We start from the raw sequence: 57,671 nt of genomic DNA, 5'->3' as shown, positions 1-57,671 counted from the left end.
ATTCCGCCTGCAGATTTTGATTCAACTGCTTTGCGTTTAATAATTACACGATCGTGTAAAGGACGAATGCTCATAAATATCTCCAGATATGTATAAAATGATTAATTAATTATTTTGTTAGTAAACAAATGGGGATTAAATTTTATCTCTCAAGGGTAAAGATAAAAAATATCCCCAATTGCTAGTTTTTGTGTGTGAGTTGTTACTCTTTGCGTTCAAACTCACCATCTATAGTGTGTTTGTCGTGGCTAACCTTTGGTTCATCAAATGAACTTTGTTGATGAAATGAATGGCTAGTAAATTGTCCTTCAAACACATTACCACGGCGACTTTGTGCCACAACAAAATGCTTCTGTAACATTTTTACTATTTTTGCACGTGATACCGGCCAAAGCAGAAGTAAGCCAAAACCATCGGTAATAAAGCCTGGAGTAAGTAACATAACGCCTGCAACCAGTAGTAATAAGGCGGCAACAATTTCATCTGAAGGTAGTTCACCTTGATTCAATTTGCCTTGTACTGATTGGAATGTCGCTAAACCTTGTTGTCTTACCATTGCTGCGCCCGCCCAGGCAGTAAGAATAACTAGGGCTATGGTCGGCAATACACCAAAGATTGAGCCAACTTTCATTAGTACCATGATTTCCACAATAGGCATTGCAATAAACAGTAAAAAAAGTACTTTAAACATAAATAGTCCAAATTAAAGCGTAAGCTTTTATTTAATTGATGAAACATATATTGGGCTTGTCGGGTCTATTTCAACCTTGGCGAAAGATTTACCTCTATTTAATAACATAATAATGCAATATAGTTATTTATTAAGGTGTATCCAATTAAGCTTTTAGGAATATTATGCATCAAGTAGTAATAACAAATTGCCCAAATGATGAAGTAGCGCAAAACATTGCGAAAAAGTTAGTTACTAAGCGACTAGCTGCTTGTGTTAATATAATGCCCAACATAACATCGGTATATGAATGGCAAGGCGAACTTCAACAAGACAGCGAAGTGATGCTTATTATAAAAACTAAATCGTCATTATTTACAGAATTAAAACAACATATTGAACAACTGCATCCGTATGATGTTGCAGAAATAATTGCTTTGGATATCCAGCAAGGTAATGAATTATATTTAAACTGGATAACTAATACGGTGAAAGATTAACTTATGCGCAAAATATTTAGCTTTATATTACTAACCTTTGCTTTATTTAGCTCAGTAGCAACTCATGCACAAGATGCTATTTTTGATAGCTCTTTAGATTCATTATTTAGTAACGACAATGAATTTTTGCCTGTTGAACAAGCATTTCAATTTGATTTTAATCAGAATAAAGACCAAGTAGAGGTTTATTTTGCTATTGCTGATGGCTACTACCTTTATAAAGAAAAATTAGTTATTAAAACTAATGGTGCTGAACATACGCAACCAAATTTACCACAAGGTAAGGAGCACGAAGACGAGTATTTTGGTATTCAAGAAGTTTATTACAAGCAATTGAAATTCACAGTTCCTGTGGCGAGTATTAGTAAAAATGCCGAGCTGACCATAGCTTACCAAGGCTGTGCAGAAAAAGGCTTATGTTACCCTCCAACTAAAAAATCTATCCCGCTTTCACAACTAAGTTCCGATAACTCAACTGCTGGGGCTATATTAGGTGCTATCTCTGCAGAGCCTAAAGCTCCAACAACGGCTAACAGTAATGAGCCTTTAGCTGATATAAGCCAACAAAACGAGCTTGCAGCTATGCTTGATGGCAGCAGTTTATTTTGGACCTTGATATCATTTTTTGGTTTAGGTGTTTTACTTTCTTTCACTCCATGTGTGTTTCCAATGTACCCTATTTTAACTGGTATCATAGTTGGCCAAGGGGACAAACTCACCACCCGTAAAGCATTTATATTATCTATGTCTTATGTACAGGGCATGGCAATTACATACACAGCGTTAGGTGTAGTAGTAGCTTTAGCTGGTGCTCAATTTCAAGCAGCATTCCAACACCCTGCAATTTTAATCTTTCTAAGTGTTTTGTTTATCTTTTTAGCTTTATCTATGTTTGGCGTGTTTAATTTAGCGCTGCCATCAAGTTGGCAAAGCAAACTATCAAACTTAAGCAATAGCCAAAAAGGCGGTTCTATAGTTTCTGTATTTATTATGGGTGCAATATCTGGCTTAGTAGCTTCTCCTTGTACAACAGCACCTCTAACAGGTGCACTACTTTACATAGCCCAAACAGGCGATATTGTTATTGGTGCATCGGCATTATACGTTCTTAGTTTAGGTATGGGGCTACCATTATTAGCACTTGGTAGTTCAGGTGGTAAATTATTACCTAAAGCGGGTAACTGGATGAATGTTATCAAGAACATCTTCGGTTTCTTATTATTAGCCGTACCAGTTTTCTTATTAGAGCGCTTTATACCTGAAATAGCAGCCAATTTATTATGGTCTGCGTTATTATTGGCGACGGCAACATACTTCTACGTGGTAAACAACGATAACCGTCAATCGCCAGGCACTATTTGGTATGGTGTTCGATCTTTGATTATATTTTTGATGATGTTTTTTGGCGCTAATTTTGCCTACAACACGGTTTTTGGAACCCCTGCGACGCAGCAAAGCCAAGCACATCAAGAATTCATTCATGTGGGGACTTTGCAAGAGTTAAACCAAGAAATAGCTAAAGCTAATAATGATGGAAAAACGGTAATGCTCGACCTATACGCTGATTGGTGTATAGCCTGTAAAGAGTTTGAGAAATATACATTCCCAAAAGCTAGTGTACAAAAAGCATTAGCTAACACAGTGTTAATTCAAATTGATTTAACGGACTCTGGTTCAGACGAAAGCGTTGAGATCATGTCGCATTTTGATGTTTTCGGTTTACCTTCTATTTTATTCTTTGATCTATCAGGACAAGAGCTAAGTCAAAATCGAGTTACTGGCTTTATGGGTGCGCAAGAGTTCACCGATCATATTAATAAATTGTTTAATTAGCTATTAAGTAGAACAATAAACAAGCAAACACTTGTTTTAATTTTTTAAAGAAAGGGGCTTAGCCCCTTTTTCATTCCCATTTCTTGAAAACTTTGAATACAACTTCACTGATTAGACCAGTATTTTACTGCTAATGTCTGCGAAAATGACTATAATGTGCTCGAATTTGAAAAAACATGTGATTTTTTTGTACAGTAGCATATCGGCTCAACAAAGATTGTGTGATAATAAAATCAATAATAATGATTTCAAAGGATTTGGCTACAGATGACGACAAAGTTTAAAGTTTTAGTGTTAAATGGCCCTAATTTAAATATGTTAGGCAAACGTGAACCTGAAATATATGGCTCACAATCATTAACAGATATAATTACAACATTAAAAGCTAAAGCTAATTCTTTAGACATAGATATTGATCATCTGCAATCAAATGCAGAACATGAATTAATTGAAAAGATCCACCAAGCATATAAAAAAATAGACTTTATAATTATCAATCCGGCTGCATTTACTCATACCAGTGTAGCTTTAAGAGATGCATTACTTACCGTAAACATTCCTTTTATTGAAGTTCATTTGTCTAATGTGCATAAACGTGAAGCTTTTCGCCAGCATTCTTACCTTTCAGATATAGCTGAAGGGGTAATTTGCGGTTTAGGAGCAAAAGGCTATGAGTATGCCTTAGAGTCTGCTGCTAAAACGCTTGAACAAAAATAAATAATATAAACATTACTAAGGTGTAATAATGGATATTCGTAAAATCAAAAAACTTATCGAACTTGTTGAAGAGTCAGGCATCAATGAGCTAGAGATCTCTGAAGGCGAAGAGTCGGTTCGAATCAGTCGTGGTCAAGCAACAGCAGCAGCTCCTGTAACTTATGCAGCAGCACCTGCTCCAGCGGCGGCTCCAGCAGCACCTGCTCCAGCTGCAGCTCCGGCAGCAGATACTTCAGCGCCAGCACAAATCTCTGGTCACGTAGTTCGCTCTCCAATGGTTGGAACTTTCTACGCAGCAGCATCTCCTGAATCGCCAGTATTCGCTGAAGTTGGTCAACATGTAAATGCTGGTGATACTTTATGTATTATCGAAGCAATGAAAATGATGAACCAAATTGAAGCTGACAAATCTGGTGTTATTAAACAAATTCTTGCTAGCAATGAAGACACTATTGAATTTGACCAACCGCTATTCGTAATTGAATAAGCCTAATAGAAAAGGTTAATTCCATGTTAAAGAAAGTAGTTATCGCCAACCGTGGCGAAATTGCATTACGTATTTTACGTGCATGTAAAGAGCTAGGTGTTAAAACCGTAGCTGTTCACTCTACTGCCGACAAAAACCTTAAACACGTTTTATTAGCAGACGAAACTATTTGTATTGGTAAAGCATCAGCTCTAGACAGCTATTTAAACATTCCTCGTTTAATTACTGCTGCTGAAGTAACGGATGCCGATGCAATTCATCCTGGTTACGGATTTTTAGCTGAAAATGCTGATTTTGCCGAGCAAGTAGAAGATTCTGGTTTTGCATTTATTGGTCCTTTAGCGGAAAGTATCCGCTTAATGGGTGATAAGGTTTCTGCTATTGCAGCAATGAAAGAAGCTGGTGTTCCTTGTGTTCCCGGTTCAGATGGCCCTCTTACAGATGACGATGCAGCAAACATTGCTCATGGTCGCCGTATTGGTTACCCAGTAATCATCAAAGCATCTGGTGGTGGTGGTGGTCGTGGTATGCGTGTAGTGCGTGAAGAAAGCGACTTACTTGAAGCCATTCAGTTAACTAAATCTGAAGCTAAAAGTACATTCAATAATGATATGGTTTACATGGAGAAATTCCTTGAAAACCCACGTCATGTTGAAATCCAAGTACTTGCCGATGGTCAAGGCTCAGCAATCCATTTAGCAGAGCGTGATTGTTCAATGCAACGTCGTCACCAAAAAGTAGTTGAAGAAGCACCTGCCCCAGGCATTAGTGAAGAACTTCGAGCTGAAATTGGTCAGCGCTGTTGTAATGCTTGTAATAAAATCAATTACCGTGGTGCAGGTACTTTTGAATTCTTATTTGAAAACGGTGAATTCTACTTCATCGAAATGAATACACGTATTCAGGTAGAGCATCCAGTAACAGAAATGATAACTGGCGTTGATTTAATCAAAGAGCAACTACGTGTTGCTGCAGGTATGAAACTAACGATCAAGCAAGAAGACATTAAAGTAACTGGTCATGCAATTGAATGTCGTATTAATGCTGAAGATCCTCGCACATTTATCCCTTCACCGGGTAAAATCACTCGCTTCCACCCAGCTGGTGGTATGGGCGTACGTTGGGACTCTCACATTTACACTGATTACTCAGTACCGCCTCATTACGATTCAATGATCGGCAAACTAATAACTTACGGTGAAACTCGTGACGTTGCTATCGCACGTATGAAAAACGCTTTAGATGAGTTAGTTATTGACGGCATCAAAACAAATATTGCTTTGCAAGAAGACATTATGAATGATTCAGGTTTTGTGAAAGGTGGTGCAAATATTCACTACCTTGAAAAGAAACTTGCTGAAATCGAATAAAGTAACAAAGCACTAGTCTCGTCATCCTGAACTTGGTTCAGATCTTAATCAAACCCTGCAAATGCAGGGTTTTTTATTGCCAATTTGATTTGATAGTAAATTCACTTTTCTATTAATTTACATTTAAGATAAAATTGAATAAACAGTACTTAATAGACTATCGTTATGACCGAATTATTAGAAAAACCGACCCAACCTGGCAATGGCGAATGTTGCGAAAGCGGCGCGTGTAACCCATGTGTTTGGGATCATTACTATGCCGAACTACAAAAATGGCGAATTCAACAAAGTGAAATAAAAGCCAAAGAGCAAGGTCAAGAATAAACCTTAAAATTTGTCAGAAATTTTTACACATTTCATTATCAACATACCTATAAAAGCAATGTTTTCTGCTAAGTATTTGTATTAATATAAATTAATAATAATGGTCCACTTTATGCTTATTAAATATCAAACTCTATTGCTCGCTGCTTAGGTTATATTTTCAATAAGGATTTAGTTATGGTTAACTTTTTAAGATTAAAAGCATTGTTGGTTGCTGGTATATTTTCAGTTGCATCGTTTAATGCACATAGTAATTTTTTAGAAAACTGTGATGGTTTTTCACAAGAAAATTGGGTTTGCTTTGATACATTTAATTGGACTCATACCGAAGGGGATGATGATAGCGGTGTTCCACAGCTTGTAATAGCGGCTTCACAACATAGTGATGGGTTTAGCTTACATTTTAATGTAGGAGAAGGTGAAAAACTTGGCGCTTTAGGTTTTGAATTTGAAGATACTTATGTTGATCTATTCCAAGATGAGAGTTCTTGGGGTGTGTTCGATCATTTAGATGCGAGTTTAAACCTCAACGATGATGGTACTCCCCTTGCAGATTATTCATTCCTTACTGATTCTACAGGTAGTACTAATGAAAACTTTAATGGTTTAAAAATAGATGGAGAACAAGTTAATTGGGATGTTCTTTTTGCATTTGAAACTGATTCCAATAATGTTATAAAACTCACTTTTCATAACGATGATTTTTCGTTAGATAAACTTTCTGGCTTTTATTTCGGTCTACGTGCTCAAGCAACTGGAGATGATAACGAAAACAGCTTTAAAGGGTATGCAACAGGCGAAGAAATATTTACGCCACAATGTGTTGAACCATGTGTTCCTGATGTTCCTGAGCCGAATAGTTTATTAATTTTTGGACTAGCATTATTTGGATTAGCACTCGCTAGGAAAAGATTTACTCATTAATTATTAAAAAATAAAGCCCTGAATAATCAGGGCTTTTTAATATCGACTAATTTGTTATTTAGATATTAACGACGTTTTTTACCTTTATTACCCTTAGTACTTGTAACAACATTAACACTATATGTTTCTTGTGCACTATTTCCTGCTGCATCATATGCCTTAGTCACAATTTGGTGGCTACCTGCATTAACCTTTCGTACATTCCAGCTATAGTCTAAAACCCCTGAAGATGTCTGCGATTTAAGCTGCCCATCAATAAATAGTTCTGTTTTTATCACACCTTTATTATCTGTAGCACGAACATTGAATGTTGTATTTGAACTAATAGAGCTTCCATCAACAAAGTTGGTTATAGTTACTGTTGGCGCCTGCGTATCTGCTGGCTCAGGCTCAGGAGTATTATCAAAATATATCCAATGGATACCACTACTGCCGATATTATTTTCGGCATCAAAGGCTTTTGCTTCAATAGCAACCTCTTGATTTACATGGCTAGAGCTATCATAAACAAATGAAAATGGTGCTGAATTATCTGTTCCTATTAAAGTGCCTTCTATATATAGCTCCACTTTATTAACACCAACATTGTCAGTTGCAGATACTAAAATTTCAATCGTTGCATTATTGGAGCTATTTTCAACTGGTGAAGTAACCGTCGCTACTGGTGCTACCTGATCTACCTCAGGTGCATCGATAACAGATGTAAGCGCACTGAAAGCATCGATACGTCCATGACCATAAAATTTAGAGTAGCTAGTTCCACTTACTGTTTTATCTGCGCTACTTTCAAGTAACTCCTCTAACTGTCTATTTGTTAATTGCGGATATTTAGCTTTCATCAAGGCTAAAACTGCAGCAGTAACCGGAGCTGAAAAAGAAGTGCCATTTGCTTGTGAATAACCGCCAGATTTATGGGTGGTATAAATGCTAGAACCCGGAGCGGCTACGTCAATACAATTACCATAATTAGACCAACTAGTTTTATTATCATCAGAACCAGTAGCTGAAACAGTTATTATTACGGCATTATCTGAGCAATTTAGTTCAGCTCCACTATTACCAGCAGAAGCTACGACCAAACCACCTTGATTATAGAAGCTTTGAGCTGCACTAGTGACCGTAAAGCTATGCGATACTTGATAACTGATATTCACTATATCAGCACCATTATCTGCCGCCCAAGCAATACCTTGTGCTATGTCACTTGCGTAGGCGTATCCATCACTCGCATTTGATATTTTTACGGGCAATATCTTACTATTCCAAGCAATTGATGTTACGCCAATGTTATTGTTACTTATTGCGGCAATAACTCCAGCAACTAAAGTTCCATGCCCTGAACTATCACTAGTATCGGTATTATTACTTACCGTATTATAACCTGTGAGTAAATTTGCAGATAAATCTGCATGCGGGTAAATACCAGAATCCAACACAGCGACAACAATGCCTTCGCCTTTAGATATATCCCAAGCTTTAGACATATTAATTTTTGATAAATGCCATGCATCACTATACCTTGGGTCATTAGGTATTACTTCACTTACAGGCACTAACTCATTAAGTTCTGCAAACTCAATATTAGGGTTTTTAGATAGAGCATTTACAATGCCCCGCTCTGCATTTTCAGGTACTGTTATTAAGTGAATATTGCTATCTTTAAGCTGAATTCTTTTCTTTTTTTTAGCTGTATGTTTCTCTAAAATCAACTCTAATTGTGCATCGCTAACTCCTGCTTTAGTTGCTATTAATAATTCCCCTTTAGCATAGGAATTTTTCGCAAAAACCTGCCCTGAGAATATTGTTGGTAAAAGTAATCCTAGCGTTAGTTTTATAATTATTTTCTTATCTTTGAACACTTTATTGCTCCTCCTAATATAAGTAATAAGATCAAGTAATAAAGCGAACCACCTGTAGAGCCTTCTTGTTGCTCTGTAACGGTTTCATTTTCCGTAATTTGATTATTATCTAAATCATTTTCATTTGTAGTATCCGTTTCAGTGCTACTTTCAGTATTAGCAGTATCATCTTCAGTAGTGTCATTATTCTGTAACGGATCATCAGAACTATCTTCAGTTGGAATAACTTCAGGCTCTTCTGGTACACTAACTTCTTGTTCTTCCTCAGGTATAATTACTTCTGGCTGTTCTGGAACATCATCCGGTTTTTCGGGGGAAGTAATGTCAGGTTCTGTTTTGGAAGGATCATTAGGGAATGCATCGGCATTATCACCAACACCATCTAAGTCACTATCTTGCCATTCCTTAACATCATTTGGGAATGCATCGGCGTTATCACCAACACCATCTAAGTCACTGTCTTGCCATTCCTTAACATCATTTGGGAATGTATCGGCGTTATCACCAACACCATCTAAGTCGCTGTCTTGCCATTCCTTAACATCATTTGGGAATGCATCGGCGTTATCACCAACACCATCTAAGTCACTGTCTTGCCATTCCTTAACATCATTTGGGAATGCATCGGCGTTATCACCAACACCATCTAAGTCACTGTCTTGCCATTCCTTAACATCATTTGGGAATGCATCGGCGTTATCACCAACACCATCTAAGTCGCTGTCATTCCATTCGGCAGGATCGTTTGGGAAGTCATCTTCACTGTCAACAACGCCATCTTTATCTGTATCCGGTTCAATAATATCAAGGTTAATTATGAGCGTATCCGACTGGCTGTAATTTCCTGCACTATCAAAAGCAACTGAGTATAGGCTTAAATCTTGATGGTCAAGGTAGTTTGCTATTTCGACATAAAACTCATATGGTTCCTGTCTTTCGGTGCCAATTAGCCCACCGTTTATAAACAGTTCAACCCTCTCGATTTCTGTTTCATCTTGGGCATTGACTGCTACAATGAAGTCTTCAGAATGAATGCTATCTTGGGTTGGCGAGGTAATGTTCACTGAAGGTGCCAATTGATCGATCACTTGATCACCTGCTAAAGAGGTTAATGCAGCGTTAGCATCAATTCGGCCATATCCAAATCGAATTGAATAATCTCCATTATGAACTGATTTATTTGCACTTTGTTTTAACGTTGTTTCTATGTCGGTGATCGATGCGCTCGGTTTCGCTGCTTTCATTAATGCTATGACCGCAGAAGTTATTGGTGCAGAAAAGGAGGTGCCACTAGCTTTGCTATAGCCACCTGATTTATGAGTCGTATAAATACTCACCCCGGGCGCGGAAATATCAATGCATTTACCATAATCCGAAAAGCTAGCTAAATTATCATTTTGATCGGTAGCCGAAACTACAATTAAACTAGTTTTAGCACTACAAGAAAGTTCTTTACCACCATTGCCCGCAGATATAACAACCAGTCCACCTTTGCTGCGAAAGTAATCCGCAGCTGTTGCAACAGTGCTACTGCTATGAACGTCATAACTTAAGTTAGCAACATCTGCCCCATTATCTGCAGCCCAGGTTAAACCCGCAGCTATATGACTTGAAAAAGCATAGCCATCAGATGCATTTGAGATCCTAACAGGTAATATTTTGGCATCCCAAGCAATTGAAGTGACACCTAAATTATTGTTACTCAATGCAGATATTGTGCCTGCTACTAGCGTACCGTGCCCATTTAGATCGCTAGTATCAGAATTGTTACTGACGACATTACGGCCAGCTAAAACTTGGCCAGTTAAATCTTCATGACTAGGATCCACACCTGCGTCTAACACAGCAACAACGATATCTTTACCTTTAGATTTTTCCCAAGCTTGGGGCATGTTTATTTGGGCTAAATGCCAAGCTGATGCATATCTTGTATCATTTGCTGTGACATTGGAATTGGCGCCGATATCTAATTCAGCAAAATCGATTAAAGGACTGGCATTAAGTAAATTAACAATTTCAACCTCTTGACCTATTGGTGTTTCAAGTAATTGAATATTTAATTTTGAAAACTTTTTCTTAGTGTTTAAATTAAGACTTTTAAGGAGCTTGTGTAGTTTTTTATCTGACACTCCCGACTTAGCTTTAACTAAAACTTGGCTATCTTGCCATTGCTTTTTTGCAAACGAGGGGGCACTAAAAATTACTAGAAATAGACTAAAACTAATAAGGATAGGTAAAAGTTTAAATTCAACTGCATTTAAACAGCCAAATCTATGATTGCTAATATAATGTCTTAGCAACCGGGGTACTCTGATAACACTCAACATTTCAGACTCCACTGTCGTGAAGTCTACAACACGCCTTAACGCAATAGATTGTCTTTTTTATTATTATGTTTAACTTAAAGGTTAACACGCAAAAAATACTGACAGCTCTGCAAAACAAGGACAAGTATCGTAGACTTATGATTATTAATAAATTAACTACTTATACAATTTGATTAAAATCGAATACGCTCTTTATCTAAGTTACAAAACCCATCTTTTTGAAGTGTTAAACCGAATTTCCTCTTCTAACATCTATCATAAAGACTGGTTCTTATTATTCTTCTATGGAGCCTAATGTATGCTTAAACACTGGCTTTGGTCAAATTTACAGTACACTTTTTAACCACAAGTTAACCATATAAAAACAACTTACAAATCTAAAATGTTAATAAATAGTTAATTTAAAACGGTTTATTTTTGTACAATTTGGAAAAAAATATTTTCAACTTTTTTGTAACCGAAGTAGATTATTTAAGGAAAATAAGCCCAATTATTCAAAATAGAGCTTTATAGAGAGTTTTACGATAAGAGAATTAAAAGCTAATGTTTAGCTGTTATGTTTGAATATTGGCAAAGACCAACCAATACAATTGCGGTCAACATTAACAGGGTAAATGGCATAGCAGTTCCATTATGAAAAGCGGCTAAGATCGGGCCAGCTAACGCGCCAATACCAAATCGAAGTGTTCCAATAACAGCAGTAGCTGTACCACTTTGCTGTTTAAATTGAATTAAAATTAATGCATCAGCATTTACCGCTATTAGTGACATACTTCCCATCACCGGCAAAATAGTGATAACAGTCCAAAAGAGGCTCATCTCTAGAGCGTTAACACTAACAAGTAAGATTGCAGAGGTAAATGCGCAATAAAAACCATATTTAAGCATATGCGGTGAACCATAGCGAACGACATAGCGACTGTTAATGAATTGCGCTGTCATTAATGCAACAACATTTATGCCAAATAAAAAGCTAAATACAAATTCAGTCGTCTCATAAATAACAAGATATACAAACGGAATTGCAGTTAAGTAACTAAAAAAGCTTAATGAAACTAGCATCGAGGTCAGAATGTTCTTTTGTGCCGACTTTTCCAGTAACACAGTTTTATAGCTAGCTAAAATAGATAGTTCACTTTTATTACTCGTTTGAGTTTCAGGAAGGTACTTAATAGCAAATAGTAAAATTACAAATGCATAGCCAAAAAGAAAGTAGAACATTGATTGCCAGCTATCTATGTACATAATAAAGCTGCCTATAGTAGGGGCAAGCATAGGGGCAAACATCATGATCATACTTACATAAGACATACCCTTAGCGGTATTTTTCCCGTAAACCTCTCTAATTATGCCAGGAACAACGACAGTAGCAGCACTGCCAAGAAAGGCTTGAATACCTCTTAAAATAATAAATTCATTAATTGAAGCTGAAAAAGGAATGTAGAGTGAGACTAAAGCAAAACCAGATAAACCTAAAATAGCCAAACGCCTGCGACCTAATTTATCTGCAAGAGGGCCAAAAATTAACATACCTAATGCGTACCCACCTAGGTAAACACTTAATGAGTTTTGTACTGCTGCAATAGTAGTGTCATATTGCTCTGCAATAATAGGCATAGCAGGTAAATATAAATCGATTGCCAAAGGTGTTATCGCTACAATAGAGGCCAGTAAAGGTAATAACCACATAATGGTTAAAGCAGTTTTTGTATTAGAACTGGAGGACATTGCTATCGGTCACCAAAAAGTTGGCACATCGAGTAAGTGATGTGGGAGCTTGTTTGTTTTATTATTAAAATGCATTATAGCGTATTCACTAACAACTTTGATAAATTCATTTAGCAATGATGGGTTTATTAATATTTTCAAGTAACTTTATATGGCACATATATCTGCATTATCAATTTACCCAATTAAATCCACTAGTGGCATCCAATTGTCTACCTCGATGGTAAAAGAAAGAGGTTTAGAATTTGACCGTAGTTTTGTCATTACCGATTTACAAGGAAAGTTTATAACCGGTCGAACGAAAGCGAAATTAGTTTTAGTAAACTTACAACGTATTGCCAATGGTTATTTAGTCACAGCGCCTAAAATGGATGACTTAGTGATAAATTTTGCTGATTTTTCAAAGCAACATCATTCGGTACAAGTATGGAATGATTCTATTTTGGCGCAACATTGCAGCGTGAATATCGATGAATGGTTCAGCAAATATTTAAATACACAGTGTCAGTTACACTATTTCGGCAATGAAGCACAGCGTTATATTTCTGGCTTTGAGCAACAAGTCAGTTTTGCCGATGGTTATCCAATACTTCTAATTTCCCAAGCCTCACTAGATGATTTAAATAGTAAGTCAACAAGTCACACCGAGATGGCACAATTTAGGCCCAATATAGTAATACAAGATTGCAGCGCATTTGCCGAAGATAATTGGTCAAAAATTAAAATTGGCGAAGTTGAGTTTATTTTACCTAAACATTGCAGTCGTTGTATTTTTACCACTGTCGATGCACACAATGGTAAACGTCATGCAAACAAAGAACCTTTGGCTACTCTGGAGAAATATCGCCTAGCTGATGATGGTGAAATTTATTTCGGACAAAACTTGATACCATTAAATCATGGTAAAATTCAAATAGGTGACAAAGTTGAAGTTTTAGAAAGTAACAATTCTATTAGCTTTATTGCGTTAAAATAGTTAATGCTTAACTTTAAGCTTTAATCGCATCAGTTAAAATGAAATAATTGCCACCTCTGTGTAAGCTAGGTTTCTCCCATGTTATTAATGATAGATAATTACGATTCTTTTACGTTTAATTTAGTCCACTATTTCCAGCACTTAGGACAGGATGTAAAAGTAGTACGTAATGACGAAATAACTATAGAGCAAATAAATGAATTAAAGCCCCAATATATAGTTATCTCTCCAGGGCCCTGTGATCCAGATAGTGCGGGTATATCACTAAATGTAGTGCAAAGCTTTGCTGGCAAAATTCCTTTACTAGGCGTTTGTTTAGGACATCAATGTATCGCTCAACACTTTGGCGCAAACATTCAAAAAGCCAAACAAGTCATGCATGGTAAAACATCATTAATTAATCACAACAATAAACGATTATTCGATGGGCTTAATTTGCCTTTACAGGTAACTCGATATCATTCATTAACTGTCCAAGCATCATCATTACCTAACAACTTAGAGGTTAGCGCCTGGACTGAAACAGAAAATGGTAAGATTGATGAGATAATGGCGATTGAACATAAGACCTTACCTATACTCGGCGTACAATTTCATCCTGAGTCAGTCTTAACGGAACAAGGACATCAATTGCTTAATAACTTTTTGACATTAACGGCTTAAATCGTTAGTTTTATTATATAAGCCGAATAGATACCACAATAATAAAAAACCAAAAGGATTGGTATGTCGCTTGAAAGACGATTTCACCCAAGATTTGATATAGACTTACCAATAACCATATCATTCGATAATGACGATATCGTTCTTGCAGGTAATGCGCTTAATATATCTTTATCTGGCCTACAGGTAGAAGTAGGGAAAAACGTTACTGACTCCATCCTCAAGCATTGCCCACACCCTCCTGAGTTCTATATTTCGATTAAAACTGAACAACTAATTCTTGAAAAAATTAAGCTGCGTATGATTATTAATCGACGTATTTCCCAACAAAAATTTCAACTAGGCTTAAAATTTATTAGCCCATCGAATGAGCATTTAAATACGTTAAATGCCTTTATCCAATCCTGTAAAACTCGCTAAAAAACTTTATCTGTGCAAGTAAGAAATAACGACTACAATTTGTAACCAAAGGTAAAAAAACGTAAGTAATAGTTATGCACTTATACTGAATAAAACTCAGCAACCCCTTATTTTTACTGGCTTTCAGGCATTCCAACTAAAGACAATTACTTACTTTTCTGACATAATATCGCCATATTTTAAGTAAACCTATACAGAAATAGTTGTTTCATTAGTAAATGAGTAACAACCATAAAGATAAAATTTTAGAGGATTTGTGCAATGACAGAACAAAATTCAGTAAATCGAGAATTATTTGATCAAGTAATGGTGCCTAACTATGCACCTTCGTCAGTTATCCCTGTTCGCGGAAAAGGTTCTCGAGTTTGGGATCAAAATGAAAATGAATATATCGATTTTGCTGGAGGTATTGCGGTTAATTGTTTAGGTCATTGTCACCCTGCTCTTGTAGGGGCATTACAGTCTCAAAGTGAAAAGATTTGGCATTTATCAAATGTAATGACCAATGAACCAGCACTTCGTTTAGCTAAAAAGTTAGTTGATGCAACATTTGCTGAAAAAGTTTACTTCGCCAATTCTGGTGCTGAGTCTAATGAGGCAGCATTAAAGTTAGCTCGTCGTTGGGCATTAGATGTTCATGGTAGCAATAAAACTCAAATCATTGCATTTAAACAAGGCTTCCACGGTCGTACATTCTTCACCGTAACTGTTGGTGGTCAAGCAGCTTACTCTGATGGTTTCGGTCCAAAACCTGGCGATATAGTACATGCCGAATACAATAATTTAGAATCAGTAAAAGCACTTATTTCTGATAAAACATGTGCTGTAGTTATGGAGCCTTTACAAGGCGAAGGCGGAATTGTTTCTCCTACTCAAGAATTTGCTCAAGGTGTAAGAGAGCTTTGTGATCAACACAATGCATTATTAGTATTTGATGAAGTGCAAACAGGTGTTGGTCGTTTAGGTGAGTTATACGCTTACATGGGTTTAAATGTAACTCCTGATATCTTAACTACTGCTAAAGCACTTGGCGGTGGTTTCCCTATTGGTGCAATGATCACGACAACAGAAATAGCAAAGCATTTAAAAATTGGTACCCATGGTAGTACATACGGTGGTAACCCATTAGCTTGTGCTGTTGCTGAGGCAGCATTTGACACAGTGAATACTCCAGAAGTTTTAAATGGTGTTAAAGCCAAAGAAAAACTATTCAAAGATGGCTTAAATGCAATTAATGCTAAATACAAAGTATTTAGTGAAATTCGTGGCCAAGGCCTGCTTATTGGTGCGGTATTAACCGATGCTTACCAAGGACGAGCAAAAGACTTTCTAAATGCGGCAATGGCTGAAGGCTTAATGTCTTTAGTTGCTGGTGCAAGCATTGTGCGCTTTGCCCCATCTTTGGTAATTGAAGATGCTGATATTGCTGAAGGTTTAGCTCGCTTTGAAAAAGCTGTCGCTAAATTAGCTCAAGCTTAATTACTTCTTTAGCTAATAACTACGAGAATTTTTATGATTATAATTCGTCCGATCAGAAGCAGCGATTACGATGCCCTACATCATATCGCTGTTGAATCAGGCCATGGTTTTACTTCACTGCCAGTTAATGAAGGATTACTTACAAGTCGTATTAACCGTGCAACATCTTCTTTTCATAAACAAGAAGATGTTAATGGTGATGAAGGCTATTTATTTGTGATGGAAGACAGTGAGACTGGCGAAGTAGTTGGCACAAGTGGCATCGAAGCCGCAGTAGGATTACACGATGCATTTTATCACTATCATGTAGGTAAAGTTGTACATTCTTCGCGAGAATTAAATGTTTACAACACAGTCGAAACTCTTTCTTTAAATAATGATTACACTGGCGCAAGTGAACTTTGTACTTTGTATCTTGATGCTAAATATAGAATCAACAATAACGGACGATTTTTATCAAAATGTCGTTTCTTGTTTATGGCCGAACATCAAGAGCGCTTCAATCATACTGTGATTGCAGAGATGCGTGGTGTATCAGATGAAAATGGCAATTCACCTTTTTGGCAGTGGTTAGAAGAGCACTTCTTCTCAATGGACTTCCCTACCGCAGATTATCTTTCGGGTATTGGGAAAAAAGAATTTATCGCTGAATTAATGCCTAAGTACCCTATTTATGTCAGTTTACTTAGTAAAGAAGCGCAAGCAGTGATAGGTAAAGTACATGAAAATACTCTTCCCGCATTACGACTTTTAGAAAGAGAAGGCTTTGTCAGCAGAGGCTATGTTGATATTTTTGACGGCGGGCCTACTGTTGAAGCTGAATTAAAATCTATTAAAACTATCCGCAACTCAATGCGATTACAGGTTGATATAGCTGAAGTTAATAGCACGCAAAAGTTCATGATATGTAATACCAAAATATCAGAGTTTAGAGCCGTACATATGCCAATTGATGTAAATGAGACCAATCAAGTAGCACGTATAGATCAAAAAACAGCCGATGCCTTGCAAGTAAAAGCAGGTGACTGGGTCCGCGTTGGCGCACATTAATATCAGCAAATGATATAGAGGTAAAAATGACAAATTTAGTAAATTTTATTAATGGACAATGGCAAGCAGGTTTAGGTAAAGAGATGTCTTCTCTAAACCCTGCCCTTAACCAAGTTATCTGGCAAGGTAATGCTGCAACAGAAGCTCAGGTGAATTTAGCCATAGATAGCGCTCGTAATGCCTTTGAAGATTGGGCTTTACAATCAGTTGAACAACGTATTGAAGTTATTTCACGCTTTGCTGAGCAACTAAAAGAAAACTCAGAAGAAATGGCAGTAGCAATTGCACAAGAAACTGGTAAACCGCTTTGGGAAACTCGTACCGAAGCAGGAGCAATGGTTGCAAAAATTAATATTTCCATTAAAGCATACAATGAGCGTACTGGAACTGTAGAAAACCCTATGCCAGGAGCTAAAGCATTTATTCGCCACAAGCCGCATGGCGTAGTGGCTATATTTGGTCCATATAATTTCCCGGGCCACTTACCTAATGGTCACATAGTACCGGCATTAATAGCGGGTAATACAGTGGTATTTAAGCCATCAGAATTAACCCCTATGGTTGCCGAGCTAACTTTAAAGCTTTGGGAGAAAGCAGGTTTACCAGCCGGTGTTATCAACTTGGTTCAAGGGGAAGTTGAGACTGGTAAAGCATTAGCAAGTAACGATGAAATTGATGGTTTATTTTTTACTGGTAGTTCAACTACTGGCAAATTATTGCATCAACAATTCTCGGGCCAACCAGGTAAGATTTTAGCATTAGAGATGGGCGGTAATAACCCACTAATAGTTAAAGATGTAAGCGATATAGATGCTGTAGTACACGACATTATTCAATCTGCATTTATTTCTACAGGCCAGCGCTGTACCTGTGCAAGACGTTTATTTATTGAAACGGGTGCTCAAGGCGATGAAATTATTGCGCGCTTAGTTAAAGCAACAAAAGCGATTAAAATTGGTCATTACAATGATGTAGAGCAACCATTTATTGGTTCAATGATCTCGGCAAAAGCAGCTAGTGGACTAGTTTCAGCTTACCAGCAACTATTAGATATGGGCGCAACCAGTCTAGTTGAAATGCAACAAACTGATACTACCACAGGCTTTATTACTCCTGGTATTGTTGATGTTACATCTACAGCTGCTATCCCTGATGAAGAGCACTTCGGTCCATTATTAAAAGTGTACCGCTATGATGATTTTGATGCTGCAATAAAAGAAGCTAACAATACTAGTTTTGGCTTATCAGCAGGTTTATTAACTGATAGCGAAGATTTATATAACCACTTTTTCATAAAAATCAGAGCAGGCATTGTTAACTGGAATAAGCCGATAACAGGCGCGAGCAGTGCAGCACCATTTGGTGGTATTGGTGACAGTGGTAATCATCGAGCTAGCGCGTTTTATGCTGCTGATTATTGTGCATTTCCTGTTGCATCAGTTGAAGCTGAGAAAGTATCACTGCCGGCAACATTAAGCCCTGGATTATCACTTTAACAAAAGTAATGATGAGAGCACATAACCGCATAATAAACGCTAGGGTTCGCCCTAGCTTTTTTAAGAGCATTGACCAAATTTAAATTTTCGGCGAACGGGAAGGCTTCCTTTCGTCTGAAATTATCATTTCTAAGAAACGCCCCTTTTCGCCTTTAATAAAATATTTTTTAAATAATTTTAGGGAACGTTCATGACAGCAAAAATTACCGAGTTATTCGACAATATTTGGCAACAATATATTGCAGTTACACCATCAGCACAAAAAGTTCATCAGTTACTTGGATCAGGTGATGATCTAATTAATGACCATGTTGCTTATAGAACATTTAATTTAGAAAAAATTAACTTAGATAAACTTGCCGCACATTTAACTAAGCTAGGTTACAAGGAATGTGGTAATTATCACTTTGAAGCAAAAAAATTAGTCGCTAAGCATTTTGAGCATGAAAATACCGAATTACCTAAAGTATTTATTAGCGAGTTATTAGTGGAAGAGTTTTCTTTGCAAGTTCAAGAAATTATTAAACGACTTGTTGCCGAAATAGATAGCGAAAATGTCGCTAAAGATAATTTCCTTTATTCTGGTCGTCATTGGCAATTAACTAGCTCTGAGTACAAAACACTACTAAATGAAAGTGAGTACGCCGCTTGGTTAGCTGCCTGGGGTTTCAGAGCAAACCATTTCACTGTAAGCATTAATCATTTACAGAACTTTGATTGCATTCATAGTGTAAATGAAAGCATTAAAGATGCTGGTTTTATTCTTAACGCATCTGGTGGGGAAGTTAAAGGCGATGAAACCGTTAAGCTAGAGCAATCTTCAACAATGGCAGATACATCAACTGTTGAATTTAGTGATATAAACTTGGATATACCAAGTTGCTTTTACGAATTTGCTAAACGCTACCCTATGGATTGTGGCAATTTATATACAGGGTTTGTTGCCGCATCTGCTGATAAAATATTTGAAAGTACTAACAGTTAAATTAGTAATTTCATTTAGCCACATAAAAACGCATGTTGTAATAACATGCGTTTTTTGTTTAAACAGAGCTCTTAACTATATCTGTTGGCGAGATATTAATTCTGCTCTTAACAAAAAATGTCCATAGCATTGTAATTAACACAGAAGATACCGTTGAGATATCAATTGGCAAACCAAAACCTAATGATTTAGAGCTAAATAAGAAAGCGATAACTACAACAGTCATAAATATGGCTGGTATAGTACAAATCCAATGGAATTTATTTTCTCTCATTAAGTACGCTGAAGCCGTCCATAACATCAAGGCAGCCGTAGTTTGGTTAGCGACCCCAAAATAGCGCCAAATAATGCCGAAATCGACTTGTGTTAATACCGCACCAATTGCAAATAAAGGCAAAGCTAAAACTAATCGCTTGGAAAAGTGTTTTTGCGATAGATTGAAAAATTCAGATAAAATCAAACGAGCCGATCTAAATGCTGTATCACCAGATGTAATTGGTAAAACAATTACCCCTAATATAGCTAAAAAGCCACCAACAGCACCTAATAAGCCAGTCGATGCTTCGTAAACAACATTAGCTGGATTACCAGCCATACCTTCATTTAAGCCCTCTACTCCACCGAAGAAAGATAATGCCAGAGTACACCAGATCAAAGCGATAACACCTTCGCCTATCATTGCCCCATAAAATACAAAACGGCCATTCTCTTCATTATCAATGCAACGAGCCATTAAAGGAGATTGCGTTGCATGAAAACCTGAAACTGCACCACAAGCAATGGTAATAAATAAGGCTGGCCATAAAGGCATATCATTAGGGTTTAAGTTTGTTAAAAAATCTGCAGCCTCAACACCTGGTAATACACTGTGCTCTGAAGAAAAGATTAAGGCCAATGTAAGTCCAACTGACATAAACACCAATAAAGCGCCAAAAAATGGATAAAAGCGACCAATAAGCTTATCTACAGGTAATAACGTCGCAATAAGGTAGTAAACAAAAATAATACCTAAGAAAATAGCAACATCAACGCCTGTTAATCTAGCTAATAAACCAGCAGGTGCGCTAATAAATACGACACCAACAAGAAGTAATAAAATCACTGCAAACACATTCATGAAATGCTTTGAACTGCGTCCTAGATATTTTCCTGCTAGATTAGGGATTGATTGTCCTTCGTTGCGAACCGAAAGCATTCCGGAAAAGTAATCGTGTACAGCACCTGCAAATATACAACCAATAACAATCCACAACAGTGCAGCTGGGCCATATAAGGCTCCTAAAATCGGCCCAAAAATTGGTCCTACACCAGCAATATTTAACAACTGAATTAAATATACTCGGCCTTTCGACATAGATACAAAATCAACACCATCACAATGTGTAGTAGCAGGAGTACTTCGTTTTTTATTTATTCCAAAGACTTTTTCAACAAAAGCGCCATAGAAAAAATAACCCGCAATAAGCAAAGCAATTGCTAATAATAAATATGCCATCTAGTTTTCACTCTATATTAAAGACATATTGATGTTATCTAGTTTGAATTATTTAATCTGTGATCGAGTGTTATTCATTGTGTATTTTTTGAACCACTGATTTTTCAAAAAGATATTAAAAGTAGTGTCATTTACCCCATCAAGGTTTAAAATAACAATCAACTTAATAATTAAGAGAAGCAAGATGCAAGCAAAAGTAAAATGGGTTGGCGATGAGTTATTTATGGGTACTTCTGAAAGTGGCCATTGTGTAGTAATGGATGCTAATGGTGGTGCATTAGGACCGAGTCCATTAGAAAATGTATTACTTTCATTAGGTGGGTGTTCTTCAGTTGACGTTGTTAGTATTTTAGAAAAAGCACGTCAAAAGGTAACTGGCTGTGTAGTAGAAATTAACGGCACAAGAGTAGATACCGTTCCAAAGTTATTTTCAGATATTCATTTACATTTCGTGATTAGCGGTAGCGATGTTAAAGAAAAGCACGTAGAGCGAGCCGTGGCATTATCTGCTGATAAATATTGTTCAGTTGCTCTTATGCTTAATAAATCGGTAAATATCACTCACGACTTTTCAGTTGTTGAAGCATAACTTCCCCTTGTAAACGATAAAGGAGCCATAAGGCTCCTTTTGTTTATGTAATACTTTTAAAGTATTATTCTTTATAGGTCTGCATCCAATCCATTTGTTGGCTAGCTTCCCTTTTGTTTGCCATGATTTCGACAATTAATGGTTTTAATATTAATTCCATAGCAAAGCCCATTTTACCTCCAGGAACAACTAAGGTGTTGACCCTGGACATGAAGGATCCATCGATCATGCGTAAATAGAACGGAAAATCTACATTTTCCATTTCACGAAAACGGATCACTACAAAACTCTCATCCTGACTCGGAATTGCTTTAGCACTAAAAGGATTAGATGTATCAACGGTAGGCACACGTTGGAAATTAATATGGGTTCGTGAAAACTGCGGCGTAATAAAGGTGAAATAATCTTCCATACTACGCACTATGCTATCTGTAACCGCTTCACGAGAGTGGCCCCGACTATTAGTGTCTCGAATAATTTTTTGGATCCATTCAAGGTTAACAATTGGAACCATGCCGATTAGAAGGTCCACGTGTCTGGCTACATCGTTTTTATCTGTAACAACCCCTCCGTGTAAACCTTCATAAAATAAAAGGTCTGATTCGCCTCCTAGAGGCTCCCAAGGGGTAAACGTACCTGGCATTTGATTATATGGTACTGCTTCATCGAAAGTATGAAGGTAACGGCGCATTGTACCTTCACCTTTTTCACCAAAATCATGGAATAAACGTTCAAGGGCATCGAAATCATTGGCTACATCACCAAAATAACTGACTTTACCACCTTCAGCTTTTGCTTTACGTTTTTCAAGATCCATTTCAGGACGAGTGAAGCGATGAAAACTATCACCTTCAACCATAGCAGCTTTTATATCTAAAGATCGGAATATGTGCTCAAAGGCGTCCATGGTTGTAGAGGTACCTGCACCAGACGAACCGGTAACAGCAATAATAGGATTTCGAGCAGACATATTTTTTCTTCTAATTATTAATCAGCTTAACTTTATACGTTTTATATCGCTTTAGGTCAAGAAAACAACATTTTTAGATAATACGAGGCTTAAGGTAAACTTTAGGAATTAGAGATAAAGTGGTATTTACAAACACCGATTTCAGTTTTTATTTTTACACATTTAGTATAAATAGTTTGAGTTAGGAAAAATGGGTTTTATCAAGGAAAATTAAAGCGATTTTTAGCCTGCCTAAACGAGCTTGAATTTAACGCAGGGTAAGCACATTTTAACCAGTCAAATATTTTGAGGAGATAAAAGCGATTTATACAAGACAAATTGAGCCGACGTTTAGTTCATCTAAACGAGGCTTAATTTAACGCAGTAGAAATCACTTTTAGCCCTCAAAAAAAAAAGAGAGCCTAAGCTCTCTTTTTTATATATCAAACTAGGTTTGATTATGCTTCAGCTGAAACTTCTTCAACCACGTCAGCAGTTTCTTCAACTACTGGACGGTCTACAAGTTCAACATAAGCCATAGGTGCTTTATCACCAGTACGGTAACCACATTTTAAAATGCGAGTGTAACCACCTGGACGTTCTTGGTAACGAGGACCAAGTTCGCTGAATAATAAACCTACTACTTCTTGGTCACGTGTACGAGCAAATGCCAAACGACGATTTGCAACGCTATCTGTTTTAGCCAATGTAATTAGTGGCTCAACAACGCGACGTAGTTCTTTAGCTTTAGCAACGGTAGTTTTAATAACACCGTGTTTTACTAAAGAGCTTGCCATATTGCGGAACATCGCCTGGCGATGACTGCTATTACGGTTTAACTGGCGACCGCTTTTACGATGGCGCATACGTTAATCCTTCTTCTCTTAAACTATTAAATTCTGATTGACTTAGTCGTTATCAGCAATGCTTTCAGGTGGCCAGTTTTCTAGGCGCATGCCTAGAGATAAGCCACGAGACGCTAAAACATCCTTGATTTCAGTAAGAGATTTCTTACCTAAATTAGGAGTTTTAAGAAGTTCTACTTCTGCACGCTGTACTAAATCACCAATATACTGAATCGCTTCTGCTTTTAAACAGTTGGCTGAACGAACTGTAAGCTCTAGGTCATCAACTGGACGAAGTAAAATTGGATCGAAAGCAGGTTTAACTTCTTCCGGTTCAACTTCTTTAACATCGCGTAAGTCAACAAACGCATCTAACTGTTCAGCTAGAATTGTTGATGCACGACGAATCGCCTCTTCTGGATCTAACGTACCGTTAGTTTCCATGTCGATAACAAGCTTATCTAAGTCAGTACGTTGTTCAACACGAGCCGAGTCAACGTCATAAGCAATTCTCTCAACAGGACTGAAAGACGCATCAACTAGTAAACGACCAATTGCGCGTTCTTCTTCCTCGGCGTTGCGACGAATAGAAGCTGGAACGTAACCACGACCCATTTCTACTTTGATGCGCATGCTGATTGAACCGTCACCTGTTAAGTTACAGATAACGTGAGCAGGATTAGCGATAGTAACATCACCATCATGCTGTATATCAGCGGCCGTTACAGGGCCTTCACCTGACTTAGTTAAAGTTAAAACTGCTTCAGTTTTGCCTTCTAAACCAACAGCCAAATCTTTAAGATTCAACAGTATTTCGATGATGTCTTCTTGAACACCTTCTTTACTGCTGTATTCATGTAATACACCATCAATTTCAACTTCCGTCACTGCACAACCTGGCATTGATGAAAGAAGAATGCGACGTAACGCATTACCTAAAGTATGACCAAAACCACGTTCAAGTGGTTCTAATGTTACCTTAGCACGAGTAGTACTGATATTCTCGATACCAACTAATTTCGGCTTAAGGAATTCGGTTACAGAACCCTGCATTTTTGTCCTCTCTTAAAGTTCAGCTTTATTTCGAGTAAAGCTCGACAATCAACTGTTCATTAATTTCTGCTGATAAATCAGAACGATCTGGGTAACGTTTAAACGTACCTTCCATCTTCTTGTTATCAACTTCAACCCAGACTGGCTTCTCACGTTGATCAGCTAATTCTAAAGCAGCAACGATGCGCGCTTGAGTTTTAGACTTCTCACGAATTGAAACAGTATCTTCTGGCTTAACAGCGAAAGATGGAATGTTAACAACTTGACCGTTAACTACGATAGCTTTGTGGCTAACTAGTTGACGAGCTTCTGCACGTGTAGAGGCATAGCCCATACGGTATACAACGTTGTCTAAGCGCACTTCTAAAAGGTTTAACAAGTTTTCACCTGTGTTGCCTTTAAGACGAGCAGCTTGCTTGTAGTAATTACGGAACTGCTTCTCAAGAACACCGTAAATACGACGAACTTTTTGTTTTTCACGAAGCATCAGACCATAGTCAGATAAACGACCGCGACGAGCGCCGTGTTGACCAGGAATAGTTTCGATCTTACATTTAGTATCAATTGCCCTTACACCACTTTTAAGGAACAAATCAGTTCCTTCGCGGCGGCTAAGCTTAAGCTTTGGGCCTAAATATCTTGCCATGTTATTTCTCCAACAGACCTATTAAACGCGACGTTTCTTAGGTGGACGACAACCATTATGAGGAATCGGAGTAACGTCAGTAATGTTGGTGATTTTAAAACCAGCAGCATTTAAGGCACGGATTGCAGATTCACGACCTGGACCTGGACCTTTAACGAATACTTCAATATTCTTCAAACCAAACTCTTGTGCTACTTTACCAGCACGATCAGCAGCAACCTGTGCAGCGAATGGAGTTGATTTACGTGAACCACGGAAACCAGAACCACCTGCAGTTGCCCAAGATAACGCGTTACCTTGACGATCTGTAAGAGTTACGATTGTGTTGTTGAAAGAAGCATGGATATGAGCCATGCCATCAGCAACTTGTTTTTTTACGCGCTTTTTCGTGCGCGTTGGTGTTTTAGCCATGTCTATTTCCTCGATCTACTTTTTAATCGGCTTACGAGGACCTTTACGGGTGCGCGCATTAGTCTTAGTGCGTTGACCACGTAGAGGGAGACTGCGACGATGGCGTAAACCACGATAACAGCCAAGGTCCATCAGACGCTTGATGTTCATTGAAACTTCACGACGTAAGTCACCTTCTACGGTGAATTTCGCCACTTCTGCACGAAGCAAATCTATTTGAGCTTCGTCTAATTCGCTGATCTTTATATTTTCTGCGATACCTGCTTCTGCACAAATTGTCTTTGCACGAGTTGCACCGATACCGTAGATGGCAGTAATGGCAATTACTGCATGTTTACGATCAGGGATGTTAATGCCAGCGATACGGGCCACTAACACATCTCCTATATTTAAGGTTAAAAGATAACCGGTTGAAAAGCCCGTTAGGATACTCAACCAGCAACATTTTTGCAATATAAAGTGTCACAAATTGCAAAATAATACAATAAATGACACTTTAGTAAAAGATTTAGCCTTGGCGTTGCTTGTGCTTAGGCTCTGCGCAAATTACGCGAACCACACCTGCACGCTTAACAACTTTACAGTTACGACAAATCTTTTTAACGGATGCACGAACTTTCATTTTATACTCCGTAGCCTCTAACGGCCGTAGCCTTTTAGATTAGCTTTTTTCAGCACATTGTCATATTGATGAGACATCAAATGAGTCTGTACTTGTGCCATGAAATCCATAATTACAACTACTATAATTAGTAGGGAAGTACCGCCAAAATAGAACTGTACATTCCAAAATATCATCATGAACTCAGGAACCAAACAAATAAGAGTAATGTATAAAGCACCCGCTAATGTTAAGCGAGTCATTACCTTATCAATATATCTTGACGTTTGCTCACCAGGACGAATCCCAGGAATAAACGCACCAGATTTCTTCAAATTATCTGCTGTTTCACGCGGATTGAAAACCAATGCCGTGTAGAAAAAACAGAAAAAGATTATTGCAGTTGCATATAGCATTACATACAAAGGGTTACCTGGTGACAGAGCAAGAGCAAACTCTTGCAATGCATTAGCAACCACACCATCACCTTGACCGAACCAACTTGCGATGGTACCCGGGAACAAGATAATACTTGATGCAAAGATAGGTGGAATAACACCTGCCATGTTTACTTTTAAAGGTAAATGAGTGCTTTGTGCAGCAAATACTTTGCGACCTTGTTGGCGCTTAGCATAGTTTACCACAATACGGCGTTGGCCGCGCTCTACAAATACAACTAAATAAGTCACAGCAAATACTAAAACACCAACTAGTAATAATGCTAATAAGTGCAATTCACCTTGACGCGCCATTTCAGCTGTTTGACCAACAGCTGAAGGCATGCCAGCAACAATACCAGCGAAGATTAAGATTGAAATACCGTTACCAATACCACGTTCAGTAATCTGTTCACCTAACCACATTAAGAACATGGTACCAGTTACTAAAGATACTACCGCAGTAAAGTAGAAACCAAAGCCAGCGTTAACCACTAGACCTGGCATCATACCCGGTAAACTATTTGCAATCGCAATCGACTGTACTGTTGCCAGTAGCAATGTGCCATAGCGTGTGTACTGACTGATCTTACGACGTCCAGCTTCACCTTCTTTTTTCAATTCTTGCATACTAGGTACAATATGTGTACTAATTTGCATGATAATCGAAGCTGAGATGTACGGCATAATACCTAAAGCCATTACAGAGGCTCGCTCAAGTGCACCACCAGAGAACATGTTAAACATTTCTACAATGGTGCCCTTTTGTTGTTCAATCAACTGAGCTAGTACAGCGGCGTCAATACCAGGGATTGGTACAAATGAACCTAAACGAAACACAATAAGCGCTCCGAGTACGAACAATAATCTTTGTTTAAGCTCAGACAAACCGCCTGCAGCTTTATTTTCCATTCCTGGTGTAGCCATTTTGTACTATTCCTCTATTGTACCACCGGCAGCTTCAATTGCTGCACGTGCACCTTTGGTTACTGCTAAGCCACGAACCGTAATTTTACGGCTGATTTCACCAGATAACATTATCTTTGCAGATTCAATGTTACGAGTGATTAGGCCTGCGTCTTTAAGCGCGTGAATATCAACAACATCAACATTCATTTGATTTAATTCGTGTAAACGTACTTCAGCGCGAACTAAAGATTTACGCGACGTAAAACCAAATTTAGGTAAACGTTGTTTAAGAGGCATCTGACCACCTTCAAAACCAGGACGAATGCCGCCGCCTGAGCGAGACTTTTGACCTTTGTGACCGCGGCCACCTGTTTTGCCGATACCAGAACCGATACCACGACCGCAACGCTTTTTAGCTTTCTTAGCGCCAGGTGCAGGGGATAATGTATTTAAATGCATAACTTAATCCTCCACCTTAATCATGTAATGAACTAAGTTGATCATACCACGTACTGATGGAGTATCTTCTAACTCTACAGTATGACGGATACGACGTAAACCTAATCCTTTAATTGTTGCTCTATGAGACGGCTTGCGACCGATAGAACTTTTAACTTGCGTTACTTTGATTGTATTAGCCATTGTCTATTACCCCAAAATGTCTGAAACGTTAAGGCCACGTTTAGCTGCAACAGTTTCTGGCGACTTCATGTTCGCTAGAGCACCGATTGTAGCGCGTACCACGTTAATTGGGTTAGTAGAACCGTATACTTTAGATAATACGTTCTGTACGCCTGCAACTTCTAATACTGCACGCATCGCGCCACCGGCGATGATACCTGTACCGTCTGATGCTGGTTGCATGTAAACTTTAGAACCTGAATGCTTACCATTTACAGAATGCTGTAAAGTAGTGCCTTTAAGATCAATGTTTACGATGTTACGACGAGCCTTTTCCATTGCTTTTTGAATTGCAGCAGGAACTTCACGCGCCTTACCGTAACCAAAACCAACACGACCGTTGCCGTCACCAACTACTGTTAGTGCAGTGAAACTGAAAATACGACCACCTTTAACCACTTTTGATACGCGGTTAACAGCGATTAACTTTTCAGCAAATTCACTTTGTTGTGTGTTTTCTACATTAGCCATTGTCTAACTCCTAGAATTTAAGGCCAGCTTCACGAGCTGCTTCTGCTAACACTTGTACACGACCGTGGTATAAGAAACCTGAACGATCGAAAGCAACGTTAGTAATACCTTTGGCTGAAGCGCGTTCTGCAATTGCTTTACCAACTGCTGCTGCTGCTTCTTTGTTACCAGTAGATTTAACTGATTCGCGAACTTCTTTGTCTAAAGTAGATGCAGATGCAATTACTTCAGAACCAGATGCAGCGATTAGTTGCGCGTAAATGTGACGAGGAGTACGGAAAACGACTAAACGATTCGCACCCAACTCGCTGATCTTTGCACGTGTACGTTTTGCACGGCGAAGACGAGATGTTTTCTTATCCATAGTATTATCCTACTTCTTCTTAGCTTCTTTACGACGAATAACTTCATCGCTATAACGAATACCTTTACCTTTGTAAGGCTCAGGTTTACGGTATGCGCGAATATTCGCAGCTACTTGACCAATCACCTGCTTATCAGCACCAGTAAGTACGATTTCAGTTTGACTAGGAGTTTCAACTTTAACGCCAGCTGGAACAGCGTGCTCTACTGGATGAGAAAAACCTAAAGATAAGTTTAGAGTTTGACCAGCAGCTTTAGCACGGTAACCAACACCGTTTAAAATTAAGCGTTTTTCAAAACCAGTACTTACGCCGTTAACCATGTTATTGATTAATGCACGAGCAGTACCAGCTTGAGCCCAAGCGCCTTTAACGTCGTTAGCGATGTTAGTAACAATAGTATTTTCTTCTTGAGAAATTACAACGTCACTGTGAATCGTACGAGCTAATTCGCCTTTTGGACCTTTGATTGTGATGTCTTGACCAGATAACGTAACAGTAACGCCAGCAGGGATAGACACAGGTGCTTTTGCAACACGAGACATATTCTTGCTCCTTACGCTACGATACCAATGATCTCACCGCCAAGACCCGCATTGCGAGCGGCACGGTCAGACATTAGGCCTTTAGAAGTTGAAACAATAGCAATACCTAAGCCAGCTAATACTTGAGGAAGGTCATTGCTTCCTTTGTATACGCGTAAACCAGGGCGTGAAACACGCTTGATTGTTTCGATTACTTCTTTACCATCGAAATATTTTAAAGTTACTTCTAGTGTTGGTTTAACACCTTCAGTGATTTCAAAACCGTTAATATAACCTTCTTCTTTAAGCAAGTTAGCAATTGCTACTTTTAGCTTGGAAGATGGCATAGATACTGCAACTTTAGCTGCAGATTGACCGTTACGGATGCGTGTAAACATATCCGCGATAGGATCAGTCATCATAATTAATTACTCCCTTACCAACTTGCTTTTTTAAGACCAGGTACTTCACCGCGCATAGTTGCTTCACGTAACTTAATACGGCTTAAGCCGAACTTACGTAAGTAACCATGTGGACGACCAGTGATCGCACAACGGTTACGTTGACGACTGCTGCTCGAATCACGAGGTAAAGCTTGTAGTTTTAGTACTGCATCCCAACGCTCTTCTTCAGAAGAGTTTACACTTGAGATGATCTCTTTTAGAGCTGCACGCTTTTCAGCGTATTGAGCTACTAATTTTGCACGTTTCGTTTCACGTGCTTTCATTGATGATTTAGCCATAACTCTACACCTATTTCTTAAACGGGAAGTTAAAGGCAGTCAGCAAAGCATGACCTTCCGCATTAGATTCTGCGCTAGTAGTGATAGTAATATCCATACCGCGAATCTTATCGATTTTATCGTAATCGATTTCAGGGAAAATAATTTGCTCACGCACGCCCATGCTGTAATTACCACGGCCATCGAACGATTTAGGGTTCAAGCCACGGAAATCACGGATACGAGGAACCGAGATTGCGATTAAGCGCTCAAGAAAGTCCCACATGCGTTCGCCGCGTAGAGTTACTTTTGCACCAATTGGGTAGCCTTCACGAATTTTAAAACCAGCAACAGAGTTGCGAGCTTTCGTGATTAGCGGCTTTTGACCAGAGATTGCAGTCAGATCGTTAACGGCGTGGTCTAAAACTTTTTTATCAGCAATAGCTTCACCAACACCCATGTTAAGTGTGATCTTTTCAATCCGAGGGACTTGCATGACACTTTTGTATCCGAACTCTTTGGTAAGTTCAGCAACAACTGTATCTTTGTAAAAATCATGCAGTTTCGCCATCGTTTTTACTCCAAAAATTAAACTAATTCGTTATTAGACTTGAAGAAACGAACTTTTTTGCCGTCTTCAATTCTAAAACCTACACGATCAGCCTTGCCAGTAGCAGGGTTTTTGATCGCAACGTTTGATACGTCGATTGCAGCTTCTTTCTCAACGATTCCACCAGGTTGCTGTAACTGTGGTACAGGCTTCTGATGTTTCTTGATTAAGTTGATACCTTCAACGAATACTTTACCTTCAGCTGTAAGAACTTTAGTGATCTTGCCACTTTTGCCCTTGTCTTTACCAGCTAGGATTACTACTTCGTCATTTTGACGAATTTTAGAGGCCATTTTCGTGACTCCTTATAGTACTTCAGGTGCTAATGAAACGATCTTCATGAACTTTTCAGTTCTTAATTCACGTGTCACAGGCCCGAAAATACGAGTACCAATTGGCTGTAAGTTAGCATTTAACATTACTGCCGCGTTTCCATCAAATCGAATGGCTGAACCATCTGAACGACGAACGCCTTTTCTAGTGCGCACCACTACCGCATTAAGAACATCACCTTTCTTCACTTTACCGCGAGGAATAGCTTCTTTAACAGAAACCTTGATGATGTCGCCAATACCCGCATAGCGACGGTGCGAGCCACCTAGAACCTTTATACATTGCACGCGTCGAGCGCCGCTGTTGTCAGCAACGTCTAGCTGTGATTGCATTTGGATCATAAAATATGTGCTCCGCTGTTATAAATTTAAGGCCAAAAATTTGACCCGTCACTGCCTTTATCCACTAACCTAGAGTCAGTGGGCGCGAGATTATAACACTACAAAAGAAAAAGTGGTACTTTATTTAGACAAAAATATAGCAACAAACAACCAAGTTAAAAAAATGTAACATCAAAATACGTATAAGTCATTGGTTTAATGAGGAAATAGTTAATTAAAGCTGGTTACAATTTGTAACGAATTAATCCCTATCCCTTGTCACACCTAGCTTACATAACTATCGTTAATTTTTCTCAATCATCAGGCATAAATTAGAACCCTCATATGTGCTTTTAAAAATATCAACTTCTACAGATTTCACATTCACTGATTGAGGTTTTATCTTTAATAAATATATGATTATTTTATTTATAGATCCGATACTGGTGTATAGAAAAAAGGATAAGTAGAAAATAGAACCTGTAAAAATCACCAATGAAGCGCACACAGACAAAGAAAAAGTAAAACGTCATCGCGGCGAAGGCCGCGACCTCCCTAGGGTTATAGTGTGCCTAGAAGTAGCTCTATTATTGAAACGCAGCATACGTCAGGAGGTTGTGGCCTGCGCCACAATGACGACGCTATTTTTCGGATATTGTTTAGGTTGCCTAATCGCTCAAAGCGGAAGTAATTCGCTTTTATCATTTACCTACCCAATATTAAAAACAAGTAAATACATTTTTAAAGCATAAGGCTAATACTTTATTTTTATAACAATTTTGAGGCATAAAAAAACCGCCGTTACCAGCAGCGCTTTTTAATAACAATCAGCTTAACTTTATTTGATAAGAGTAGCTTTAGTGATCACATCAACTAAAGTCCAGTTTTTAGACTTAGAGACTTATTGTGTTGTCAGATTCACGAATTTTCACCTCTGACTTGATTAAACTCAGGGCATAAAAAAAACCCGCTGTTACCAGCAGGGTTTTTTAAGAACAATCAGCTTAACTCTATTTGATAAGAGTAGCTTTAGTGATCACATCAACTAAAGTCCAGTTATTAGACTTAGAGACTTATTGTGTTGTCACATTCACGAATTTTCACCTCTGACTTGATTAAACTCAGGGCATAAAAAAACCCCACTGTTACCAGCAGGGTTTTTTAAGAACAATCAGCTTAACTCTATTTGATAAGAGTAGCTTTAGTGATCACATCAACTAAAGTCCAGTTTTTAGACTTAGAGATTGGTGCACATTCACGAATTGTTACTACATCACCTTCGTTACATACGTTAGCTTCATCATGCGCTTTCAACTTAGTTGAACGGATCATGAATTTACCGTAGATAGGGTGTTTAACACGACGCTCAATCTTAACAACGATAGACTTGTCCATCTTGTTGCTGATTACAGTGCCTTGAACAGTACGAATTGATTCGCTCATTATGATCCTGCCTTCTGAGTTAGGATTGTCTTAACACGTGCGATATCGCGACGTACGTTACGAAGCAAATGAGTTTGAGCCAACTGACCTGTGCTTGCTTGCATGCGATAGTTAAACTGTTCGCGCAATAAGCCTAGTAATTCAGCATTTAGCTCTTCAATGCTTTTGTCTTTAAGTTCAGTAGCTTTCATTACATTACCGTCCTAGTTACGAAAGTAGTTTTAAAAGGAATTTTAGCTGCTGCAAGCTCGAAAGCTTCGCGTGCTAATTCTTCCGGAACACCTTCCATTTCATAAAGAACACGTCCTGGCTGAATCTGACATACCCAGTATTCAACACTACCTTTACCTTTACCCATACGAACCTCAAGAGGTTTTTTGGTAATTGGCTTGTCAGGGAAAACTCGAATCCAAATTTTACCTTGACGTTTTACGTGACGTGTCATTGCACGACGAGCTGCTTCGATTTGACGAGCAGTCATACGTCCACGAGCTACGGATTTTAAGCCGTAAGTACCGAAGCTAACTGAGCTACCAGTGTGCGCTAGGCCACGGTTACGCAGTTTAAATTGCTTACGGAATTTAGTACGTTTTGGTTGTAACATTTGTTAGTTCCTTACTTACTGCCTTTGCCTTTGCCTTTTCTTTTAGGCTTAGGAGCTGGTACTTCTGCCTGTAGAGGCATGTTACCAATTACTTCACCTTTAAAGATCCAGACTTTAACGCCGATAACACCATAAGTAGTATCTGCGCGGGCAATTGAATAATCGATGTCAGCACGTAAAGTGTGTAATGGAACACGACCTTCACGATACCATTCAGCACGTGCGATATCTGCACCACCTAAACGACCGCTAACTTGAACTTTGATACCTTTAGCACCTAGACGCATTGCGCTTTGTACTGCACGTTTCATAGCACGACGGAACATAACACGGCGCTCTAACTGACTAGCAATGCCATCAGCTACAAGTTGTGAGTCCATTTCTGGCTTACGAACTTCTGCAATGTTAATTTGAGCTGGAACACCGGCAATTTGAGAAATCTTTTTACGTAATTTCTCTACGTCTTCGCCTTTCTTACCAATCACAACACCTGGACGGGCTGTGTGGATAGTTACACGAATAGATTTTGCTGGACGCTCAATAACTACTTTCGATAAAGAAGCACGCTTCAACTCTTCAGTTAAGTAAGCACGAACTTCGTGATCACCTTTGATGTTGCTTGCGTAATCTTTGCTGCTTGCATACCAAGTAGACGCGAAAGGCTTAGTGATACCTAGGCGAATACCGGTAGGATGTACTTTCTGACCCATACTAATATCTCCTAGTGATCAGCTACAATCACAGTAATGTGACTGGTGCGCTTAAGGATACGATCCGCGCGACCTTTCGCACGAGGTTTAATACGTTTCATTGTTGGACCATCGTCAACCATAATAGTTTTAACGAATAATTCATCAATGTCTGCACCTTCATTGTGTTCAGCGTTTGCGATAGCTGAGTTAAGAACTTTCTTAACTAACACTGCAGCAGATTTGTTGCTGAATGTTAATACTTCAAGAGCTTTCTCTACTTGCATTCCGCGAATTTGGTCTACAACCAAACGAGCTTTTTGAGCTGAACCACGGGCAAATTTATGTTTAGCAATAGCTTCCATCTTATTTTCCCTTATCTTTTCTTCGCTTTCTTATCAGCCACATGGCCACGATAAGTGCGAGTTGGTGCAAATTCACCCAGTTTGTGACCGATCATTTCATCGGTAACGAATACTGGAACGTGTTGACGGCCATTATGGACAGCGATGGTCAATCCGATCATGTTAGGTATGATCATTGAACGACGGGACCAAGTCTTAATTGGTTTTTTATTCCCGCTTTCCAAAGCTTTCTCTACCTTCGTCAACAAGTGTAGGTCAATAAATGGACCTTTCTTGAGAGAACGTGGCATGGTAATTCCTCTTTATAGTTACTTAGTACGACGACGGACAATAAACTTGTCTGTACGTTTGTTTGAACGAGTCTTATAACCCTTAGTTGGTACACCCCAAGGTGATACCGGGTGACGACCGCCTGAAGTTTTACCTTCACCACCACCGTGTGGGTGATCAACTGGGTTCATGGCAACACCACGAACAGTTGGTCTAACACCACGCCAGCGTGTAGCACCTGCTTTACCCAAAGAGCGAAGCATGTGTTCAGCGTTGCCGATTTCACCTAAAGTTGCGCGACAATCTGCTTCAACTTTACGCATTTCGCCAGAGCGAAGACGTAGAGTTACGTAAGCGCCGTCTTTTGCAACTAATTGTGCATAAGTACCAGCGGCACGTGCGATTTGAGCACCTTTACCAGGTTTAAGTTCGATTGCATGGATAACACTACCTAGAGGTACATTACGTAATGGTAATGTGTTACCTGCTTTGATAGGTGCATCAACACCAGACTGGATTGAATCACCAGCGCTAACACCTTTTGGTGCTAGGATGTATTTGCGTTCACCGTCTGCATATAATACTAACGCGATGTTAGCACTACGGTTTGGATCATATTCCAAACGCTCTACTTTTGCAGGGATACCGTCTTTATTACGTTTAAAGTCGATAACGCGGTAATGATGCTTGTGACCACCACCAACGTGACGAACTGTAATACGACCAGTATTGTTACGACCACCAGACTTAGAGTTTTTCTCTAAAAGTGGAGCGTAAGGCTTACCTTTGTGCAATTCCGAGTTTACCACTTTAACAACGTGGCGACGACCCGGAGAAGTAGGTTTACATTTTACAATAGCCATTTTTAACTTCTCCTATTGCTCTGCGCCGACGAAATCGATGTCGCTACCTTCGCTAAGAGTTACGTAGGCTTTCTTCCAGTCGTTTCTACGACCAAAACGAGCGCCAGTACGTTTTACTTTACCCTTAACATTTAAAGTGCGAACACCAGTAACTTCAACTTCGAAAAGCTTTTCTACAGCAGCTTTAATTTCAAGCTTGCTTGCATCAGTTGCAACTTTGAAAACAACAGTATTGTTTGCTTCAGCAGACATTGTTGCTTTCTCAGAAATGTTAGGTGCTAAAATCACCTTCAACAAACGTTCTTCGTTTATCATGCTAACATCTCCTCGATTTGCTTAACTGCATCAGCAGTTACTAATACTTTCTCGAAACCAACTAAGCTAACAGGATCAATACCAGCTACATCACGAACGTCAACTTTGTATAAGTTGCGTGCTGATAAGAATAAGTTCTCATCAACTTCTGAAGTAACGATTAAAACGTCTTTTAATTCAAGACCTTTTAATTTAGATACTAATTCTTTAGTTTTTGGAGTTTCTACCGCAAAGTTCTCAACAACAACTAGACGTTCTTGACGTACTAATTCTGAAAGAATGCTTTGGATCGCACCGCGATACATTTTACGGTTAACTTTTTGGCTGTGATCTTGTGGTCTTGCAGCGAATGTTACGCCACCTGAACGCCAGATTGGACCACGAGTTGTACCAGCACGTGCACGGCCAGTACCTTTTTGACGCCATGGCTTCTTGCCACCGCCGCTAACTTCAGAACGATTTTTTTGCTTAACAGTACCTTGACGAGCACCAGCTGCGTAAGCAACTACTACTTGGTGTACTAATGCTTCGTTAAACTCACGTCCAAACGTTGCTTCGGAAACTTCAAGAGCGCCGGATGCATCTTTTAATGCTAATTCCATCATAAATCTCCGATGACTTAAGCTTTAACAGCTGGTTTGATGATTACGTTACCATTGATAGCACCCGGAACCGCACCTTTAATAAGGAGCAAGTTACGTTCTGCATCAACGCGAACCAATTCAAGGTTTTGAGTAGTAACTTTCTCAGCACCCATGTGACCAGACATTTTTTTGCCTTTGAATACGCGACCTGGTGTTTGACACATACCGATTGAACCGTTTGAACGGTGCGATAATGAGTTACCGTGAGTTGCATCTTGCATGCTGAAGTTCCAGCGCTTGATACCACCTTGGAAACCTTTACCTTTTGAAGTACCGGTAACGTCTACTAACTTAGTCTCATTGAATAACTCAACAGTGATGTCACTGCCAGCTTCAATACCTTCACCTTCGCCATCTTTTAAGCGGAATTCCCAGCAGCCACGGCCAGCTGTAACACCTGCTTTAGCAAAATGACCTGCTAAAGGCTTAGTAACACGACTAGCTTTACGAGAGCCAGTTGTTACTTGTAAACCACGATAACCATCGTTTTCAAGCGTTTTAACTTGAGTAACGCGGTTAGCTTCAACTTCTAGGACTGTAACTGGAATTGAAACACCATCTTCAGTGAAGATGCGAGACATACCAACTTTACGTCCGACTAAACCAATAGTCATAGTTAAATCCCCTTATTAACCCAAGCTGATCTGAACGTCAACACCAGCTGCTAAATCTAAACGCATTAATGCGTCTACAGTTTTTTCAGTTGGTTCAACAATGTCGATCATGCGCTTGTGAGTACGAATTTCGTATTGATCACGAGCATCTTTGTTTACGTGTGGAGAAACCAAGATAGTAAAACGTTCTTTGCGTGTAGGAAGTGGAATAGGACCACGAACCTGTGCGCCAGTACGTTTAGCAGTATCTACGATTTCAGCTGTTGATTGATCAATCAGACGATGATCGAACGCTTTCAAACGAATGCGAATTCTTTGATTTGACATTTATCAAATCCCCAATATAAAAAGAACGAACAAAGTACGACTCATCACCTACGTTTTGGTGTAGGGGAGCGTACTGCTATATACATTCAACTCCAAATCGGAGTTGCTGTGTTAAGCCTCTTAACACCACTTTAGAGCAGGTGAGACTTATAAAAAACCGAGACCATAATGGTCAAGGTCGGCGTATTATACACAAGTTAGAAATAAAGACAAGCCTAAATAGTAAACAACTTTGTTTTAATCCATGTTCAGCAATTTCTTAATTTAAGTAGTAAACAAAATACCATTATAGTCTGATTTTTGTGCTGCTTTTATGTCATAATAATCGACTGTTAAAATTTCAGGCTGGCCTATTCTATTAGAGTGATGTTAGAGCCGAAGGCAGCAAAAGGAAAAATATGAAACAAATTGAAGTTCGTGGTGCCCGTACCCATAATCTAAAGAATATCGACGTAGATATTCCAAGGGATCAACTCGTAGTGATCACTGGCTTATCTGGCTCAGGTAAATCATCATTAGCTTTTGATACTTTATATGCAGAAGGTCAACGCCGTTATGTAGAGTCATTATCGGCTTATGCTCGTCAATTTTTATCGTTAATGGAAAAGCCTGATGTCGATCATATTGAAGGTTTATCGCCAGCAATTTCAATTGAGCAGAAATCAACTTCACACAATCCACGTTCAACTGTTGGTACTATTACTGAAATATACGATTATTTAAGATTATTGTACGCTCGTGCCGGTGAACCAAGATGCCCTACTCATAAAGAGCCATTAACTGCAAAAACAATCAGTCAAATGGTAGATAGTGTACTTGAGCTTGAAGAAGGCACTAAAGTAATGTTGCTCGCTCCTGTAGTACAAAACCGTAAAGGTGAACATGTTAAGTTGCTCGATAACCTTGCCAACCAAGGTTACATCCGCGCTCGAATTGATGGCGAAGTTTGTGATTTATCCGATCCACCTAAGCTAGACTTACACAAAAAGCACACTATTGAAGTGGTTGTTGATCGCCTTAAAGTTAGAGAAGACATACAAACTCGTTTAACTGAATCATTTGAAACAACCTTAGGCCTTACCGATGGTATTGCCTCTATCGCATTTATGGATGAGCCTGAACGCGATGAATTATTATTCTCAGCCAATTTTGCTTGTCCGCAATGTGGCTATAGTATGCAAAAGCCTGAGCCTCGTTTATTTTCTTTCAATAACCCTGCAGGTGCTTGTCAAAGCTGTGACGGCTTAGGCATTAAACAGTTTTTTGATCCTAACCGAGTAATTGCTAATAGCGAATTAAGCTTATCTGGTGGCGCCATTCGTGGTTGGGATAAACGAAATTTTTATTACTTCCAAATGCTCACCTCACTTGCCGAGCATTATCAATTTGATTTGAATACAGCGTTCAATGAACTTGATGAAGAAATTCAGAATATAATTCTCAATGGTAGTGGCAGCCAAAATATCCAGTTCAAATATATGAATGACCGTGGTGACATTGTTGTTCGTAAGCATCCTTTCGAGGGCATCTTAGTTAATATGGACAGACGCTACCGTGAAACTGAATCTAATGCAGTTCGTGATGAACTTGCTAAGTATTTGAATTCGCAAGCCTGCCCTAGTTGTTCTGGTAGTCGTTTACGCCTAGAAGCTCGAAATGTATTTGTTGCGGATAAGCCTCTTAATGAAATCGTTGAATTTTCGATTGCTGAGTCGGCCGAGTTTTTTGCTAATTTAAACCTAAGCGGACAACGGGCAAAGATTGCTGACAAGATATTAAAAGAGATCAATGATCGCTTAGGCTTTTTAGTTAATGTTGGCCTTAATTATTTATCCATATCTCGCAGTGCTGATACATTATCGGGCGGTGAAGCACAGCGCATCCGATTAGCCTCGCAAATTGGCGCCGGCTTAGTTGGGGTAATGTATGTGCTTGATGAGCCCTCTATCGGTTTACACCAACGTGACAATGAACGTTTATTAAAAACACTGATTCATTTACGCGATTTAGGTAATAGTGTCATAGTTGTTGAACATGACGAAGACGCTATTAAACTGGCAGATCATGTTATCGATATCGGCCCAGGTGCTGGTGTTCATGGTGGCCAAGTTATCGCCGAGGGTACTATTGATGATATCTTAGCTAACGAAAATTCTCTTACTGGCAAGTACTTATCCGGGGTCGAACAAATAGAAGTCCCGAAAAAGCGTACACCAATAGATACTGAAGAAGTACTAGTGCTTAAAGGCGCCTCGGGTAATAATCTTAAAAACGTTGATTTAACCTTACCTCTAGGTTTAATGACATGTATTACTGGTGTATCGGGCTCAGGTAAATCAACGCTAATCAATGACACTTTATATAAGATTGCTCATATAGAACTGAACCGAGCAACAGTAGATGTTCCATCTCCTTATAAAAGCATTACCGGACTTGAGAAACTCGATAAAGTAATTGATATTGACCAAAGTCCGATAGGTAGAACTCCACGCTCAAATCCAGCTACTTATACAGGTATATTTACAGCCATTCGTGAAATTTTCTCTGCCACGCAAGAATCTCGATCTCGTGGTTACAAGCCAGGTCGCTTTAGCTTCAACGTGAAAGGTGGTCGCTGTGAAGCTTGTCAGGGTGATGGTTTAATTAAGGTAGAGATGCACTTTTTACCTGACGTTTATGTACCTTGTGATGTTTGTAAAGGTAAACGCTATAACCGTGAAACTTTAGAAATACGCTATAAAGGCAAGAATATTCATGAGTTATTAGACATGACTATTGAAGATGCTTTTGATTTCTTCCACGCAATTCCTGCGGTTAAGCGTAAACTACAAACCTTGATTGATGTGGGCTTGTCGTACATTAAATTAGGACAATCTGCTACTACCCTTTCTGGTGGTGAAGCTCAGCGAGTTAAGCTTGCTAAAGAATTATCTAAACGCGATACCGGACAGACGCTTTATATCTTAGATGAGCCGACTACTGGTTTACACTTTCACGATATAAAACAGTTAATGCATGTTTTACATAGATTACGTGATCACGGTAATACCGTAGTTATTATTGAGCACAATTTAGATGTGATAAAAACGGCGGACTGGATTGTTGATTTAGGCCCTGAAGGTGGTGCTGGTGGTGGCGAGATCTTAGTTACTGGTACACCAGACGATGTTGCTAAAGATAAAGTCTCACATACCGCCAGGTTCTTAAAACCATTATTAGAGAATAAATAATTCAGAGGCATAGAGTGACCTATACATCCAAGTCACATCAGTCCTGGGTTCAGTCTCTAGTCTTCTAGTCTTCTAGTCTTCTAGTCTTCTAGTCTTCTAGTCTTCTAGTCTCTAAATCATATTTCAGGCAATAAAAAAGCGAGCTAATAGCTCGCTTTTTTGATGCTCAATTTATTGATATTAAATTAAGCTTTTGCTTCTCTGTCAGCATCAGCCTGTGCAGCTAGTTCTGTACGAGACCCAAAACGTTCACGCAGTTTTTGGAACATCATAAAGAACACAGGAACGAAAATACAACCAACAACTGTTGCTGTTACCATGCCGCCCCATACTGAGTGGCCCATAGTATTACGTGAAGCAGAACCAGCACCTGTAGCTAATACTAATGGAGTTACACCTAAGATAAATGATAATGCAGTCATCAATACCGCACGCATACGTAACTTAGCTGCTTCAACACCCGCTTCAAGGATAGTCATACCACGCTCTTCACGAAGCACTTTAGCAAACTCAACAATTAATATTGCGTTACGACATGCCATACCTATCATCAAGACTAAACCAATTTGAACGTAAAGGTTTAACGTGCCGCCCATAAGCGTTACAAACACCATAGAACCAAGTAATGCTGTTGGTACACAAAGCATGATTGCAAATGGTGTTACCCAACTTTCGTACTGAGCAACTAGGAAAAGGTAAGTGAATAGCATAGCTAAACCAAATAATGCGCCCATACCACCAGAAGTTTTAACTTCTTGGTAAGTTTGACCAGTCCACTCATAAGCATAACCAGCAGGTAATAAGTTATCACCAACATCAGAAATAGCTGCGATTGCATCACCAGAGCTTACACCCGGCATAGGTACAACAAGTAACTGCGTTGCGTTAAACAGGTTATAACGGGCTGAAACATCGGCACCAGTTATTTTCTTAAATTCTGAGAAAGCAGAGAAACGAACCATTTGTCCAGAAGCAGCTCGTACATATAAGCTATCTAAATCAGATTCATCATTTCTGTATTCTGCATCAGACATGATATTTACTTGGTAGTTTTTACCAAATTTAGTGAAATCATTTACGTACTTCTTACCAAACATTGTTGCTAAGGTATTATTAATATCAATTGGTCTAACGCCTAATTTAGTTGCGGCTTCATAGTCAATATCAAGTAATAACTGTGGTACTTGTGAAGTGTAAGTAGAAAATGCTACCGCAATTTCAGGACGCTTCATTAGCTCACTTGCAAATAATTGATATACAGGACCTAAAGACTCAGTAGAGCGACCTAAAGTATCCTCAAGCATAACAGTAATACCTGAAGTTGAACCTAAACCAGGAATTGCAGGAGTAGCTAATACTAAACCTTTTGCTTCAAAACTATTTGCTAATATTTTACGGGCTTGCGCCATAATTGCCACTTGCGATAATTCAGGCGTTTTACGCAGACTCCAATCATCTAAAGAAATGATTAACATGGCTGAGTTTGTTGCAGCAGTACCTTTAAGTAAACTAAAACCATTTGCTGAAAGTACTGTTTTAACACCTGGAATAGCATTTAACTGATTAGTAATGTCTTTTACTTCGTCAACGGTTCTAGCAAGTGTTGCTGCTTCTGGTAAAGATACGTCCATAATAAATGAACCTTTATCTTCATCAGGTAAGAAACCACCTGGTAAGTTAACACCTAAGTATCCAGTGTAAGCAATCAAACCAACAAACACAGTTAAGGTAAGTAAGAATCGACGACCTAAGAACTTAACTGTACCGCCGTAGCCAATAGTTAAATTATCAATAAACTTGTTAAACCAACCTAGAGGACCTTTAGTTGCTAGAGGCACAATTTTCATCATAGTTGCACAAAGTGCAGGTGTTAATGTTAGTGCTACCACGGTAGAAATAATTGTAGAAGCAACAATAGCTACACCAAATTGTTGATATAAAATACCAACCATACCTGGGGCTAAAGATACAGGTACAAATACCGCCATCAATACTAAAGCTGAAGCAATAAGTGGCGCGGTAACTTCTTTCATAGCTAATGATGTAGCTTCTTTAGCTGGTAAATGATCTTCGTGCATTAAACGTTCAACGTTTTCAATTACAACGATCGCTGCATCAACTACCACACCAATGGCAAGGATCAAACCAAACATGGTAATGGTGTTTATATCCATACCAAAAGCTTGCATTACTAAGAAGGTACCAACTAATGAAACCGGAATTGCGATACACGGTATAAGTGTTGCACGCCAGTTTTGTAAAAATAAGAAGGTAATAATAGTTACTAACACTAAGGCTTCATATAAGGTTTTAACTACTTCTGACATCGAAGTTTTAATAAATAACGTAGAATCAAAAGCGATATCGTATTCTAAGTCATCAGGGAAAGATTTTTCTAATTCGACCATTTTAGCTTTCAGGGCATCAGCAACTTTTAACGAGTTTGCACCTGGTGCTAAATAAGCAATCATAAGTGGGCTTTCATATTCATTGTAGAAAGCTTTGGTGTTGTATTTTTCTGACGATAATTCGACACGAGCTACGTCTGAAATACGTACAAAGCTACCATCTGGCTCACCACGGATAATGATGTCTTCAAATTGCTTGGCTTCTTTTAAACGACCTTTGGTTTGAATTGTATATTGGAATACTTGCGCAGATGGTGCTGGGCTTTCACCTATTTTACCTGCCGAAATAGTCGCGTTTTGAGATGCGATAGCTGATGCAACTTCACTGTCAGAAACATTTAAAGCTGCCATTTTTTCATTATCTAACCAAATACGTAATGAGTAGTTCTTCTCACCCATTACTTTAAGCTCACCAATACCTGCGGTACGTAACAGTGGATCTTTCATATTCAAAGCCATGTAGTTTGAAATATAAAGGCCATCGTATGTGCCATTAGGAGAGTATAAGCTTACTGTTAATAACATTGATGGTGAAACTTTAGCAACCGTAACACCAAGCTGATTTACAACACCAGGTAGCTTACTGCTTGCTTTGTTTACACGATTTTGCACAAGTGTTTGTGCAAAGTCAGCATCGGTGCCAATCTCAAAAGTAATACGTGCAATATAACTACCGTCGTTACTTGATTTTGAATCAAGGTAAATCATACGTTCAACGCCGTTTACCTCTTGCTCAATAACAGATGCCACAGTATCACGAATAGTGTTGTGATCAGCGCCAGGAAAGAATGCTTTAATTTGAATTGTTGGTGGCGCTACACTTGGGTATAGCGACACTGGCATTTTAAGTAAAGTTAAAACACCAGCAAGCGTTAAAACAATAGATAATACAATCGCAAATTTCGGGCGATTTATAAAAAAGTCAGCCATGAATATATTTCCTATTGTTTAATTGGAGAAACAGGTTTACCTGGTTTAGCTCTTAAAATGCCCGTAGTTATAACTAACTCACCTTCGTTTAAGCCTTTTTTCACTATCCAGTTACTTTCAAAACGGTCGCCCAATGTAAGGTAGCGCTTTTGTGCAACGTTGTTTTCATCAACAACTAACACATAACGGCCAGACTGATCTTCTTGAACAGCTTTTTGTGGGATTGAAAAGAATTTACTCTTACGCTTGTCTGTTGCAACAACCGTAACATTTTGACCACTTAGCAATAGTCCTTGAGGGTTAGGGAAGATTAAACGGTAAGTAACTGTACCACTCGTTGGCGAAACTTCATTACCTATATAGTCTAATTGACCTTCATGCTCGTATATAGCACCGTTTGGTAATTCAAGTTCTAGTGTACTGATTTGGCTTGCTGTACGCTCTTGTAAATCAAGCATATTTTCAAAATGCTCTTTTTCGCCAATTTGACTATAAACTTGTACAAATTGATTAGCCGTGATTTCAACTAGAGGACCTGATAATGGGCCTTTAATTTCACCAACACTTACGTCAGTTAAACCAACTACACCATCAATTGGAGAACTAATACTAGTTTTCTTCAAGTTAAGTTCAGCAGAAACCAGTGTAGCTTGCGCTGCAGCCATAGCCGCTTTTGCAACATCCAAATCAACTTTAACTTGTTCAGCATCTAATTTACTTAGCACGTTTTCACTTGCTAAAGACTCTGACATGTTATTTTTAACTTCTGCTAGCGCAACTTCAGCTTTTGCTTGCTCTAATGCACTTTTCGCATTCGCTACTTTTGCTTCAAACGGTTTAGGGTCCATTCTAAATAGAACTTGACCACGCTTAACATTTGCACCTTCAACAACGTTACTGGCGATAATTTTACCGCGTATTTCAGTTGAAATCTGAACTGTCGACATTGCTTCGGTTTTGCCCGGGTATTTAGCAACTAGATTAAGTTTTTCGTATTGCATGCTTAGCACGCCGACCTCTGGTGCTGCTACTGGAGCTGCAACCTTTTTTTGTTGCTCGCCACAACCGGTAACTAATAATACCAACAGTGATGATATTCCAAGAACTTTGAAGCGCATTATGATCTCCTGCGAATTCTAATTTATTTTTTTAACATATGTAATATATCAGTAAGATTGCAAGCCATATGTTTTAATAAGAAAAAATATGTAACTCAAAAAATAGTGATATCGCACAAATAATATTCTATTTGATGAAAATTCGTATAAAACAGTTAACTTTATACTAGTCTAATTTTTTTTATTTTAAATGTTTTTAAACAAAAAAAAGTGCACTTTTAAATAAAAATTGCCACTATTTTGTTCTGTGATTGCAATAGCTTAGCTAATTTTAAAGACTTAATATTGCGCACAAGGCTTATGTTAGCAGTATGTTAACAGGGTTAACAGACATTTAAAGGTGATTGTCTTCAACTTATAGCTAAAAATCTATTATCGAAAAGCTAGTTTTGATTCTGATCAAACTAGTGGCTAAAACCACTTAAATGGCAAACTTTTCAATTTGTAACTGAAAACAAAAAAAACCTATTTTCGGTTACAATTAATAACAATATTTTAGGAACTTATAAGGGCAATTTAGAAAACTAAATGCGCTACTAAAACAATTACCGGTAAAGTAACAATTGTTCTTAAGATGAAAATAATAAAAAGTTCTAGCAGGTTGACCGGAATTTTCGTACCTAGAAGCATAGCGCCAACTTCTGACATATAAATTAATTGCGTAATAGATAAAGCCGCAACAATAAAGCGAGTCATTTCATTATCAACACCAGCAATTAATATTGAAGGTAAAAACATATCGGCGAAGCCTATCACTACCGACTTAGCCGCAACTTCAGCTTGTGGCACCTGCAATAACTCTAGATAAGGAACAAAAGGCATACCTAAGTAATCAAATATAGGTGTAAATTCCGCTAACATAAGCGCTAGTGTACCTATGCCCATCACCACAGGAAGTACAACTAAAATCATTTCGCAGACGTTATGAAAGCTTTGTTGGAGAACAGACTTTAAGCTAGTGACTTGCGCAGCTCTGGTAATTGCTAGTTTAAAAGCGTGACTAAAAATATTTGCATGCTCAGGAATTGCATGAGCAAGAGGATCCGGACTTGTACCATCTATATATAGATCTTTCTTAAAAGATAACGGTGGTAATCTAGGTACGATTAACGCCGCAACAAAACCAGCTAAACAAACAGCAAAATAAAAAGGTACGAACATATGAATCAAGCCAACTTCAGCAATAACAATTAAGCTAAAAGTTATAGATACAGCCGAAAAAGTAGTCCCCACTACCGCGGCTTCTCTTTGGGTATATATATTCTGCTCATATTGTTTACTTGTTAGTAATACACCTACAGTGCCATCACCTAACCAAGACGTTGTACAATCGATTGCTGAGCGACCAGGCAACTTAAAAAGCGGCCTCATTACTTTACTAAATAATGTGCCAACTAGCTCAAGCAAACCAAAGTTGAGTAATAAGGGTAAAAGTAATCCTGCAAAGATAAATACAGAGAATAAAATTGGCATAAGATCATGTAATAGCAAACCACCAGTGTTTTCACTCCAGATCATTGCCGAACCCTGTTTAAAATAAACTAACACAGCAAAAGCAGCGCCTAAACAACGGACCACTAACCAAGCAGGTGACACAATAAAAAGGCTGCCAAGCAATGAACTAACATGAACCGACTTGGGCTGTAGAGTGCTAAAGAAAATGGTTAATAACGCGCTTATCACTATAACGACACAAACCAACTCGAGAATAATAGAGGATAAGCTTTGTTGAAAAAACTTTGCTATGACGGCTACAGGAATGCTCATTTCACCATTAAAGCTGATCGGCAACATAAAAAATCCTACCCCCACAATTGAGGGTATAAAAAACATTAGGAGGTTACGCAGGGTGAAAATAGAGTTCATGTTAACAAAGACTTAATATTAAATTAGGAGGATTTATTATTACTATGGCACAGAATAATAAATAAGCACGATTAGTAAATTATATCGAATTGTATAATGGCAAGCCAATAGCAATTGTTAATTATATTAACAATTGCTTTTTAACTACTTATTCGTTGCTGTTAATAAAGTAAGCAATCCTTGAGCTATCGAACAACAAAGGCTAAAATTCGCACTTAATGAAAAATAAGGTCCTTTTATGTTTAGTCACATCCATCCTGATAATTACGCGTCGCAATTAGCAAAAAAAAAGCAAGACATGGCAGCTTTGTTTGCTGACTTTGATGTACCTGATGCGGAGATATTTACTTCAGAGCCTTTAAATTATCGACTGCGTGCTGAGTTTAGGGTTTGGCATGATGGTGATGACGTTTACTACATTATGTTTAATAAAGAGACACGAGAAAAATATCGCGTTGATACTTTTCCTGTGGCTAGTGAAATAATTAACAAAGCCATGAGCGCGTTAATTACAAACATTAAAGACAATGAGCTATTGCGTAGAAAATTATTTCAAGTTGATTTCCTCTCAACGCTAAGTGGTGAATTATTAATTAGCTTGCTATATCACAAACAGCTTGACGATGAATGGCAAGTTGAAGCTGAAAAGTTAAAGCTTAAATTAGCAACTATTGCTCCTACAGATATTATTGGTCGTGCGCGTAAACAAAAGGTAGTGCTTGGCAAAGAGTTCGTTACTGAAATACTGACAGTAAAAGGTAAACAGCTCAAATACCAACAAGTTGAAAATAGTTTTACCCAGCCAAATGGTGGCGTAAACCAAAAGATGCTAACTTGGGCCAGTGATGCAACTGAAAATTCATCCGGCGATTTAGTTGAGCTGTATTGCGGTAATGGTAATTTTAGTATTGCCCTTGCACCTAATTTTGAAAAAGTACTAGCAACTGAAATATCAAAAAGCTCAGTAACGTCAGCACAAATCAACATAGCTGATAATAATATTGATAACTTAGATATTATTCGTATGTCGAGTGAAGAATTTAGCCAAGCAATGAATGGCGAAAGAGAATTTAGGCGTTTACAAGGATTTGATTTATCAAGTTACAGTTACGATACAGTATTAGTCGATCCTCCAAGAGCAGGTCTTGATCCTGCTTCTGAAGAGCTGGTATCGCGTTTTGAGAAAATTATCTACATTTCTTGTAATCCACATACACTGCATCACAATCTGAAAACTTTATGTAAAACTCATAAAGTTGAAAACTTTGCCTTGTTCGATCAGTTCCCTTATACCGACCATATCGAATGTGGTGTTATTTTAACAAGACACAAATAGCTAAAAGAAGTAGGTGTAAGCATTAATTATGCTTACACCTTTTTATCAGCTTTGGTTCTAGCACTTAGATCCATAGCACCTCGTGCGATGAAACGTAACTGCTTTATTGTGCGGTTAGTTAACTCTTCTTTTTCAGCTTTATTAGCATCTAAAGCTTCAGCCCCTGCACTAAATACAATAATTACAGCTGCATTAGCTTGTAAGTAGCTCGTTTCATGGTCAAGCTTATTTGCTTTTTGCAAGTAATCACATAATTCCATAGTAAAGTATCGGATCTCTCGATTTACCGCAGATCTAAACTCTGGGGAGGTACCAGAACGCTCTCGTAAAAGTAAGCGAAATACGTTGCCATTTGCTTCAATAAATTCCATAAAGGTAAGCACTGAAATTTGAATTACCGAGCCGCCCTTTTCAATTCTTTGGCGTGCTTGCCTCATTAACTGCCTTAAAGTTAAACCAGCTTCATCAACAAGGGTAAGACCAAGTTCGTCCATATCATTAAAGTGGCGATAAAATGACGTTGCTGCTAAACCGGCCTCTTTAGCTACCTCTCGTAAGCTTAGATTTGAAAAACTGCGCTCAGCACTTAACTGATTTAAGGCTGCATCAACTAGCAGCCGACGAGTTTTCTCTTTTTGTTGTGCTCTAATTCCTGACATTGCTCTTTATAATTCAATGGATTACTAATTATTATCATAATAGCATAAGATTTTAATTGACTGCTATCAAACAAAAGATAGAATAGTGTACACGTGTAAGCTCAACTTATACTGTAGTATTATTAATTAAAGAGAATAAAATGACAAAACCGCGCTTGCTTTGGATTAATATCCTAGTCTTTCTGACCACCTTTTCAATTGCCGTTATAGCAGTTCCATACCACGCTCTAACTCACGGCTTTGACAGCTTTGAAATTATTGCAGCATTAATCTGTTTTTGTTTTTGCGGAATGTCTATTACTGCTGGTTACCATAGATTATGGTCTCACAAAACCTATCAAGCTCACCCAGTATTAAAGTTTATTTTTGCTATTGGCGGCGCATTTGCCCTGCAAAATTCAATTTTACACTGGTCTTCTGATCATCGAGTGCACCACAAACACGTTGATAACAACGATGTTGATCCTTACTCGGCAAAAAGAGGGTTTTGGTATTCTCATATTGGTTGGATGTTACGAGATTATCATGCAGATACCTATAGCAATTACGATAATGTTCGTGATCTACAAAAAGATAAAATTGTGATGTGGCAGCACAAGAATTATTTGCTGCTTTCTATTATCACTAATTTGGGTATCCCTATTGCCCTTGGTTTATTAAATGGCGATCTCCTTTCTGCAGTTTTATTAATTGGCGTATTTCGTCTAGTAATGAGCCACCATACAACTTTCTTTATTAATTCACTTGCGCACATTTGGGGCAAACAAACCTACACAGAAAAAAATACGGCAAGAGACAACGGCATTCTGGCGTTTTTTACTTTTGGTGAGGGTTACCATAATTTCCACCATATTTTTGAAAACGACTACCGCAACGGTATCCGTTGGTGGCACTTTGATCCCACCAAATGGTTAATAAAAAGCTGTAGCTATTTAAACTTAACTCATAAGTTACGTAAGACACCTGAAGATAAAATAGCTAAAGCCAAAGCTAGAATGCAATTAGTAAATAGTCAAAAACGTGTGCATGTAAAAGAAAATGCAGAGGAATTAATGGCAAAGCTTCAACATGAGTACGAAGTACTTATCGAGCAGATGAACTTATACTATGAAACTAAAAAGCAATTGATTGCGGCTAAGAGTTGTCAAATATCTGAAGAAGTAGAGCGCATGCAATTAAAGCAACGCTATAGTGAAATTAAAGAAAACTTAAACCAACACATGAAAAATTGGAACTCGTTAAGATCGCAGTATGCATAAAACTTATAACGAGAGTTTATCAGCAAAGCAATTACTTACCTTCGTTAAGTGTATTGTTTTGCTGTTATGTGTTTGCGTTGCAATAGTAAAGCCAGCACAAGCAAACACAATTGATAATTCAATTAACCTCAATACGGTAAATAAACATACTATTTACTTAGTTCGTCATGCAGAAAAGCTGACAGATAATAAAGATCCGGGCTTAACACAGTGTGGGTTGCAAAGAGCTGATGCGCTTGCAAAACAGTTGGGCGCAGTCGAGTTCACTAAAATCTATAGTACTAACTACCAACGTACTGTTTTAACGGCAATGCCACTGGCTAAGCAAAACAACAAAAAAATTAGTTATTATAACCCCACAAAGCTTAAACAATTTGCCATACAGCTTGCGAATGAGCAAGGAAGCAGTTTAGTAGTAGGTCATAGCAATACTACCGCTGTCTTAGCTGGTTTACTCACACAACAGCAACTAGATAGTTTTGATGAGAGTATATATGACCGCCTTTATCAAGTAGTGATAATTAATGGCCATGCCAGTTTACAATTAATCATGCAGAACTTTAACTGCACTATAGATTAATTAACGTTATGTTTAGGCTATCCAAATATATCAATTAAGTTTGATCGGAAGAGATCGGCTTACCTTCACTAACTAATTCAGCAGAAATAACCTTGAATGGGCGTCCCCACATCTGAATAGTCATAACGTCATTATCAATATGACCGAACACTTTAATAACAGCTCCATTTTTTTTATATTCATTAGGTAAATTTAATGGTAAAAATTGCTGACCATCTTCGGTAGTCAAACCAAAAAATCCACCTTCTAAATTGTAAAATTTAAGTGTTCCTGTATACCATTGATTGATGCTTTGGTCTTGATTCATATTTTCTGTATCGACTGTATTCATAACCTGATCATTTGTTGCTGTTTTACCATTTACATTAGACTCTTTATTTGCACATGCAAATAGCGGTACAGCCATTGCGCAACAAACTGCAAACTTAATTATACTTTTCATATTACCTCTTTAGTTATTCTCTTTTAATCACTTTATTTTATATCTTTAAAGCCATATTGCCACTGTGAGCTGATATCAAAAAACAATTCAAATTCTTTATTTGAATCAGGATCTTTAACCGTTATAACATCATAGGTTTTATCTTCAAATTCTAATAGTGACTGCGTAATAAGAGTGAAGCCACTGAACTTTAAAAATGCATATAATTCAGATTTACTGGTGCAAAATAATGGGCTCATTGGCGAAAGGCCATCACCAGATTGCCACATAGCTTGCAGAAGGTGGGTCATAATTGTGCGATGATATTTACCCTGCTCAACTAAATTACTTTCAAAAGAACAAGCCATGGCACCGTAATGAGCATCTAAGCTAATGTAATTAGTAGCAAGTATCTTGCTACTAACATCACTACAGGCAAGCCAGTTTTTAGATTCAATATTACTATACATATCAGCAATTAATTCTGCTTCTTTGCCCATAAAAGGTTGATAATACTCAGTATGAATATAAGTAAGTTTCAATGCTTTAACGTATTCAAAATTAGGAGTGGTTTTTACCTTTTTTAATAACCCTTGGTATTGCTCATTTGCTTGCGTGTAAGACGAGCTCTCTACTTGTTCTAAATGTTCTACTTGATCTGCTTGTTTTATTTGCTCACTTTGCTTGGAGCTTTGTTGCGTAGATGGAGTCGGGTTATTTTGCGCTACTGGCTCTTGTGAGCCATTTGATGAACAACCAAATATCGATATAGATAAAATTAAAATAATAAAACGCACTTGCAACCCTTGGTAATAATAACTAACTGATTAGAACCTTCATATTTAATAAAGGTTCCTTGCACTGGCAACTTTATTAAGCAAGTTGCTATCAGTGCGTTATACCAGATATAACACTATTAATCTGAAGTTTTATGTAAATGCACATCCATTTGCGGGAAAGGTATATTGATTCCTTGTTGGTTAAACGATTTATAAATATTGCCATTCATCGCAAAGAATACATCCCAATAATCTTCAGACTTTACCCAAGCTCTTACGGCAAAATTTACCGAACTATCAGCGAGAGCAGAGACTTCAACAAAAGGTTCAGGATCTTGTAAAATTCGTTCATCAGCTTTGCATAGCTCTAACATGAGTGCTTTAGCCTGATCTATGTCATCACCATATCCAATACCAAAGGTCCAATCCACTCGTCTTTGTGGTTCTGTAGAGTAGTTAGTTAACGAACCTGTCGATAAGCCACCATTTGGAATGATAATGGTTTTATTATCAGGAGTTTTTAGTACTGTATTAAAAATTTGTATTTCAGCAACTGTACCTGTATATCCCTGAGCTTCAATAAAATCACCAATACGGTAAGGTTTAAAGATAAGGATAATCACGCCACCGGCGAAATTTTGTAAAGTACCAGACAGTGCCATACCTATGGCTAAACCAGCAGCACCTAATATGGCAACAAATGAGGTCATTTCTATACCGATCATGCTCAGCACAGTAATTACCAGTAAAACTTTCAATAAAGCACCAGTTAAGCTCTTAATGAAAGGTTTTAGAGTTGGATCTATTTTAGCTTTATCTAATCCCCTACTAATCCCTATATTAATGGCTTTGATAACCCACGCACCTATTATCCAAACAAATATAGCTCCAACTAATTTGGGTCCATAAAGAAGAGCTAAATCAATCATATCTGCCATTAATTTTTCGTGATCCATAACATGCCTTAATTTTCTTAATTTGCTAATAAGTATAGGAATATAAATCACTTTTACTAATTATTTGCTTTTAAAAATTAAAATTTTACGACCAATATAAAAAAAGAGCCTTTCGGCTCTTTTCTGATTACAAGTTAATTGGCTGATATGCGCCCAACCCTGGACCGTACACAATAGCATTAAGTAATAGACGCGCCGTACCTTTAGTTGCTCCTCTAAAGTTAGGTGAATTAGCAAACATAATTACTTGCCCGTTACCTTTTTTATCACGAGTTAGGTATGCCGAATTACTGATACGCTGAGATGCTTCCGGCCAAACCAATCCACTCATGCGTAGATATAAGTCTTTACCTTTCGGTATAGTGGACCAACCGATCAAGCGCTCTTTCGCTTTCGGGTTATCAACTAGAACGCCATATCTCACCACTGCGCTTGTAGGACTCTTTGTCATTAACAATGGTGAGTTATCAGTTAATACGGGGAGCACTTCATTCACTCCATAGGTAAGCCAACTCTTTTGATCAGTCCTAGTGGCAACCAATGCACCAGAAGGCATAAATTGTGACGTCCAACTATCCCAACGGCTTAATTGCTCTTTGCCCATAGGTTTCAATTCTTCTTGGTTTTGCCAAGGAAACCAAATCGACTCTGCAACTGTATTACTTGAGATTAAGTTCTCATTAGAGATCGATGTTTGTTCTGCTAACCACTCTTTATAGAGTGCAATATTATAGTCTTCGATATCATCAAAAGTATCAGATAATAACGAGGTACTTGTAAACTTTTCATCCTTAGCAAACTGATTAATCGAATTACTGGTAACAATCAAAGTACCACCAGCCTTTACCCAAACATCAATAGCAGCAATATTGCCTTTACTTAACTCTCCATACCAACGGCCAGGAATAATTAATACGTTATACGATCTTAAATCCATTGAATTAAACAGTTCTTGGCTTAAATGAGAATGACGAATACCAAGCTCTGTATCTAACATATGCCAAATATGACCATAATCGTACGGGCTGATCCCTGTTTGCGTTAATAATGCTATTTGTGGACGCTTTAACAACTTAAAATGTTCACCACCAATATCAGGTAAATCTTCATCACCTAAACCTTGATTTATCGCTTGTACTGATACTTTCTTGTCAGCAGCAGCTTGTGTAACAACATCTACAAGATTCTTAATGTGCTTATTATCATGTTGAGTAACCGCAATTGAGCCTCGACTAAAACTCAGATCATTAAACAGTGCTTCTCTATCTAACGCTCGTACATTCACTCCTTGCTCTAACAATCTAGCCGCAAACCCGACGGAACCATCATTAGCTCCATCAACGAGGTAGGCAATTGCATTGTCTGTACTTGCAACACTAGAATCTTCACGTAGGTATGGTTTTAGACCACTATCAAAATGATGACCAACTTCCAATGCTTCAAGCCCATAAAGCATAGTTAAATTCCAAGCTGTTGCATCGTACATAACCGAGCTGCCATCACGTAATGTTTTTTGACGTTCTTCAAGTAGTACTTGGTCTTTAATTTTTGCATCAAACTCTAAAATAGCGGCAATAAGTGGGGCATCATATTGACGATTTGGAATAACAATTGAACCAGCAGGGAGCTCTGTTAAGCTCAATTTTTGACCTAGCTGATTCTTAGCGTTATGTACTTTAGTATTTCGCTCTATCGCATAATATTCAATACCCTGTAAATCGAGTAAATCTAAAAATTTATTTAGGCGCGATTTATTTTTTGTTGGCAAAATGATAAAACTTTTGTTGGCATAAATACCCGACTTAGCCACATGAGCCTTGCGATTATTAACAAAATCGGAAAATATTTTCTCTTTATGATTACTTAGAGTTTCGAGATTAGTCATCGAACTATAGAATTGATGATGAACAGATTTTTTGTAACTTCGGATCTGTCCGTTCTCTAACCTAACTCCATCCTCAGCGGTACGAGCTTGTTCATAAAGAATATGAATTGAACCCTTATATTCTGAGTAATTAGAGTAACCAGGATATAAATTTTCAAACCACTCACCAGTGTAATAAGGCCAAGCTTTCTTATCAAACGCTGCGGCTTGTTCTTTGGCAAAAACTTTACTCCATTGATTAATACTAGGAGCTATGTGTTCATTAATTGGCTCTCTTGGAGGACCAAATAAGAATGTATCAAGTGCCCCCATTTCATGGCCATCAATCATTAATAAAGGAAACCATTGGTTAATGGCAGTAATACGTCCACGAGATTCAGGGTTAACTGCGTAGTAAAAGTCTCTATTTAGGTCGAAATGATAATGATTAGTACGACCAAATGGCCAAACACCTGAATGTAATAAAGACTGCACATCAAAATTCGCAGAGGTACTTCTATTCTGCTCTAATTGTTTAGTAAAGCGTGCTCTACCATCAGGGTTCATCATAGGATCTACTAGAACAACAAGATTGGATAATAAGCTTTTTACTTGCTCTTCTTCACTGGCAATTAAATGGTAAATAAGCGCAAGTGCAGAATCAGCACCTGAAGATTCATTACCATGAATAGAATATGCCATCCAAGCAGTTGCAGGAGTGTTATCTATTAATGTTTTAACTTGCTTAGTAGACAAGTCACCAGGGGTACTTAATGCTTCTACATTGGATTTAATTTTATCAATATTTTTAACATTATCAGCGCTTGAAATAATTAAATAATGCAGCGGTCTATTTTCATAGGTACGCGCATATTCAATAATATTTATCCGATTACTTTGCTCTGCCCATAAATTTACTAAATTATTTATTTGTTCAGGAGTAGCCGTTTTTTCACCTACTTCAAATCCTAAAAATTTATCAGGAGGGGTAATTTTAGAATCATATTTCCCATATAAAATATTAGGGTATTCTGCTTCAGGAAGTGGTGTAGGCTCCATTAATGCCGTAGCATTTGCATTGAAGCCTGCAAACATTAGCAATAGAAAAGTAGCGAAACGCTTAATAATTATCATAGTCCCTTCTTCTTTGTTGTTTTTTTAATCTAATTAACTATAGGGGTTTGATATAAAAAGATAAAGCTTAGCGGGGATATTAATACTCTATATCGGTAACGGTGTACTTTTCGAGATATCATTGAATACCCACAGAGTTTTTTAACTTACACCTCGTCATCCCGTCATGCTTTTGGACGGGACCTCCTAAATTGACAGCGTGCTTACTTTATTTCAGGCGATTAATTGTCTGTACGGCTCTAGAAAGTTGCAAGCAACTTTTCTTCAACTTAGAAAGTTGAAGCAATTTGGAGAATTCATCCATTAGGATAAATTCTGATCCAAATCGTCATCACGGAACTCCGTGAAGCTGGTCGTACAGGCATAAAAAAAGGCCGCGATGCGACATTTTTTATTAGTGTTTGGTGTTTACCAAATCATTAGTCAATGATTTTAGAAACAACACCAGCACCAACTGTACGGCCACCTTCACGGATAGCGAAGCGTAAACCTTCTTCCATCGCGATTGGGTTGATTAGCTCAACAACAAACTTAAGGTTGTCGCCAGGCATTACCATTTCAACACCTTCAGGAAGCTCTACAGCACCTGTGATATCTGTTGTACGGAAGTAGAACTGTGGACGGTAACCTTTGAAGAATGGCGTATGACGACCACCTTCATCTTTACTTAACACGTATACTTCTGATTCGAATTTAGTGTGTGGGTTAACTGAACCAGGCTTACATAATACTTGGCCACGTTGTACGTCTTCACGCTTAGTACCACGTAATAATACACCACAGTTCTCACCAGCACGACCTTCGTCAAGAAGCTTACGGAACATCTCAACACCAGTACAAGTAGTAGTAGTTGTGTCTTTGATACCTACGATAGCAACTTCGTCACCTACACGTACGATACCACGCTCAACACGACCAGTTACAACAGTACCACGACCTTGGATTGAGAAAACATCTTCGATTGGAAGAATGAAGTCACCGTCGATTGCACGCTCTGGCTCTGGAATGTAAGAATCAAGTGCGTCAGCTAACTCAACAACTTTCTCTTCCCACTTAGCTTCACCTTGAAGTGCGCCTAAAGCAGAACCTTGAATTACTGGTAAGTCATCACCTGGGAAGTCGTATTCTGAAAGAAGTTCACGAACTTCCATTTCTACTAATTCTAGTAATTCTTCGTCGTCTACCATGTCACATTTGTTCATGAATACGATGATGAAAGGAACACCAACTTG

63 protein-coding genes (1 of these 63 running past the window's edge) are annotated in these 57,671 nt (G+C 38.3%); 19 read left to right on the top strand and 44 right to left on the bottom strand.

Annotated elements, in window-relative coordinates; translation table 11 throughout:
• Both FNN08_RS14885 and FNN08_RS14880 read right to left on the bottom strand, forming a co-directional pair.
• Positions 1-74 carry the beginning of a co-chaperone GroES gene (locus FNN08_RS14885; protein WP_143587194.1) on the bottom strand. Its footprint begins 217 nt before the window's first position, so 74 of the gene's 291 nt are visible here — the first part of the coding sequence; it begins with the start codon at positions 72-74; the stop codon falls past the left edge of the window.
• A 128-nt stretch (positions 75-202) separates the two neighbouring features.
• Positions 203-691: an FxsA family protein gene (locus FNN08_RS14880; RefSeq protein ID WP_143587192.1), complete on the bottom strand. Its 489-nt coding sequence runs from the start codon at positions 689-691 to the stop codon at positions 203-205.
• A 164-nt stretch (positions 692-855) separates the two neighbouring features.
• Here FNN08_RS14880 and cutA point away from each other — a divergent pair, with 164 nt between their 5' ends.
• From cutA to FNN08_RS14845, 7 genes are all read left to right on the top strand, one after another.
• Positions 856-1,170, top strand: coding sequence for a divalent-cation tolerance protein CutA (gene cutA, locus FNN08_RS14875; protein WP_143587190.1), 315 nt, complete (start codon positions 856-858; stop codon positions 1,168-1,170).
• A 3-nt stretch (positions 1,171-1,173) separates the two neighbouring features.
• A complete protein-coding gene (locus tag FNN08_RS14870) occupies positions 1,174-3,003 on the top strand; it encodes a protein-disulfide reductase DsbD (protein ID WP_143587188.1) in 1,830 nt (609 codons plus the stop codon).
• 267 nt (positions 3,004-3,270) lie between these two features.
• Positions 3,271-3,720 carry a type II 3-dehydroquinate dehydratase gene (gene aroQ / locus FNN08_RS14865; RefSeq protein ID WP_143587186.1) on the top strand — a complete coding sequence of 150 codons (450 nt, stop codon included), beginning with the start codon at positions 3,271-3,273 and terminating at the stop codon, positions 3,718-3,720.
• A gap of 28 nt (positions 3,721-3,748) precedes the next feature.
• Positions 3,749-4,207: an acetyl-CoA carboxylase biotin carboxyl carrier protein gene (accB, locus tag FNN08_RS14860; RefSeq protein WP_143587184.1), complete on the top strand. Its 459-nt coding sequence runs from the start codon at positions 3,749-3,751 to the stop codon at positions 4,205-4,207.
• A gap of 23 nt (positions 4,208-4,230) precedes the next feature.
• Entirely contained in the window at positions 4,231-5,577 is a 1,347-nt protein-coding gene (accC, locus tag FNN08_RS14855) for an acetyl-CoA carboxylase biotin carboxylase subunit (RefSeq protein WP_143587182.1), read from the top strand.
• A 165-nt stretch (positions 5,578-5,742) separates the two neighbouring features.
• Positions 5,743-5,901 (top strand): oxidoreductase-like domain-containing protein, encoded by a 159-nt coding sequence (locus FNN08_RS14850; RefSeq protein ID WP_143587180.1) that lies wholly within the window; start codon positions 5,743-5,745, stop codon positions 5,899-5,901.
• 177 nt (positions 5,902-6,078) lie between these two features.
• Positions 6,079-6,825, top strand: a complete 747-nt coding sequence (locus FNN08_RS14845) for a PEP-CTERM sorting domain-containing protein (protein WP_143587179.1) — start codon at positions 6,079-6,081, stop codon at positions 6,823-6,825.
• A 65-nt stretch (positions 6,826-6,890) separates the two neighbouring features.
• Here FNN08_RS14845 and FNN08_RS14840 read toward each other — a convergent pair whose 3' ends face one another.
• The 3 genes from FNN08_RS14840 to FNN08_RS14830 all read right to left on the bottom strand — a co-directional run bounded on the left by FNN08_RS14840 (position 6,891) and on the right by FNN08_RS14830 (position 12,739).
• On the bottom strand, positions 6,891-8,684 hold the full coding sequence (locus FNN08_RS14840) for a S8 family serine peptidase (RefSeq protein ID WP_143587176.1): 1,794 nt from the start codon (positions 8,682-8,684) through the stop codon (positions 6,891-6,893).
• Positions 8,663-11,011, bottom strand: coding sequence for a S8 family serine peptidase (locus tag FNN08_RS14835; protein WP_143587174.1), 2,349 nt, complete (start codon positions 11,009-11,011; stop codon positions 8,663-8,665). The genes FNN08_RS14840 and FNN08_RS14835 overlap by 22 nt, the downstream gene beginning before the upstream one ends.
• A 540-nt stretch (positions 11,012-11,551) precedes the next feature.
• The gene (locus tag FNN08_RS14830; RefSeq protein WP_143587172.1) at positions 11,552-12,739 is read right to left on the bottom strand and encodes a multidrug effflux MFS transporter; all 1,188 of its coding nucleotides are present in this window, start codon (positions 12,737-12,739) and stop codon (positions 11,552-11,554) included.
• 151 nt (positions 12,740-12,890) lie between these two features.
• On the opposite strand from FNN08_RS14830, the gene FNN08_RS14825 reads away from it, so the two are divergent.
• The 7 genes from FNN08_RS14825 to FNN08_RS14795 all read left to right on the top strand — a co-directional run bounded on the left by FNN08_RS14825 (position 12,891) and on the right by FNN08_RS14795 (position 19,808).
• Positions 12,891-13,715 carry an MOSC domain-containing protein gene (locus FNN08_RS14825; RefSeq protein ID WP_143587170.1) on the top strand — a complete coding sequence of 275 codons (825 nt, stop codon included), beginning with the start codon at positions 12,891-12,893 and terminating at the stop codon, positions 13,713-13,715.
• 78 nt (positions 13,716-13,793) lie between these two features.
• The gene (locus FNN08_RS14820) at positions 13,794-14,378 is read left to right on the top strand and encodes an anthranilate synthase component II (protein WP_143587168.1); all 585 of its coding nucleotides are present in this window, start codon (positions 13,794-13,796) and stop codon (positions 14,376-14,378) included.
• Positions 14,379-14,441: 63 nt separating this feature from the next.
• Complete coding sequence (locus tag FNN08_RS14815) at positions 14,442-14,798, top strand: PilZ domain-containing protein (RefSeq protein ID WP_143587166.1); 357 nt, start codon at positions 14,442-14,444, stop codon at positions 14,796-14,798.
• Positions 14,799-15,059: 261 nt separating this feature from the next.
• Positions 15,060-16,277, top strand: a complete 1,218-nt coding sequence (locus tag FNN08_RS14810) for an aspartate aminotransferase family protein (RefSeq protein WP_143587164.1) — start codon at positions 15,060-15,062, stop codon at positions 16,275-16,277.
• A 33-nt stretch (positions 16,278-16,310) separates the two neighbouring features.
• Positions 16,311-17,327, top strand: coding sequence for an arginine N-succinyltransferase (astA, locus tag FNN08_RS14805; protein WP_143587162.1), 1,017 nt, complete (start codon positions 16,311-16,313; stop codon positions 17,325-17,327).
• A gap of 26 nt (positions 17,328-17,353) precedes the next feature.
• The gene (gene astD, locus FNN08_RS14800) at positions 17,354-18,823 is read left to right on the top strand and encodes a succinylglutamate-semialdehyde dehydrogenase (RefSeq protein WP_143587161.1); all 1,470 of its coding nucleotides are present in this window, start codon (positions 17,354-17,356) and stop codon (positions 18,821-18,823) included.
• Between the two features lie 190 nt (positions 18,824-19,013).
• A complete protein-coding gene (locus FNN08_RS14795) occupies positions 19,014-19,808 on the top strand; it encodes a DUF1338 domain-containing protein (RefSeq protein WP_143587159.1) in 795 nt (264 codons plus the stop codon).
• Positions 19,809-19,866: 58 nt separating this feature from the next.
• Here FNN08_RS14795 and FNN08_RS14790 read toward each other — a convergent pair whose 3' ends face one another.
• Complete coding sequence (locus tag FNN08_RS14790) at positions 19,867-21,303, bottom strand: carbon starvation protein A (protein ID WP_143587157.1); 1,437 nt, start codon at positions 21,301-21,303, stop codon at positions 19,867-19,869.
• Positions 21,304-21,487: 184 nt separating this feature from the next.
• On the opposite strand from FNN08_RS14790, the gene FNN08_RS14785 reads away from it, so the two are divergent.
• A complete protein-coding gene (locus FNN08_RS14785; RefSeq protein WP_143587155.1) occupies positions 21,488-21,892 on the top strand; it encodes an OsmC family protein in 405 nt (134 codons plus the stop codon).
• A 64-nt stretch (positions 21,893-21,956) separates the two neighbouring features.
• Here the strand turns inward: FNN08_RS14785 and FNN08_RS14780 are convergent, their stop codons facing one another.
• From FNN08_RS14780 to rpsJ, 29 genes are all read right to left on the bottom strand, one after another.
• Complete coding sequence (locus tag FNN08_RS14780; protein WP_143587153.1) at positions 21,957-22,862, bottom strand: phosphoribulokinase; 906 nt, start codon at positions 22,860-22,862, stop codon at positions 21,957-21,959.
• A 437-nt stretch (positions 22,863-23,299) separates the two neighbouring features.
• A complete protein-coding gene (gene rplQ, locus FNN08_RS14775; protein ID WP_143587151.1) occupies positions 23,300-23,707 on the bottom strand; it encodes a 50S ribosomal protein L17 in 408 nt (135 codons plus the stop codon).
• Positions 23,708-23,749: 42 nt separating this feature from the next.
• On the bottom strand, positions 23,750-24,739 hold the full coding sequence (locus tag FNN08_RS14770; RefSeq protein WP_143587149.1) for a DNA-directed RNA polymerase subunit alpha: 990 nt from the start codon (positions 24,737-24,739) through the stop codon (positions 23,750-23,752).
• A 25-nt stretch (positions 24,740-24,764) separates the two neighbouring features.
• The gene (gene rpsD, locus FNN08_RS14765; RefSeq protein ID WP_143587147.1) at positions 24,765-25,385 is read right to left on the bottom strand and encodes a 30S ribosomal protein S4; all 621 of its coding nucleotides are present in this window, start codon (positions 25,383-25,385) and stop codon (positions 24,765-24,767) included.
• A gap of 21 nt (positions 25,386-25,406) precedes the next feature.
• Positions 25,407-25,796, bottom strand: a complete 390-nt coding sequence (rpsK, locus tag FNN08_RS14760; protein ID WP_068544990.1) for a 30S ribosomal protein S11 — start codon at positions 25,794-25,796, stop codon at positions 25,407-25,409.
• Positions 25,797-25,811: 15 nt separating this feature from the next.
• Positions 25,812-26,168, bottom strand: a complete 357-nt coding sequence (gene rpsM, locus FNN08_RS14755) for a 30S ribosomal protein S13 (RefSeq protein ID WP_143587145.1) — start codon at positions 26,166-26,168, stop codon at positions 25,812-25,814.
• Between the two features lie 136 nt (positions 26,169-26,304).
• Complete coding sequence (gene rpmJ / locus FNN08_RS14750) at positions 26,305-26,418, bottom strand: 50S ribosomal protein L36 (protein ID WP_143587143.1); 114 nt, start codon at positions 26,416-26,418, stop codon at positions 26,305-26,307.
• 17 nt (positions 26,419-26,435) lie between these two features.
• Positions 26,436-27,761, bottom strand: a complete 1,326-nt coding sequence (gene secY / locus FNN08_RS14745; RefSeq protein WP_143587141.1) for a preprotein translocase subunit SecY — start codon at positions 27,759-27,761, stop codon at positions 26,436-26,438.
• A 6-nt stretch (positions 27,762-27,767) separates the two neighbouring features.
• Complete coding sequence (gene rplO, locus FNN08_RS14740) at positions 27,768-28,202, bottom strand: 50S ribosomal protein L15 (RefSeq protein ID WP_143587139.1); 435 nt, start codon at positions 28,200-28,202, stop codon at positions 27,768-27,770.
• A gap of 3 nt (positions 28,203-28,205) precedes the next feature.
• The gene (rpmD, locus tag FNN08_RS14735; RefSeq protein ID WP_143587137.1) at positions 28,206-28,385 is read right to left on the bottom strand and encodes a 50S ribosomal protein L30; all 180 of its coding nucleotides are present in this window, start codon (positions 28,383-28,385) and stop codon (positions 28,206-28,208) included.
• A gap of 6 nt (positions 28,386-28,391) precedes the next feature.
• Positions 28,392-28,895: a 30S ribosomal protein S5 gene (rpsE, locus tag FNN08_RS14730; RefSeq protein ID WP_143587135.1), complete on the bottom strand. Its 504-nt coding sequence runs from the start codon at positions 28,893-28,895 to the stop codon at positions 28,392-28,394.
• 10 nt (positions 28,896-28,905) lie between these two features.
• The gene (rplR, locus tag FNN08_RS14725; protein ID WP_143587133.1) at positions 28,906-29,259 is read right to left on the bottom strand and encodes a 50S ribosomal protein L18; all 354 of its coding nucleotides are present in this window, start codon (positions 29,257-29,259) and stop codon (positions 28,906-28,908) included.
• Between the two features lie 9 nt (positions 29,260-29,268).
• A complete protein-coding gene (gene rplF / locus FNN08_RS14720; RefSeq protein ID WP_143587131.1) occupies positions 29,269-29,802 on the bottom strand; it encodes a 50S ribosomal protein L6 in 534 nt (177 codons plus the stop codon).
• 11 nt (positions 29,803-29,813) lie between these two features.
• Complete coding sequence (gene rpsH / locus FNN08_RS14715; protein ID WP_143587129.1) at positions 29,814-30,206, bottom strand: 30S ribosomal protein S8; 393 nt, start codon at positions 30,204-30,206, stop codon at positions 29,814-29,816.
• Positions 30,207-30,217: 11 nt separating this feature from the next.
• Positions 30,218-30,523 (bottom strand): 30S ribosomal protein S14, encoded by a 306-nt coding sequence (rpsN, locus tag FNN08_RS14710; protein ID WP_143587127.1) that lies wholly within the window; start codon positions 30,521-30,523, stop codon positions 30,218-30,220.
• Between the two features lie 10 nt (positions 30,524-30,533).
• Entirely contained in the window at positions 30,534-31,073 is a 540-nt protein-coding gene (rplE, locus tag FNN08_RS14705; RefSeq protein ID WP_143587125.1) for a 50S ribosomal protein L5, read from the bottom strand.
• 17 nt (positions 31,074-31,090) lie between these two features.
• Complete coding sequence (gene rplX, locus FNN08_RS14700; RefSeq protein WP_143587123.1) at positions 31,091-31,405, bottom strand: 50S ribosomal protein L24; 315 nt, start codon at positions 31,403-31,405, stop codon at positions 31,091-31,093.
• Between the two features lie 12 nt (positions 31,406-31,417).
• Positions 31,418-31,786, bottom strand: coding sequence for a 50S ribosomal protein L14 (gene rplN, locus FNN08_RS14695; RefSeq protein ID WP_033079354.1), 369 nt, complete (start codon positions 31,784-31,786; stop codon positions 31,418-31,420).
• 1,161 nt (positions 31,787-32,947) lie between these two features.
• The gene (gene rpsQ, locus FNN08_RS14690; RefSeq protein ID WP_143587121.1) at positions 32,948-33,208 is read right to left on the bottom strand and encodes a 30S ribosomal protein S17; all 261 of its coding nucleotides are present in this window, start codon (positions 33,206-33,208) and stop codon (positions 32,948-32,950) included.
• Complete coding sequence (gene rpmC, locus FNN08_RS14685) at positions 33,208-33,399, bottom strand: 50S ribosomal protein L29 (RefSeq protein ID WP_143587119.1); 192 nt, start codon at positions 33,397-33,399, stop codon at positions 33,208-33,210. Before rpmC ends, rpsQ begins: the two co-directional genes overlap by 1 nt.
• Entirely contained in the window at positions 33,399-33,812 is a 414-nt protein-coding gene (rplP, locus tag FNN08_RS14680; protein ID WP_143587117.1) for a 50S ribosomal protein L16, read from the bottom strand. Before rplP ends, rpmC begins: the two co-directional genes overlap by 1 nt.
• 11 nt (positions 33,813-33,823) lie before the next feature.
• Positions 33,824-34,522, bottom strand: coding sequence for a 30S ribosomal protein S3 (gene rpsC / locus FNN08_RS14675; RefSeq protein WP_143587115.1), 699 nt, complete (start codon positions 34,520-34,522; stop codon positions 33,824-33,826).
• An 11-nt stretch (positions 34,523-34,533) separates the two neighbouring features.
• Positions 34,534-34,866, bottom strand: coding sequence for a 50S ribosomal protein L22 (gene rplV / locus FNN08_RS14670; protein ID WP_143587113.1), 333 nt, complete (start codon positions 34,864-34,866; stop codon positions 34,534-34,536).
• A gap of 11 nt (positions 34,867-34,877) precedes the next feature.
• On the bottom strand, positions 34,878-35,156 hold the full coding sequence (rpsS, locus tag FNN08_RS14665; protein WP_033078130.1) for a 30S ribosomal protein S19: 279 nt from the start codon (positions 35,154-35,156) through the stop codon (positions 34,878-34,880).
• Between the two features lie 18 nt (positions 35,157-35,174).
• Positions 35,175-35,999: a 50S ribosomal protein L2 gene (rplB, locus tag FNN08_RS14660; protein WP_143587111.1), complete on the bottom strand. Its 825-nt coding sequence runs from the start codon at positions 35,997-35,999 to the stop codon at positions 35,175-35,177.
• 12 nt (positions 36,000-36,011) lie between these two features.
• Positions 36,012-36,314 carry a 50S ribosomal protein L23 gene (gene rplW, locus FNN08_RS14655; RefSeq protein WP_143587109.1) on the bottom strand — a complete coding sequence of 101 codons (303 nt, stop codon included), beginning with the start codon at positions 36,312-36,314 and terminating at the stop codon, positions 36,012-36,014.
• Entirely contained in the window at positions 36,311-36,916 is a 606-nt protein-coding gene (gene rplD, locus FNN08_RS14650; RefSeq protein WP_143587107.1) for a 50S ribosomal protein L4, read from the bottom strand. Before rplD ends, rplW begins: the two co-directional genes overlap by 4 nt.
• Before the next feature lie 17 nt (positions 36,917-36,933).
• Positions 36,934-37,572: a 50S ribosomal protein L3 gene (gene rplC, locus FNN08_RS14645; RefSeq protein ID WP_143587105.1), complete on the bottom strand. Its 639-nt coding sequence runs from the start codon at positions 37,570-37,572 to the stop codon at positions 36,934-36,936.
• 15 nt (positions 37,573-37,587) lie between these two features.
• On the bottom strand, positions 37,588-37,899 hold the full coding sequence (rpsJ, locus tag FNN08_RS14640; RefSeq protein ID WP_143587103.1) for a 30S ribosomal protein S10: 312 nt from the start codon (positions 37,897-37,899) through the stop codon (positions 37,588-37,590).
• Positions 37,900-38,297: 398 nt separating this feature from the next.
• On the opposite strand from rpsJ, the gene uvrA reads away from it, so the two are divergent.
• Positions 38,298-41,129, top strand: coding sequence for an excinuclease ABC subunit UvrA (gene uvrA, locus FNN08_RS14635; protein WP_143587101.1), 2,832 nt, complete (start codon positions 38,298-38,300; stop codon positions 41,127-41,129).
• Between the two features lie 185 nt (positions 41,130-41,314).
• On the opposite strand, the gene FNN08_RS14630 is transcribed toward uvrA, so the two are convergent.
• The 3 genes from FNN08_RS14630 to FNN08_RS14620 form a co-directional block, all read right to left on the bottom strand.
• Positions 41,315-44,467: an efflux RND transporter permease subunit gene (locus FNN08_RS14630; RefSeq protein ID WP_143587099.1), complete on the bottom strand. Its 3,153-nt coding sequence runs from the start codon at positions 44,465-44,467 to the stop codon at positions 41,315-41,317.
• An 11-nt stretch (positions 44,468-44,478) separates the two neighbouring features.
• On the bottom strand, positions 44,479-45,585 hold the full coding sequence (locus FNN08_RS14625; RefSeq protein WP_143587097.1) for an efflux RND transporter periplasmic adaptor subunit: 1,107 nt from the start codon (positions 45,583-45,585) through the stop codon (positions 44,479-44,481).
• A 516-nt stretch (positions 45,586-46,101) separates the two neighbouring features.
• Entirely contained in the window at positions 46,102-47,451 is a 1,350-nt protein-coding gene (locus tag FNN08_RS14620) for a YjiH family protein (RefSeq protein WP_221931806.1), read from the bottom strand.
• 238 nt (positions 47,452-47,689) lie between these two features.
• Here FNN08_RS14620 and trmA point away from each other — a divergent pair, with 238 nt between their 5' ends.
• Positions 47,690-48,787 (top strand): tRNA (uridine(54)-C5)-methyltransferase TrmA, encoded by a 1,098-nt coding sequence (trmA, locus tag FNN08_RS14615; RefSeq protein ID WP_143587093.1) that lies wholly within the window; start codon positions 47,690-47,692, stop codon positions 48,785-48,787.
• A gap of 32 nt (positions 48,788-48,819) precedes the next feature.
• Here the strand turns inward: trmA and fabR are convergent, their stop codons facing one another.
• The gene (fabR, locus tag FNN08_RS14610; protein WP_143587091.1) at positions 48,820-49,446 is read right to left on the bottom strand and encodes an HTH-type transcriptional repressor FabR; all 627 of its coding nucleotides are present in this window, start codon (positions 49,444-49,446) and stop codon (positions 48,820-48,822) included.
• 140 nt (positions 49,447-49,586) lie between these two features.
• Between fabR and FNN08_RS14605 the strand changes: the two genes are divergently transcribed.
• Both FNN08_RS14605 and FNN08_RS14600 read left to right on the top strand, forming a co-directional pair.
• The gene (locus FNN08_RS14605) at positions 49,587-50,705 is read left to right on the top strand and encodes an acyl-CoA desaturase (protein ID WP_143587089.1); all 1,119 of its coding nucleotides are present in this window, start codon (positions 49,587-49,589) and stop codon (positions 50,703-50,705) included.
• Positions 50,698-51,285: a phosphoglycerate mutase family protein gene (locus FNN08_RS14600; protein WP_143587088.1), complete on the top strand. Its 588-nt coding sequence runs from the start codon at positions 50,698-50,700 to the stop codon at positions 51,283-51,285. Before FNN08_RS14605 ends, FNN08_RS14600 begins: the two co-directional genes overlap by 8 nt.
• Before the next feature lie 34 nt (positions 51,286-51,319).
• Here FNN08_RS14600 and FNN08_RS14595 read toward each other — a convergent pair whose 3' ends face one another.
• From FNN08_RS14595 to FNN08_RS14575, 5 genes are all read right to left on the bottom strand, one after another.
• A complete protein-coding gene (locus FNN08_RS14595) occupies positions 51,320-51,727 on the bottom strand; it encodes a hypothetical protein (RefSeq protein ID WP_143587086.1) in 408 nt (135 codons plus the stop codon).
• A 32-nt stretch (positions 51,728-51,759) separates the two neighbouring features.
• Positions 51,760-52,503: a DUF4919 domain-containing protein gene (locus FNN08_RS14590; RefSeq protein WP_185962685.1), complete on the bottom strand. Its 744-nt coding sequence runs from the start codon at positions 52,501-52,503 to the stop codon at positions 51,760-51,762.
• A 119-nt stretch (positions 52,504-52,622) separates the two neighbouring features.
• Complete coding sequence (locus FNN08_RS14585; protein WP_143587082.1) at positions 52,623-53,441, bottom strand: mechanosensitive ion channel family protein; 819 nt, start codon at positions 53,439-53,441, stop codon at positions 52,623-52,625.
• Between the two features lie 127 nt (positions 53,442-53,568).
• The gene (locus FNN08_RS14580; RefSeq protein WP_143587080.1) at positions 53,569-56,439 is read right to left on the bottom strand and encodes a M14 family zinc carboxypeptidase; all 2,871 of its coding nucleotides are present in this window, start codon (positions 56,437-56,439) and stop codon (positions 53,569-53,571) included.
• Positions 56,440-56,858: 419 nt separating this feature from the next.
• On the bottom strand, positions 56,859-57,671 hold an 813-nt coding region (locus tag FNN08_RS14575; protein ID WP_143587078.1), incomplete at its 5' end, for an elongation factor Tu.

This window comes from Thalassomonas sp. M1454, from assembly GCF_007097525.1.
In the GTDB taxonomy this organism is placed as follows: Bacteria; Pseudomonadota; Gammaproteobacteria; order Enterobacterales; family Alteromonadaceae; genus Thalassotalea_A.
Note: the sequence above shows the minus strand (reverse complement) of the source record. Positions and strands in the feature narration are given on the sequence as shown.

Bases quoted from the DNA above. Each gene is read 5' to 3' on its own strand.
- FNN08_RS14605 (WP_143587089.1), top strand. From the start codon at position 49,587: ATGACAAAACCGCGCTTGCTTTGGATTAATATCCTAGTCTTTCTGACC.
- rpsJ (WP_143587103.1), bottom strand. From the start codon at position 37,899: ATGTCAAATCAAAGAATTCGCATTCGTTTGAAAGCGTTCGATCATCGT.
- fabR (WP_143587091.1), bottom strand. From the start codon at position 49,446: ATGTCAGGAATTAGAGCACAACAAAAAGAGAAAACTCGTCGGCTGCTA.
- rplW (WP_143587109.1), bottom strand. From the start codon at position 36,314: ATGATAAACGAAGAACGTTTGTTGAAGGTGATTTTAGCACCTAACATT.
- astA (WP_143587162.1), top strand. From the start codon at position 16,311: ATGATTATAATTCGTCCGATCAGAAGCAGCGATTACGATGCCCTACAT.
- trmA (WP_143587093.1), top strand. From the start codon at position 47,690: ATGTTTAGTCACATCCATCCTGATAATTACGCGTCGCAATTAGCAAAA.
- FNN08_RS14850 (WP_143587180.1), top strand. From the start codon at position 5,743: ATGACCGAATTATTAGAAAAACCGACCCAACCTGGCAATGGCGAATGT.
- FNN08_RS14810 (WP_143587164.1), top strand. From the start codon at position 15,060: ATGACAGAACAAAATTCAGTAAATCGAGAATTATTTGATCAAGTAATG.
- rpsQ (WP_143587121.1), bottom strand. From the start codon at position 33,208: ATGAGCGAATCAATTCGTACTGTTCAAGGCACTGTAATCAGCAACAAG.
- FNN08_RS14870 (WP_143587188.1), top strand. From the start codon at position 1,174: ATGCGCAAAATATTTAGCTTTATATTACTAACCTTTGCTTTATTTAGC.
- FNN08_RS14620 (WP_221931806.1), bottom strand. From the start codon at position 47,451: ATGAACTCTATTTTCACCCTGCGTAACCTCCTAATGTTTTTTATACCC.
- FNN08_RS14600 (WP_143587088.1), top strand. From the start codon at position 50,698: ATGCATAAAACTTATAACGAGAGTTTATCAGCAAAGCAATTACTTACC.
- rplB (WP_143587111.1), bottom strand. From the start codon at position 35,999: ATGGCTATTGTAAAATGTAAACCTACTTCTCCGGGTCGTCGCCACGTT.
- FNN08_RS14795 (WP_143587159.1), top strand. From the start codon at position 19,014: ATGACAGCAAAAATTACCGAGTTATTCGACAATATTTGGCAACAATAT.
- rpsC (WP_143587115.1), bottom strand. From the start codon at position 34,522: ATGGGTCAGAAAGTACATCCTACCGGTATTCGCCTAGGTATCACTAAG.
- rplR (WP_143587133.1), bottom strand. From the start codon at position 29,259: ATGGATAAGAAAACATCTCGTCTTCGCCGTGCAAAACGTACACGTGCA.
- rplV (WP_143587113.1), bottom strand. From the start codon at position 34,866: ATGGAAGCTATTGCTAAACATAAATTTGCCCGTGGTTCAGCTCAAAAA.
- rplD (WP_143587107.1), bottom strand. From the start codon at position 36,916: ATGGAATTAGCATTAAAAGATGCATCCGGCGCTCTTGAAGTTTCCGAA.
- rplC (WP_143587105.1), bottom strand. From the start codon at position 37,572: ATGACTATTGGTTTAGTCGGACGTAAAGTTGGTATGTCTCGCATCTTC.
- FNN08_RS14785 (WP_143587155.1), top strand. From the start codon at position 21,488: ATGCAAGCAAAAGTAAAATGGGTTGGCGATGAGTTATTTATGGGTACT.
- FNN08_RS14820 (WP_143587168.1), top strand. From the start codon at position 13,794: ATGTTATTAATGATAGATAATTACGATTCTTTTACGTTTAATTTAGTC.
- rplP (WP_143587117.1), bottom strand. From the start codon at position 33,812: ATGTTACAACCAAAACGTACTAAATTCCGTAAGCAATTTAAACTGCGT.
- FNN08_RS14630 (WP_143587099.1), bottom strand. From the start codon at position 44,467: ATGGCTGACTTTTTTATAAATCGCCCGAAATTTGCGATTGTATTATCT.
- rpmJ (WP_143587143.1), bottom strand. From the start codon at position 26,418: ATGAAAGTTCGTGCATCCGTTAAAAAGATTTGTCGTAACTGTAAAGTT.
- rplQ (WP_143587151.1), bottom strand. From the start codon at position 23,707: ATGCGCCATCGTAAAAGCGGTCGCCAGTTAAACCGTAATAGCAGTCAT.
- rplO (WP_143587139.1), bottom strand. From the start codon at position 28,202: ATGCATTTAAATACATTATCCCCTGCACCTGGCGCTAAGAAAGCTAAA.
- accB (WP_143587184.1), top strand. From the start codon at position 3,749: ATGGATATTCGTAAAATCAAAAAACTTATCGAACTTGTTGAAGAGTCA.
- rpmD (WP_143587137.1), bottom strand. From the start codon at position 28,385: ATGGCTAATACAATCAAAGTAACGCAAGTTAAAAGTTCTATCGGTCGC.
- FNN08_RS14625 (WP_143587097.1), bottom strand. From the start codon at position 45,585: ATGCGCTTCAAAGTTCTTGGAATATCATCACTGTTGGTATTATTAGTT.
- rpsS (WP_033078130.1), bottom strand. From the start codon at position 35,156: ATGCCACGTTCTCTCAAGAAAGGTCCATTTATTGACCTACACTTGTTG.
- rpsK (WP_068544990.1), bottom strand. From the start codon at position 25,796: ATGGCTAAAACACCAACGCGCACGAAAAAGCGCGTAAAAAAACAAGTT.
- rplN (WP_033079354.1), bottom strand. From the start codon at position 31,786: ATGATCCAAATGCAATCACAGCTAGACGTTGCTGACAACAGCGGCGCT.
- rplX (WP_143587123.1), bottom strand. From the start codon at position 31,405: ATGGCCTCTAAAATTCGTCAAAATGACGAAGTAGTAATCCTAGCTGGT.
- secY (WP_143587141.1), bottom strand. From the start codon at position 27,761: ATGGCTACACCAGGAATGGAAAATAAAGCTGCAGGCGGTTTGTCTGAG.
- FNN08_RS14585 (WP_143587082.1), bottom strand. From the start codon at position 53,441: ATGGATCACGAAAAATTAATGGCAGATATGATTGATTTAGCTCTTCTT.
- FNN08_RS14845 (WP_143587179.1), top strand. From the start codon at position 6,079: ATGGTTAACTTTTTAAGATTAAAAGCATTGTTGGTTGCTGGTATATTT.
- FNN08_RS14835 (WP_143587174.1), bottom strand. From the start codon at position 11,011: ATGTTGAGTGTTATCAGAGTACCCCGGTTGCTAAGACATTATATTAGC.
- FNN08_RS14780 (WP_143587153.1), bottom strand. From the start codon at position 22,862: ATGTCTGCTCGAAATCCTATTATTGCTGTTACCGGTTCGTCTGGTGCA.
- FNN08_RS14815 (WP_143587166.1), top strand. From the start codon at position 14,442: ATGTCGCTTGAAAGACGATTTCACCCAAGATTTGATATAGACTTACCA.
- FNN08_RS14770 (WP_143587149.1), bottom strand. From the start codon at position 24,739: ATGCAGGGTTCTGTAACCGAATTCCTTAAGCCGAAATTAGTTGGTATC.
- FNN08_RS14825 (WP_143587170.1), top strand. From the start codon at position 12,891: ATGGCACATATATCTGCATTATCAATTTACCCAATTAAATCCACTAGT.
- rpsE (WP_143587135.1), bottom strand. From the start codon at position 28,895: ATGGCTAATGTAGAAAACACACAACAAAGTGAATTTGCTGAAAAGTTA.
- accC (WP_143587182.1), top strand. From the start codon at position 4,231: ATGTTAAAGAAAGTAGTTATCGCCAACCGTGGCGAAATTGCATTACGT.
- FNN08_RS14580 (WP_143587080.1), bottom strand. From the start codon at position 56,439: ATGATAATTATTAAGCGTTTCGCTACTTTTCTATTGCTAATGTTTGCA.
- cutA (WP_143587190.1), top strand. From the start codon at position 856: ATGCATCAAGTAGTAATAACAAATTGCCCAAATGATGAAGTAGCGCAA.
- uvrA (WP_143587101.1), top strand. From the start codon at position 38,298: ATGAAACAAATTGAAGTTCGTGGTGCCCGTACCCATAATCTAAAGAAT.
- FNN08_RS14595 (WP_143587086.1), bottom strand. From the start codon at position 51,727: ATGAAAAGTATAATTAAGTTTGCAGTTTGTTGCGCAATGGCTGTACCG.
- aroQ (WP_143587186.1), top strand. From the start codon at position 3,271: ATGACGACAAAGTTTAAAGTTTTAGTGTTAAATGGCCCTAATTTAAAT.
- rpsD (WP_143587147.1), bottom strand. From the start codon at position 25,385: ATGGCAAGATATTTAGGCCCAAAGCTTAAGCTTAGCCGCCGCGAAGGA.
- astD (WP_143587161.1), top strand. From the start codon at position 17,354: ATGACAAATTTAGTAAATTTTATTAATGGACAATGGCAAGCAGGTTTA.
- rplF (WP_143587131.1), bottom strand. From the start codon at position 29,802: ATGTCTCGTGTTGCAAAAGCACCTGTGTCTATCCCTGCTGGCGTTACT.
- FNN08_RS14830 (WP_143587172.1), bottom strand. From the start codon at position 12,739: ATGTCCTCCAGTTCTAATACAAAAACTGCTTTAACCATTATGTGGTTA.
- FNN08_RS14790 (WP_143587157.1), bottom strand. From the start codon at position 21,303: ATGGCATATTTATTATTAGCAATTGCTTTGCTTATTGCGGGTTATTTT.
- rpsN (WP_143587127.1), bottom strand. From the start codon at position 30,523: ATGGCTAAATCATCAATGAAAGCACGTGAAACGAAACGTGCAAAATTA.
- rpmC (WP_143587119.1), bottom strand. From the start codon at position 33,399: ATGAAAGCTACTGAACTTAAAGACAAAAGCATTGAAGAGCTAAATGCT.
- FNN08_RS14880 (WP_143587192.1), bottom strand. From the start codon at position 691: ATGTTTAAAGTACTTTTTTTACTGTTTATTGCAATGCCTATTGTGGAA.
- rplE (WP_143587125.1), bottom strand. From the start codon at position 31,073: ATGGCGAAACTGCATGATTTTTACAAAGATACAGTTGTTGCTGAACTT.